General features: G+C 70.6%; 55 protein-coding genes and 3 tRNA genes (2 of these 58 cut by a window edge). 28 read left to right on the top strand and 30 right to left on the bottom strand.

Annotated elements, in window-relative coordinates; translation table 11 throughout:
- The 3 genes from ACFC96_RS17110 to ACFC96_RS17100 all read left to right on the top strand — a co-directional run.
- A protein-coding gene (locus ACFC96_RS17110; protein WP_376612941.1) for an MFS transporter crosses the window boundary here: on the top strand, positions 1-1,696 show its 3' portion. 845 nt of this gene lie to the left of the window's left edge; 1,696 of the gene's 2,541 nt are visible here — the last part of the coding sequence; the start codon falls outside the window, past its left edge; it ends in the stop codon at positions 1,694-1,696.
- Between the two features lie 231 nt (positions 1,697-1,927).
- Entirely contained in the window at positions 1,928-2,746 is an 819-nt protein-coding gene (locus ACFC96_RS17105) for a YceI family protein (protein ID WP_376255184.1), read from the top strand.
- Between the two features lie 47 nt (positions 2,747-2,793).
- Positions 2,794-3,255, top strand: a complete 462-nt coding sequence (locus tag ACFC96_RS17100; RefSeq protein ID WP_376255186.1) for a PPOX class F420-dependent oxidoreductase — start codon at positions 2,794-2,796, stop codon at positions 3,253-3,255.
- A gap of 21 nt (positions 3,256-3,276) precedes the next feature.
- On the opposite strand, the gene ACFC96_RS17095 is transcribed toward ACFC96_RS17100, so the two are convergent.
- Both ACFC96_RS17095 and ACFC96_RS17090 read right to left on the bottom strand, forming a co-directional pair.
- Complete coding sequence (locus tag ACFC96_RS17095) at positions 3,277-4,062, bottom strand: TetR/AcrR family transcriptional regulator (RefSeq protein ID WP_376612939.1); 786 nt, start codon at positions 4,060-4,062, stop codon at positions 3,277-3,279.
- 87 nt (positions 4,063-4,149) lie between these two features.
- The gene (locus ACFC96_RS17090) at positions 4,150-5,658 is read right to left on the bottom strand and encodes an MFS transporter (protein ID WP_376255190.1); all 1,509 of its coding nucleotides are present in this window, start codon (positions 5,656-5,658) and stop codon (positions 4,150-4,152) included.
- 139 nt (positions 5,659-5,797) lie between these two features.
- Here ACFC96_RS17090 and ACFC96_RS17085 point away from each other — a divergent pair, with 139 nt between their 5' ends.
- Positions 5,798-6,652 carry an endonuclease/exonuclease/phosphatase family protein gene (locus ACFC96_RS17085; protein WP_376612938.1) on the top strand — a complete coding sequence of 285 codons (855 nt, stop codon included), beginning with the start codon at positions 5,798-5,800 and terminating at the stop codon, positions 6,650-6,652.
- 14 nt (positions 6,653-6,666) lie between these two features.
- Here the strand turns inward: ACFC96_RS17085 and ACFC96_RS17080 are convergent, their stop codons facing one another.
- The 7 genes from ACFC96_RS17080 to ACFC96_RS17050 form a co-directional block, all read right to left on the bottom strand.
- A complete protein-coding gene (locus tag ACFC96_RS17080; protein ID WP_376612936.1) occupies positions 6,667-8,898 on the bottom strand; it encodes an ArnT family glycosyltransferase in 2,232 nt (743 codons plus the stop codon).
- Entirely contained in the window at positions 8,895-10,232 is a 1,338-nt protein-coding gene (locus ACFC96_RS17075; protein ID WP_376255196.1) for a glycosyltransferase, read from the bottom strand. The genes ACFC96_RS17080 and ACFC96_RS17075 overlap by 4 nt, the downstream gene beginning before the upstream one ends.
- A 26-nt stretch (positions 10,233-10,258) precedes the next feature.
- Positions 10,259-11,740 carry a sensor histidine kinase gene (locus ACFC96_RS17070; RefSeq protein WP_376255198.1) on the bottom strand — a complete coding sequence of 494 codons (1,482 nt, stop codon included), beginning with the start codon at positions 11,738-11,740 and terminating at the stop codon, positions 10,259-10,261.
- Positions 11,737-12,486 (bottom strand): response regulator transcription factor, encoded by a 750-nt coding sequence (locus ACFC96_RS17065; RefSeq protein ID WP_376255200.1) that lies wholly within the window; start codon positions 12,484-12,486, stop codon positions 11,737-11,739. Before ACFC96_RS17065 ends, ACFC96_RS17070 begins: the two co-directional genes overlap by 4 nt.
- Before the next feature lie 109 nt (positions 12,487-12,595).
- Positions 12,596-13,573, bottom strand: a complete 978-nt coding sequence (locus tag ACFC96_RS17060; protein ID WP_376612934.1) for an amidohydrolase family protein — start codon at positions 13,571-13,573, stop codon at positions 12,596-12,598.
- Complete coding sequence (locus tag ACFC96_RS17055) at positions 13,527-13,850, bottom strand: antibiotic biosynthesis monooxygenase family protein (RefSeq protein ID WP_376255202.1); 324 nt, start codon at positions 13,848-13,850, stop codon at positions 13,527-13,529. Before ACFC96_RS17055 ends, ACFC96_RS17060 begins: the two co-directional genes overlap by 47 nt.
- Before the next feature lie 203 nt (positions 13,851-14,053).
- Positions 14,054-15,040, bottom strand: coding sequence for a DUF2797 domain-containing protein (locus ACFC96_RS17050; RefSeq protein WP_376612933.1), 987 nt, complete (start codon positions 15,038-15,040; stop codon positions 14,054-14,056).
- An 85-nt stretch (positions 15,041-15,125) separates the two neighbouring features.
- Between ACFC96_RS17050 and ACFC96_RS17045 the strand changes: the two genes are divergently transcribed.
- Together ACFC96_RS17045 and ACFC96_RS17040 are read left to right on the top strand one after the other, a co-directional pair.
- Positions 15,126-15,374: a hypothetical protein gene (locus ACFC96_RS17045; protein WP_376612931.1), complete on the top strand. Its 249-nt coding sequence runs from the start codon at positions 15,126-15,128 to the stop codon at positions 15,372-15,374.
- Between the two features lie 32 nt (positions 15,375-15,406).
- Positions 15,407-16,270, top strand: coding sequence for a GNAT family N-acetyltransferase (locus ACFC96_RS17040; RefSeq protein WP_376612929.1), 864 nt, complete (start codon positions 15,407-15,409; stop codon positions 16,268-16,270).
- A gap of 527 nt (positions 16,271-16,797) precedes the next feature.
- Here ACFC96_RS17040 and ACFC96_RS17035 read toward each other — a convergent pair.
- The 3 genes from ACFC96_RS17035 to ACFC96_RS17025 form a co-directional block, all read right to left on the bottom strand.
- A complete protein-coding gene (locus tag ACFC96_RS17035; protein ID WP_376612928.1) occupies positions 16,798-18,081 on the bottom strand; it encodes a calcium-binding protein in 1,284 nt (427 codons plus the stop codon).
- A 399-nt stretch (positions 18,082-18,480) separates the two neighbouring features.
- Positions 18,481-18,553 (bottom strand) — tRNA-Arg (locus tag ACFC96_RS17030).
- 186 nt (positions 18,554-18,739) lie between these two features.
- A tRNA-Ser gene (locus tag ACFC96_RS17025) sits at positions 18,740-18,830 on the bottom strand.
- 241 nt (positions 18,831-19,071) lie between these two features.
- Between ACFC96_RS17025 and ACFC96_RS17020 the strand changes: the two genes are divergently transcribed.
- Positions 19,072-19,518 carry an SSI family serine proteinase inhibitor gene (locus ACFC96_RS17020; protein ID WP_376255971.1) on the top strand — a complete coding sequence of 149 codons (447 nt, stop codon included), beginning with the start codon at positions 19,072-19,074 and terminating at the stop codon, positions 19,516-19,518.
- Positions 19,519-19,805: 287 nt separating this feature from the next.
- On the top strand, positions 19,806-24,041 hold the full coding sequence (locus ACFC96_RS17015; protein WP_376612927.1) for a PAS domain-containing protein: 4,236 nt from the start codon (positions 19,806-19,808) through the stop codon (positions 24,039-24,041).
- Positions 24,042-24,220: 179 nt separating this feature from the next.
- Here the strand turns inward: ACFC96_RS17015 and ACFC96_RS17010 are convergent, their stop codons facing one another.
- The 9 genes from ACFC96_RS17010 to ACFC96_RS16970 all read right to left on the bottom strand — a co-directional run bounded on the left by ACFC96_RS17010 (position 24,221) and on the right by ACFC96_RS16970 (position 33,485).
- Positions 24,221-25,870: a long-chain fatty acid--CoA ligase gene (locus tag ACFC96_RS17010; protein WP_376612925.1), complete on the bottom strand. Its 1,650-nt coding sequence runs from the start codon at positions 25,868-25,870 to the stop codon at positions 24,221-24,223.
- A gap of 109 nt (positions 25,871-25,979) precedes the next feature.
- A complete protein-coding gene (locus ACFC96_RS17005; RefSeq protein WP_376612924.1) occupies positions 25,980-26,621 on the bottom strand; it encodes a SigE family RNA polymerase sigma factor in 642 nt (213 codons plus the stop codon).
- 195 nt (positions 26,622-26,816) lie between these two features.
- Entirely contained in the window at positions 26,817-27,821 is a 1,005-nt protein-coding gene (locus ACFC96_RS17000; RefSeq protein ID WP_376612922.1) for a glycoside hydrolase domain-containing protein, read from the bottom strand.
- Between the two features lie 91 nt (positions 27,822-27,912).
- Positions 27,913-29,079, bottom strand: coding sequence for a lipid-transfer protein (locus tag ACFC96_RS16995; protein WP_376612921.1), 1,167 nt, complete (start codon positions 29,077-29,079; stop codon positions 27,913-27,915).
- A complete protein-coding gene (locus tag ACFC96_RS16990) occupies positions 29,076-29,567 on the bottom strand; it encodes a MaoC/PaaZ C-terminal domain-containing protein (RefSeq protein ID WP_376612919.1) in 492 nt (163 codons plus the stop codon). Before ACFC96_RS16990 ends, ACFC96_RS16995 begins: the two co-directional genes overlap by 4 nt.
- A gap of 65 nt (positions 29,568-29,632) precedes the next feature.
- Positions 29,633-30,733 carry an acyl-CoA dehydrogenase family protein gene (locus ACFC96_RS16985; protein WP_376612917.1) on the bottom strand — a complete coding sequence of 367 codons (1,101 nt, stop codon included), beginning with the start codon at positions 30,731-30,733 and terminating at the stop codon, positions 29,633-29,635.
- Position 30,734: 1 nt separating this feature from the next.
- Entirely contained in the window at positions 30,735-31,694 is a 960-nt protein-coding gene (locus tag ACFC96_RS16980) for a bifunctional MaoC family dehydratase N-terminal/OB-fold nucleic acid binding domain-containing protein (protein ID WP_376613018.1), read from the bottom strand.
- Between the two features lie 8 nt (positions 31,695-31,702).
- Positions 31,703-32,941: an acyl-CoA dehydrogenase family protein gene (locus ACFC96_RS16975; protein ID WP_376612915.1), complete on the bottom strand. Its 1,239-nt coding sequence runs from the start codon at positions 32,939-32,941 to the stop codon at positions 31,703-31,705.
- Positions 32,942-33,173: 232 nt separating this feature from the next.
- The gene (locus ACFC96_RS16970) at positions 33,174-33,485 is read right to left on the bottom strand and encodes a hypothetical protein (protein ID WP_376612913.1); all 312 of its coding nucleotides are present in this window, start codon (positions 33,483-33,485) and stop codon (positions 33,174-33,176) included.
- A gap of 331 nt (positions 33,486-33,816) precedes the next feature.
- Here ACFC96_RS16970 and ACFC96_RS16965 point away from each other — a divergent pair, with 331 nt between their 5' ends.
- Positions 33,817-34,701: a bifunctional DNA primase/polymerase gene (locus ACFC96_RS16965; protein WP_376612911.1), complete on the top strand. Its 885-nt coding sequence runs from the start codon at positions 33,817-33,819 to the stop codon at positions 34,699-34,701.
- Positions 34,702-34,985: 284 nt separating this feature from the next.
- Here ACFC96_RS16965 and ACFC96_RS16960 read toward each other — a convergent pair whose 3' ends face one another.
- The 5 genes from ACFC96_RS16960 to ACFC96_RS16940 form a co-directional block, all read right to left on the bottom strand.
- Complete coding sequence (locus tag ACFC96_RS16960) at positions 34,986-35,630, bottom strand: hypothetical protein (protein ID WP_376612909.1); 645 nt, start codon at positions 35,628-35,630, stop codon at positions 34,986-34,988.
- Between the two features lie 24 nt (positions 35,631-35,654).
- On the bottom strand, positions 35,655-36,305 hold the full coding sequence (locus ACFC96_RS16955) for a hypothetical protein (RefSeq protein ID WP_376612908.1): 651 nt from the start codon (positions 36,303-36,305) through the stop codon (positions 35,655-35,657).
- A gap of 127 nt (positions 36,306-36,432) precedes the next feature.
- The gene (locus tag ACFC96_RS16950; protein ID WP_376612906.1) at positions 36,433-37,308 is read right to left on the bottom strand and encodes an SUMF1/EgtB/PvdO family nonheme iron enzyme; all 876 of its coding nucleotides are present in this window, start codon (positions 37,306-37,308) and stop codon (positions 36,433-36,435) included.
- A gap of 111 nt (positions 37,309-37,419) precedes the next feature.
- The gene (locus ACFC96_RS16945) at positions 37,420-38,205 is read right to left on the bottom strand and encodes an aminotransferase class IV family protein (protein ID WP_376612904.1); all 786 of its coding nucleotides are present in this window, start codon (positions 38,203-38,205) and stop codon (positions 37,420-37,422) included.
- Positions 38,206-38,358: 153 nt separating this feature from the next.
- Entirely contained in the window at positions 38,359-38,742 is a 384-nt protein-coding gene (locus ACFC96_RS16940) for a GntR family transcriptional regulator (protein WP_376612903.1), read from the bottom strand.
- A 497-nt stretch (positions 38,743-39,239) separates the two neighbouring features.
- Here ACFC96_RS16940 and ACFC96_RS16935 point away from each other — a divergent pair, with 497 nt between their 5' ends.
- The 16 genes from ACFC96_RS16935 (at position 39,240) to ACFC96_RS16860 (ending at position 50,604) form a co-directional block, all read left to right on the top strand.
- Positions 39,240-39,620 (top strand): ATPase, encoded by a 381-nt coding sequence (locus tag ACFC96_RS16935; RefSeq protein WP_376612901.1) that lies wholly within the window; start codon positions 39,240-39,242, stop codon positions 39,618-39,620.
- Positions 39,621-39,746: 126 nt separating this feature from the next.
- Complete coding sequence (locus ACFC96_RS16930) at positions 39,747-40,016, top strand: DUF6284 family protein (RefSeq protein ID WP_376612899.1); 270 nt, start codon at positions 39,747-39,749, stop codon at positions 40,014-40,016.
- The gene (locus ACFC96_RS16925) at positions 40,013-41,122 is read left to right on the top strand and encodes a conjugal transfer protein (protein ID WP_376612897.1); all 1,110 of its coding nucleotides are present in this window, start codon (positions 40,013-40,015) and stop codon (positions 41,120-41,122) included. Before ACFC96_RS16930 ends, ACFC96_RS16925 begins: the two co-directional genes overlap by 4 nt.
- Entirely contained in the window at positions 41,122-41,508 is a 387-nt protein-coding gene (locus tag ACFC96_RS16920) for an RRQRL motif-containing zinc-binding protein (RefSeq protein WP_376612896.1), read from the top strand. The genes ACFC96_RS16925 and ACFC96_RS16920 overlap by 1 nt, the downstream gene beginning before the upstream one ends.
- A 75-nt stretch (positions 41,509-41,583) precedes the next feature.
- The gene (locus tag ACFC96_RS16915) at positions 41,584-43,770 is read left to right on the top strand and encodes a cell division protein FtsK (protein WP_376612895.1); all 2,187 of its coding nucleotides are present in this window, start codon (positions 41,584-41,586) and stop codon (positions 43,768-43,770) included.
- A 141-nt stretch (positions 43,771-43,911) separates the two neighbouring features.
- A complete protein-coding gene (locus ACFC96_RS16910) occupies positions 43,912-44,163 on the top strand; it encodes a hypothetical protein (RefSeq protein ID WP_376612893.1) in 252 nt (83 codons plus the stop codon).
- A gap of 52 nt (positions 44,164-44,215) precedes the next feature.
- Positions 44,216-44,416, top strand: a complete 201-nt coding sequence (locus ACFC96_RS16905; protein WP_376612891.1) for a hypothetical protein — start codon at positions 44,216-44,218, stop codon at positions 44,414-44,416.
- Positions 44,413-44,607 (top strand): hypothetical protein, encoded by a 195-nt coding sequence (locus tag ACFC96_RS16900; protein ID WP_100594938.1) that lies wholly within the window; start codon positions 44,413-44,415, stop codon positions 44,605-44,607. The genes ACFC96_RS16905 and ACFC96_RS16900 overlap by 4 nt, the downstream gene beginning before the upstream one ends.
- An 11-nt stretch (positions 44,608-44,618) precedes the next feature.
- Positions 44,619-45,224, top strand: a complete 606-nt coding sequence (locus tag ACFC96_RS16895; RefSeq protein ID WP_376612889.1) for a hypothetical protein — start codon at positions 44,619-44,621, stop codon at positions 45,222-45,224.
- Complete coding sequence (locus ACFC96_RS16890) at positions 45,221-45,481, top strand: hypothetical protein (RefSeq protein WP_376612888.1); 261 nt, start codon at positions 45,221-45,223, stop codon at positions 45,479-45,481. Before ACFC96_RS16895 ends, ACFC96_RS16890 begins: the two co-directional genes overlap by 4 nt.
- Positions 45,478-45,771 (top strand): hypothetical protein, encoded by a 294-nt coding sequence (locus tag ACFC96_RS16885; protein ID WP_376612886.1) that lies wholly within the window; start codon positions 45,478-45,480, stop codon positions 45,769-45,771. Before ACFC96_RS16890 ends, ACFC96_RS16885 begins: the two co-directional genes overlap by 4 nt.
- Positions 45,772-45,859: 88 nt before the next feature.
- Complete coding sequence (locus ACFC96_RS16880) at positions 45,860-46,771, top strand: bifunctional DNA primase/polymerase (RefSeq protein ID WP_376612884.1); 912 nt, start codon at positions 45,860-45,862, stop codon at positions 46,769-46,771.
- A complete protein-coding gene (locus ACFC96_RS16875) occupies positions 46,768-47,097 on the top strand; it encodes a hypothetical protein (RefSeq protein WP_376612882.1) in 330 nt (109 codons plus the stop codon). The genes ACFC96_RS16880 and ACFC96_RS16875 overlap by 4 nt, the downstream gene beginning before the upstream one ends.
- A complete protein-coding gene (locus tag ACFC96_RS16870; RefSeq protein WP_376612880.1) occupies positions 47,094-48,641 on the top strand; it encodes a YfjI family protein in 1,548 nt (515 codons plus the stop codon). Before ACFC96_RS16875 ends, ACFC96_RS16870 begins: the two co-directional genes overlap by 4 nt.
- 298 nt (positions 48,642-48,939) lie before the next feature.
- Positions 48,940-49,128: a helix-turn-helix transcriptional regulator gene (locus ACFC96_RS16865; RefSeq protein WP_376612878.1), complete on the top strand. Its 189-nt coding sequence runs from the start codon at positions 48,940-48,942 to the stop codon at positions 49,126-49,128.
- A gap of 60 nt (positions 49,129-49,188) precedes the next feature.
- Positions 49,189-50,604, top strand: coding sequence for a tyrosine-type recombinase/integrase (locus tag ACFC96_RS16860; protein WP_376612876.1), 1,416 nt, complete (start codon positions 49,189-49,191; stop codon positions 50,602-50,604).
- Positions 50,605-50,741: 137 nt separating this feature from the next.
- Here ACFC96_RS16860 and ACFC96_RS16855 read toward each other — a convergent pair.
- Both ACFC96_RS16855 and ACFC96_RS16850 read right to left on the bottom strand, forming a co-directional pair.
- A tRNA-Ser gene (locus ACFC96_RS16855) sits at positions 50,742-50,826 on the bottom strand.
- Positions 50,827-50,887: 61 nt separating this feature from the next.
- On the bottom strand, positions 50,888-52,366 hold the full coding sequence (locus ACFC96_RS16850) for a S1C family serine protease (protein WP_376612874.1): 1,479 nt from the start codon (positions 52,364-52,366) through the stop codon (positions 50,888-50,890).
- A 190-nt stretch (positions 52,367-52,556) separates the two neighbouring features.
- On the opposite strand from ACFC96_RS16850, the gene ACFC96_RS16845 reads away from it, so the two are divergent.
- From ACFC96_RS16845 to ACFC96_RS16835, 3 genes are all read left to right on the top strand, one after another.
- Positions 52,557-53,372, top strand: a complete 816-nt coding sequence (locus ACFC96_RS16845) for a glycerophosphodiester phosphodiesterase (RefSeq protein WP_376255232.1) — start codon at positions 52,557-52,559, stop codon at positions 53,370-53,372.
- A gap of 149 nt (positions 53,373-53,521) precedes the next feature.
- Complete coding sequence (locus tag ACFC96_RS16840) at positions 53,522-54,073, top strand: ATP-binding protein (protein ID WP_376255234.1); 552 nt, start codon at positions 53,522-53,524, stop codon at positions 54,071-54,073.
- A gap of 104 nt (positions 54,074-54,177) precedes the next feature.
- The gene (locus tag ACFC96_RS16835; RefSeq protein WP_376255236.1) at positions 54,178-55,140 is read left to right on the top strand and encodes a DUF5926 family protein; all 963 of its coding nucleotides are present in this window, start codon (positions 54,178-54,180) and stop codon (positions 55,138-55,140) included.
- A gap of 227 nt (positions 55,141-55,367) precedes the next feature.
- Here ACFC96_RS16835 and ACFC96_RS16830 read toward each other — a convergent pair whose 3' ends face one another.
- Together ACFC96_RS16830 and ACFC96_RS16825 are read right to left on the bottom strand one after the other, a co-directional pair.
- Positions 55,368-56,003, bottom strand: a complete 636-nt coding sequence (locus ACFC96_RS16830; RefSeq protein WP_376612873.1) for a hypothetical protein — start codon at positions 56,001-56,003, stop codon at positions 55,368-55,370.
- Between the two features lie 139 nt (positions 56,004-56,142).
- Positions 56,143-56,599 carry the 3' portion of a bifunctional DNA primase/polymerase gene (locus ACFC96_RS16825; protein ID WP_266562429.1) on the bottom strand. 239 nt of this gene lie beyond the right edge of the window, so the window shows 457 of its 696 coding nt (coding positions 240-696); the start codon falls outside the window, past its right edge — the gene reads right to left on this strand; its stop codon occupies positions 56,143-56,145.

The raw sequence follows: 56,599 nt of genomic DNA, 5'->3' as shown, positions 1-56,599 counted from the left end.
CCCGCTGCGGCTCTTCCGCAACCGCACCATCACGCTCGCCTCGATCGCCTCGCTCTTCGTGGGTGTCGCGATGTTCACGGGCACCGTGTTCTTCTCGCAGTACTTCCAGCTGGCGCGCGGCAAGTCGCCGACGATGTCCGGTGTCATGACGATCCCGATGATCGGCGGCCTGTTCATCTCGTCGACCGTCGCGGGCCAGGTCATCACCAAGACCGGCAAGTGGAAGGCGTGGCTGGTCTCCGGTGGCGTGCTCATCACGGCGGGCCTCGGACTGCTCGGCACGATCCGCTACGACACCCCGTACTGGCGCGTCGCGATCTTCATGGCGCTCATGGGTCTCGGCATCGGCATGATGATGCAGAACCTCGTGCTCTGCACCCAGAACCAGGTCGCTCCGCAGGACATCGGTTCGGCCAGCTCCACGGTCACCTTCTTCCGCTCCCTCGGTGGTGCGATGGGTGTCTCGGCGCTCGGTTCGATCATGTCCACGCGCATCACGCACTACGTCAAGGACGGCCTCGCCGACCTCGGCCCCAAGGGCGCTGCCCTGGGCCACGGCGGCACCGGCGGCGGCGCCATCCCGGACCTGGACAAGCTCCCCGCGCCGCTGCGCACGATCATGGAGAGCTCGTACGGGCACGGCATCGCGGACGTGTTCCTGATCGCCGCTCCGATCGCGCTGCTCGCGCTCATCGCCACGCTGTTCATCAAGGAGATTCCGCTGCGTACGTCGAACTCCCAGGCGGCTCCGGCCGCCGAGGCCGAGGCCGAGGCGCTCGTCGCCGCGGCTGCGGGTGCCGGCGCTCCCGAGGCGCCGGAGCTCGTTCCGGCCATGGCCGCCGCGGTCTCCGAGCCGGCCTCGGACGGCGCGACCCAGCGTCTGCAGGCGGTCGCCACGACGGCGGGCAGCGTCCCGGCGGCGGCGTCCACCGGTGGCGGCACCCCGGTCCGCGGCTTCGTCCGCGGCTCCGAGAGCGCCCCGGTCCCGCGGGCCGCGGTCACGCTGATCTCGCTCGGCGGACGCCAGCTGGGCCGCGCGGTCTCCCAGGGCGACGGCGCCTACGGCATCGACGCCCCCGGCGCGGGTTCGTACGTCCTGATCGCCTCGGCCGACGGCTACCAGCCGCAGGCGTCCACGGTCGTCGTCGGCGAGGAGCCGGTCGCGTACGACATCCTGCTCAGCGGCACCAGCGGTCTGAGCGGCGTCGTGAAGTCCGTGGACAGCAAGCTGCCGGTCTCCGGCGCCATGGTCATCGTGACCGACGTCCGCGGTGACGTCCTCGCCACCGGAATCTCCGGCGAGCAGGGCGAGTTCACGTTCGCCGAGCTGGTCCCGGGTGCGGTGACCGTGGCGGTCACCGCGGCAGGACACCGTCCGCTCGCGCTGCCCGTCGAGGTCGGCGGCACCGGGGTCACCCGGGTCGAGATCGGGCTGCACTCCGGTGCGCAGGTCGCCGGTGTGATCCGGGCCGCGGGCGGTCCGCTGAACGACGCGCGGGTCACGCTCGTCGACGCGGCGGGCAACGTGGTCGCCACGGCGACGACCGGTCACGACGGGGCGTACGCCTTCACCGACCTGGACAGCGGCGAGTACACGGTCATCGCGACCGGCTACCCGCCGGTGGCCACCGGTCTGACGGTCAACGGCGGCGGCGCCGAGGGCCACGACATCACGCTCGCCCACCCCGGCGAGTGACGACCCCGGGCAGGGGCGCGCTTCGAGCGGAGACGCGCCCCCGCCCGGTAGTGGGAAAAGGACCCCGGAACCGGTGGCGGCACTACGGCAGGGGACGGCCGGCCGCCACCGGACCGGGGTCCGGCCCGTTTACGGGCCATCGACCAAGGGTCCTCAGCCATCGATCGAGGGCCCAGCGGCGGGCGACCACGTCCGCGAGAGCGGCGCCGGTATTCGGCGCAAGGGAGAAGCATGGGACTGAGCGCGCGGATCCGTACCAGGGACGGATGGGCTCTGCCGCACGCCGTCGTGACGGTGACCGACATGACGGGTGCGCAGGTGCTGCGGGCCGAGGCCGACGACGAGGGGGCCGTGCACGACGCGGTGACCCTGACCCCGGGCCCGTACGTCGTGATCGTGACGGCGGTCGGTTACGCGCCGACGGCGTCCACGGCGATGGTGACGGCGAGCGGCCGTGCCGACGTCGGCACGGTGGTCCTCACCCGGCAGGGCGGCGCGGAGCTGCCGCCGCCCGGACCGTGGACGATCGACCCGGCGCACTCCTCGGTGGGCGCGGTCGCGCAGCACCTCGGCATCTCGAGCGTGCACGGCCGGTTCACGGAGTTCGGCGGCCGGATCGAGATCGCCCAGGACGTGGAGAAGTCGCGGGTGGAGGCGGTCATCAAGGCGTCCTCCATCGACACGGGCAACGGCATGCGGGACGGGCACCTGAAGACGCCCGACTTCCTGGACGTCGAGACGTTTCCGGAGATCACGTTCCGCTCGACCGGCCTGGAGCCGGCCGGGTCCGACCGCTGGACGGTGCACGGCGATCTGACGCTGCACGGCGTCGTACGGCCCGTGGACCTGGACCTCAGCTACCTCGGCACGGGCGCGGACCCGTGGGGCGGCACCCGGGCGGCGTTCCGGGCGACGACCGAGCTGAAGCGCGAGGACTTCGCGATGAACTACAACCAGGTCGTCCAGGCGGGCATCTCCGCGATCGGCACGACGCTGAAGGTGGAGCTGGACATCCAGGCCGTACAGGGGGACACGCTGCCCCAGGCGTGATCGGGGGTTCGAGCGCGGGCGCCGCCGACCGTCGTAGGGTGCTGGACATGGCACCCAGCATCGCGACCAACACCCGTGTGTCCCTCGACGAGTTGCTCGAGTTCGTCCGCCCCCGCCACCGCGCGCTCCTGCTGACCGCCCGGACCGACGGAACCCCGCAGGCCTCCCCCCTGACCTGCGGGGTCGACGACTCCGGGCGGATCGTCGTCTCCACGTATCCCGAACGCGCCAAGACCCGTAACGCCAAGCGGAATCCGCGGGTGAGCGTGGTCGTCCTGAGCGACGACTGGAACGGCCCGTGGGTGCAGATCGACGGCACCGCGGAGGTCATCGACTCACCCGAGTCGGTCGAGCCGCTGGTCGAGTACTTCCGCAACATCTCGGGCGAACACCCGGACTGGGACGAATATCGCGCGGCGATGCTCAAGCAGGGCAAGTCCATCATCCGGATCACGCCGGAACGCTGGGGGCCCGTGGCGACCGGCGGTTTCCCGGCGCACTTGGCCTGAGCACCCGGCCCGACACACGCTCTAGCGCGAGGGCTGCTGCTGGGCGGCGACCATCGTGTCGATTCCGGCCACCAGCAGGTCGAGCGCGACCTGGAAGTCGGCCTCGCGGATGTCCTCCACCTTGTGGCCCTCGGTGCCCGCCATCAGCGCCCGCGCGTTCTCGTAGTCCTCGGCCATCTCCGGGGCCAGTTCACCGAATGCGCCCATCGCGTGGTGGTAGTACTCGTCCTGGGTCATCCCGGCGTCCGCGCAGCGCTGTACGAAGTGGCCCTCGATGGTCCCGTACCCGTACACGAACTGGAAGACGGCGGCGATCGCGCCCCGCTGGCCCTGCAGGTCGAGGCCGGTGTCCTCGATGATGCGCTGCACCTGGCGCGAGAACGCCAGCGAGTGCGGGCCGATGTTGAGGAAGTGGCCCGTGAGCGGGGAGGTCCAGGGGTGGCGCACCAGGCTCGCGCGGTACACCCCGGCGAGCTGCCTCAGCGGGGCGCGCCAGTCGCCCCCCGGCGCCGCGGGCTCGGGCAGTTCCATCTCGCCGAAGACGCGGTCGAGGGCCAGCTCCAGGAGGTCGTCCTTGGTGTCGACGTACCAGTAGACAGACATCGCGGTCACGCCGAGCTCGGCCGCGAGGCGCCGCATCGAGAACTTGGCGAGGCCCTCGGCGTCGAGGAGTTTCACGGTGGCCGCGGTGATCCGCTCCCGGTCGAGAGTGCTGGGCGCCTCGCTCCTGCGGGTACGCGGCGTCTTGCCCTCCAGCCAGACGCTCGTCCGCGCCGGACGCCCCGCACGGTCGGCTGCCTTCGCCATGGCGCACCTTCCCAAAGTCCTCGTACCGGCCCGGTTCCGGCAGCGGACCGGACTGGCCCGGTCCGCCACCACCGATGCTATGTGCAGCTAGGCCGTGGCCTTCACCGCTGAGCCTGCCCGCTCCGCCCTCCTGAGCAACGCCGCGGCGAGGAGGCCACCCACGAGCACGGCGACCGCGCCGACCAGCTGGCTGGTCTCCAGGCCCGAGGAGAACGCGTCGGCGATCCGCTCCCGCTCCGCCCCCGACTTCGCCGCGGCGAGCGCCGCCGGGAGCGAGGCCGCGGAGACGGATACGAGCGCGGCGAACCGGGAGTTCAGCACGGCGCCGAGGACGGCCACACCGAGACCGTTGCCGAACTCGGCGAGCGTGCCGTTGACTCCGGCGCCGACGCCCGCCTTCTCCGGCGGGATCGCGCTCATGATGGCGTTCGCCATGGCGGGCATGGCCACCGAGATGCCCGCGCCCATCACGACGAGGCCGAGCAGCATGCCCCCGTACGAGTCCCCGCCGAGCAGGGCGATCGCGGCGAGGCCGGCCGCGAGGCACGACATGCCGGTGGCGATGGTCGCGGGGGTGCCGAGCCTCGGCAGGATGCGGGCGCCGACGCCGGTGAGGTTGAGGACGACGACCGTCAGGGCCATGGGCGCCGTGCGCAGACCGGCCTCCAGGGCCCCGTAGCCGAGCACGAACTGGAGGTGCTGGGTCAGCAGGAAGAGCGAGCCGCCCATGCCGAAGGCGACCAGGATCGCGCCCGCGACAGCCCCGGTGAACCGCTGGTTGCGGAAGAAGTGCATGTCCAGCATCGGGTACGGGATCCGCAGCTCCCACACCACGAACGCGGCCAGGACCACGAGGCCGACCAGCGCGGAGAAGCCGACGTGTGCCGACGTCCAGCCGTGCTGCGGGCCCGAGATGATCGCGTAGACCACGCCCGTCATGCCGACCGTGGACAGGAGCGCGCCGACCAGGTCGGGCCGGTCGCCGAGCGGGTTCTTGGACTCGGGGACGAGTGCGAGGACCGCGATCAGGCCGATGACCGCGACCGGGATGTTGATCAGGAAGATCGCGCCCCACCAGAAGTGGTCGAGCATGACGCCGCCGAGGAGCGGGCCCGCGGCGAAGCCGAGGGAGTTCACGGTGGCCCACAGGCCGATCGCCCTCACGCGCTCCGTGTCGTCGAAGATCTGCACGACGACGGCGAGCGTGGTCGTCATCAGGAGCGCGCCGCCGACACCCATCCCGGCGCGCGCCGCGATCAACTGCCCGGTGGACTGGGCGAGGCCGGCGACCAGCGATCCGGCGCCGAACAGGACGAGCCCGGCCGCGAGCATCTTCTTGCGTCCGTAGCGGTCGGCCGAGCTGCCCGCGGTGAGCAGGAGACCCGACTGGACCAGCGAGTACGCGTTGATCATCCACTGGATGTCGGAGGTCGAGGCGTCCAGCTCCCGGGTCAGGGAGGGGATCGCCACGTTCAGGACGGTGTTGTCGAGCAGCACGGTGAGCTGGGCGAGGCAGATGACGCCGAGGATCAGCCAGCGCTGCGGATGGCCGCCGCCGGTGGCGGCCGTTGAGTTCTCGGCGGTGGTCGCCGTCATGTCCAGATCCCCCTGTACGGTGTACGTCGAGTGTCGCTGTACACCGTATAGCCGTCTCCGTGCGGCGGCCAAGTCACTTTTTCGGCGCCGGACACCCGCTAGCGTTCTCCCGCCGGAAACCTGACGAGTGAGGGGTCGGATGTCCAAGCACCGCCGCACACCGCAAGTTCTGCTCGCCGCCGCGCTGTTGGGGGGACTCGCCGCCGCGCCGCAGGCGCAGGCCGCCGGGGGACCACCACCCGTCCCGCTGCGCATCGCCACCTACAACATCCACGCCGGTTCCGGCATGGACAACGTCTTCGATCTCGACCGCCAGGAGGCGGCGCTGCGTGCCCTGCACGCCGACGTCATCGGACTCCAGGAGGTCGACGTCCACTGGGGCGCGCGCAGCCAGAACCGGGACCTCGCCCAAGAGCTGGCGGACCGGCTCGGGATGCATGTGTCGTTCGCGCCGATCTACAGCCTCGACCCGGTCGAGGAGGGAGGGCCGCGCCGCGAGTACGGGGTGGCGATCCTGTCCCGGTATCCGGTCCGCGGCGCCGTGAACCACGAGATCACCCGCCTGTCGACGCAGGACCCGAACCCGGTCCCGGCGCCCGCCCCCGGCTTCGGGGAGGTCGAGCTGAAGGTGCGCGGGGTGCCGGTCCAGGTCTTCGTGACGCACCTCGACTACCGGCCCGACCCGTCGGTACGGGCCGCGCAGGTCGCCGACACCCGTCGGATCATGGCCGGGGAACGTACGTCGCCGGGGGACCGCCAGATCCTGCTCGGCGACTTCAACGCGGAGCCGGGCGCCCCCGAACTCGCCCCGCTGTGGAAGGAGCTGGCACCGGCCGACCCGGGGGCGTACACCTTCCCGGCGGCGGATCCGGTCAAGCGGATCGACTACGTCGCGGTGGGCGAGGGCGTCCGGGTACGCGACGCGGCGGTGGCCGAGACTCTCGCCTCGGACCACCGCCCGGTTGTCGCCGATCTGTCGCTGAACAGGAGTTAGGGCAGGACCAGGACCTACTTCGGCTGCGTCAGGTCGTAGAAGGTCGCGCTGCCCACGGTGACCTTCGTGTAGTTCTTCTCGACCCAGGACTGGATCTTGGAGGCGGAACCGCTGCCGCCGCCCATCCCGCCCATGCCGCCACCGATGAAGTAGTGGATCTTCCCGTCCTCGACGTAGCTCTTGAACTGGGCGAGCGTCGGGGACGGGTCGCTTCCGTTGAAGCCGCCGATCGCCATGACGGGCTTGCCGGTGGAGAGCTGGTAGCTGGCCGCGTTCTGCGAGCCGACGGCCGCGGCGGCCCAGGTGTAGTCGTCCGCGTTCTTCTCGACGAGGACCTTGGCCTTGGCGCTGACCTGCGCGCCGTTGAGGAGCCCGCCCATCCCGCCGCCCATGCCGCCCGGGCCGCCGCGTTCGCCCGTGCCGGCGCCGCCGGGCATCGTGCCGATGCCGCCCTGCTGCTTGCCGTTGCCCGTGCCCTGGTTCTGACCCTGGCCATTGCCCTGGCCGGGCATGCCGCCGGTCGGGGGCATGCCCGTGCCGCCACCCTGCCGGCCCTGCCCGCCCTGGCCGGGCAGCTGGCCCGGCTGACCCTGGCTGTTCTGCCGGCCCTGGCCGGGCGGCTGCATTCCGCCGCCGCGCATGCCGCCTTCGCCGCCGGGGCCACCGGGGAAGCCGCCCCGGCCGCCCATCATGCTCGCCCCCGCGGGACCGGCCGTCACGATCGAGCCGCTGTGTCCGGTGTCGAGCGTGCTGATGGTGTACGCGGTCGGTCCGGCCAACGCGGCCACCAGGCCCACCCCGGCTGTACCGAGCGCCAGCCGACGGTTCAGCCGGCCCGCGACGGCGATGCCGAGGCCCGCCGCGACGCCGCCGACGAGGATCACCCAGCGCAGCCACGGCACGTAGTCGGGCGTCCGGTTCAGCAGGACGTACGACCACACGGCCGTCACCGCCGCCGTGACACCGAGCGCGGCGGACGCCGTGAACCTGGCCCGCTCCTCCCACAGCACGCTCGCGCCCATGCCGACGAGCGCGGCGGCATAGGGGGCGAGGGCCACCGTGTAGTACTGGTGGAAGATCCCGGCCATGAAGCTGAAGACGACCATGGTCATCACCAGCGATCCGCCCCACGCGAGGAACGCGGCGCGTGCCGTGTCGGTGCGGCGCGCCTTCCGGGTGACCACGACACCGGCGACGAGGAGCAGCAGCGCGGCCGGCAGGAGCCAGGAGATCTGGCTGCCGATCTCGGAGTTGAACATCCGGTCGATGCCGGTCTCGCCCCACTGGCTGCCGCCGCCCATGCCGCGACCGCCGCCGCCGACGCTGCCGGTCTCCTCGCCGTTGATCCGGCCGAGCCCGTTGTAGCCGAAGGTCAGCTCGAGGAACGAGTTGTTCTGGGAGCCGCCGATGTACGGGCGCGAGGACGCGGGCCACAGCTCCACGACCGCGACCCACCAGCCGCCCGCGACGACCATCGCGAGCCCGGACAGCAGCAGCTGTCCGATCCGCTTGAGCGGCCTGCCCGGCGCGAACACCGCGTACAGGACGGCCAGCGGCGGCAGGATCAGGAACGCCTGGAGGGTCTTCGCGAGGAACGCGAGGCCGACGGCGACGCCCGCCCACACCAGCCACTTCGTCCGGCCGTTCTCCATGCCGCGCAGGACGCAGTAGACCGTGACGGTCATCAGGAGCGCCAGCAGGGCGTCCGGGTTGTTGAAGCGGAACATCAGGGCGGCGACGGGCGTGAGCGCGAACGCCGCCACGGTGAGCAGCCCGGCCGCCGCGCTGAACCGGCGCCGCACGGCCGCGTACAGGACGCCCGCCGTCGCCACGCCCATCAGCACCTGCGGGACGAGGATCGCCCAGGAGCTGAGGCCGAAGATCCGCACCGAGAGCGCCATCGGCCAGAGCGACGCCGGGGGCTTGTCGACGGTGATGGCGTTGGCCGAGTCGAGCGACCCGAAGAACATCGCCTTCCAGCTCTGGCTCCCGGCCTGCACGGCCGCGGAGTAGAAGGAGTTGGCGTAGCCGGAGGCGCTCAGGTTCCACAGGTAGGCGAGCGCCACGACGAGCAGCAGGCCGAGGAACGCGGGGCGCGCCCAGCGCGGGTCCTCGGACCGGCCGCGCCAGACCCGGGCGAGCGGGGGCTGCTTCGGGCGGCCGTGGCCCAGGCCCTGGACGGCCGGTGCGGCGGCCGGGGGCGGTGGCAGCGCGGGTGCGTCGGCGGGGAGGTGGGGCTGGGTCATCGTCCGGTCCTCAGTTCGTGGTCGTACGTGGGTCGGGAGGCGTCCGGCGCACCGGGTACGGGCAGCGGCGCGGGGGCGGGCGGCTCGGGGAACACCCAGGCCCGGAAGAGCAGGAAGCGCAGCACCGTCGCCGCGAGGTTGGCGGCGACGAGCACCGCGAGTTCCGTGGAGTGCGCCGGGTCCGCGGAGGCGGCGCCGAGCGCCGCGAGCGAGCCGCTGGTCAGGGCGAGCCCGATCGCGAACACGACGAGGCCCTGCGCCTGGTGGCGGACGGCCCGGTCACGGCCGCGGACTCCGAAGGTGAGCCGCCGGTTGGCGGCCGTGTTGGCGACGGCCGACACGAGCAGGGCCAGCGCGTTGGCGACCTGCGACCCCGTGAACGTACGGAATCCGGAGTAGAGCAGCAGATAGACGAGGGTCGACAGGACGCCGACGACGCAGAAGCCGACCAGCTGGCGGGCCAGGCCCCTGGGCACTCCCGGTACCTGGCGGTCGCGCGGGTCGTCGCCGAAGGGGCGGGCGAGCCGGTCCAGGGGGAGCGCGCCGACCGCGAGCGCCCGGCCCACGCGCCACACGCCCTTGAGGTCGTCGGTGGCCGTCTTCACGATGTGCACCGTCGAGTCCGGATCGTCGACCCAGTCGACCGGCACCTCGTGGATACGCAGCCCGGCCCGCTCGGCCAGGACGAGCATCTCGGTGTCGAAGAACCAGCCGCTGTCCTCGACGAGCGGCAGCAGGACCCGTGCCACATCGCGCCGGATCGCCTTGAAGCCGCACTGGGCGTCGGAGAAGCGCGCCTGGAGGGAGCCGCGCAGGATCAGGTTGTAGGCACGGGAGATGAACTCGCGCTTCGGCCCGCGCACGACACGTGAACTGCGCGCGAGGCGCGAGCCGATCGCCAGGTCCGAGTGGCCCGAGATGAGCGGCGCGACCAGCGGGAGCAGGGCGTTGAGGTCGGTGGACAGGTCGACGTCCATGTAGGCGAGGACGGGCGCGTCGGACGCGGACCAGACGGTGCGCAGGGCGCGCCCGCGGCCCTTCTGCTCCAGGCGGGCGTTGTGCACCTCGGGGAGCGCGGCCGCCAGGGCGGCGGCGACGTCCGGGGTCGCGTCCGTGGAGGCGTTGTCCGCGATCGTGATGCGGAAGCGGTAGGGGAAGGTCCCGACGAGGTGCCGGTGCAGCCTGCGCACGCAGGGACCGAGGTCCCGCTCCTCGTTGTAGACCGGGATCACTACGTCCAGAACCGGTGCATCGCCCGCGCCGGCCGGGAGGTGCTCCCGCGCCGGCAGCACCCCCAGGGAGGGGTCGGTGCCCGGAGAAGAGTCGGTTCGCATGACACCGACATTCGCCAACTGCCCTGTCAGACCGGTGTGGTGAGACTGTGGCCCGCCTGTGAGTACGTGACGGGTTCGGCACACGCCGGCAGATGGACGGTGAACACGGTCCGGCCTGGCACGCTGTCGACGGTCACGGCGCCGCCGTGCGCGGCCGCGACCGCCTGCACGATGGCGAGGCCGAGACCGGTCGAACCGTGGGCCCGGGAGCGGGAGGTGTCGCCGCGCGCGAACCGTTCGAAGACGTGCGGGAGCAGCTCGGGCGGGATGCCGGGGCCGTTGTCCTGGATGTCCAGGCAGACCCATGGCCCGTGCCGGTGCACGCGCGCGGTCACCGTCGTGCCCGGTGGCGTGTGCGTACGGGCGTTGGCCAGGAGGTTCACGAGCACCTGGTGGATGCGCGGCCCGTCGGCGAGCACGAGGGCGGGATCGTCGGGCAGTTCGAGCCGCCACGCGTGGTCCTGGCCGGCCGCGCGGGCGTCGCTCAGCGCGTCCACGACCAGCGGCGACAGGTCGGTCGCCTCGTACGACAGGGGGCGGCCGGAGTCGAGCCGCGCGAGCAGCAGCAGGTCCTCGACGAGCCCGGTCATGCGGTGGGCCTCGGACTCGATACGGCCCAGCGCGTGCCGGGTGTCGGGCCCGGTCTCCTCACGGCCGCGCCGGGTGAGTTCGGCGTACCCGCGGATCGAGGCGAGAGGCGTACGCAGCTCATGGCTGGCGTCCGCGACGAACTGGCGCACGCGCGTCTCGCTCTGCTGGCGCGCCTCCAGCGCTCCGTTCACATGGTCGAGCATGCGGTTGAGAGCGGCGCCGACCTGGCCGACCTCGGTGCGCGGGTCGGCCTCGGTGTCGGGGACCCGTTCGTGGAGGGCCACTTCACCGCTGTGCAGGGGGAGTTCGGAGACACGGGTCGCGGTGGACGCGACACGGCGCAGGGGACGCAGGGCCACGCCGACCATGGCCGCGCCGGCGAGGGACGCGGCGACGAGACCGGCGGCGGTGACACTGACCTCGACGACGACGAGGGTGTTGAGGGTGTCCTGCACCTCGGTCTCCGGCAGGCCGACCATGGTGTTGCCACCCGGCTTCGAGGAGATCCGGTAGTCGCCGAGCCCGGGCACGCCGACGCTGTGCGCCTGCCCGTCCTGCGGCACACTCTCCAGCGCGCTGATCTGCGCATCCGTCAGCGGGACTATCGGGGTGTCCCGGTCGGCGACGCTCTTCGCGGCCTCGGTGACGCGTCCGTCGGACGCGACGAGGGCGCCGATGGTGCCCGGCCTGCTCGGACCGCCGAGAAAGCTCAGGTCCTGCGCCTGCCGGTCCGGGCCGGGACCGCCCGTGGACAGGACGGAGGCGCCGCGCACCTGCTTGTCGAGCTGGTCGTACAGATAGGTGTGCAGCGCGATGGTGGTCACCGTTCCGATGACCGCGCACACCAGGGCGATCAGCGCGACAGCCGTGATGACGAGCCGCTTGCGCAGGCTGCGCGGCTGCCGCCGACCGCTCATGACGCGACGGGCACAGCGGGCTTGATGAGATATCCGGCGCCGCGCCGCGTGTGGATCATCGGCTCGCGCCCGGCGTCGATCTTGCGGCGCAGGTAGGAGATGTACAGCTCCACGACGTTGGCCTGGCCGCCGAAGTCGTAGCTCCAGACGCGGTCCAGTATCTGCGCCTTGCTCAGCACCCGGCGCGGGTTGCGCATCAGGTAGCGCAGCAGCTCGAACTCGGTGGCGGTCAGATGGATGCCGTCCCCACCGCGCGACACCTCGTGACTGTCCTCGTCGAGCGTCAGGTCACCCACGACGAGCACGGACTCGCTGCGCCGGTCGGTCGCCCCCGAGCGGCGGATGAGCCCGCGCAGCCGGGCGACGACCTCTTCCAGGCTGAACGGCTTGGTCACATAGTCGTCGCCGCCGGCCGTGAGCCCGGCGATCCGGTCCTCGACGGCGTCCTTCGCGGTCAGGAACAGCACCGGCACGTCCTGGTGCTCGCGCCGCAGCCGGCCGAGCACGGACAGGCCGTCCATGTCGGGCAGCATCATGTCGAGCACGATGGCGTCGGGCCGGAACTCGCGCGCGGCCTGCACCGCGCCCATCCCGTCCGCGGCGCTGCGGATCTGCCAGCCCTCGTAGCGCAGGGCCATGGAAAGCAGCTCGGTGATCGACTGTTCGTCGTCCACGACGAGGACCCGGACGGGGCTCCCGTCCGGCCTCAGCAGTTCGGTACGCCCCTGGGGCGAGGTCGCGGTCATGTTCCACACCTTGCGCGCCCGCTCTGAGAACCGGCTTTCGGCAACCTGTGAATTTCCTGAGAAACGCACAGCGGTCTCATAGGACGGCGTCGGACCGCGTCGGACGGCGTCAGCCCAAGGGGGCGAGGTCGAACAGCCGTGCCCCGTTCCCGTGGCACACGGCCCGCAGCCACTCCGCCCCGAGACCGAGCCGCTCCAGGGCCTCCAGCTGGTGGACGTAGGGGTACGGAATGTTCGGGAAGTCGGTGCCGAGCAGGATCCGGTCCCCCAGATCGGCGAGCCGGGCCAGCTCGCCGCGGGGGAACGCGGCAAAACGTTCACTGAAATCGGTGAACGCCATCGTCGTGTCGAGGCGCACCTCCCCGTACCGCTCGGCCAGGTCGAGGAAGTCCGTGTACTCGGGCATCCCCATGTGCGCCACGATCACCGGGAGCCGCGGATGCCGGGCGAGCAGGCGGGCGACCGGCTCGGGACCGGTGTGCTTGCCGGGGGCCGGCCCCGAGCCGCAGTGCATGACCACGGGGATCCCGGCCTCGGCGAGCATCCCCCACACGGGGTCGAGCAGTTCGTCGTTCGGGTCGTACGCCCCGACCTGCACATGCGCCTTGAAGACGCGCGTGCCCGCCTCGACGGCCTCGCGCACGTACCGGTCGACGCCCGGCTCGGGGAAGAACGTCGACGTGTGCAGACAGCCGGGGGTCCGGCGCGCGAAGTCGACGGCCCACCCGTTGAGCCACTCGGCCATGCCCGCCTTGTGCGGATAGAGCATGGACGTGAAGGCACGCACCTCGAACTCCCGCAGCCGCGCGAGCCGTTGCTCCTCTTCCTCCCGGTACGCGATGGGCCAGGCCATCCCGGTCAGCGGCCCCGCCGCGTCGAAGTACTCCCACACCTTCTTCAGGACCCGCTCGGGCATGAAGTGCGTGTGCACGTCGACGATCCCGGCCAGTCCGTGCCGCTCCCGGAACCGGGCGACCCGCTCCGCCTCGCCGCCGTCCGCCACGCCGCGCTCCGCGCTGCCCGCCACGCCTGTCTCCGCGTTACTCCCCGCGCTCAAATCCGTGACTCCGTTCGACCTTGGCGACATGGAGCGAGTAGCTCTCGTACCACTCGGCGCGGCCGCGCCGCTGTGCCTCCCGGTGCTCCCCGTTCCCGGCCCACTCCTTGAGCCCCTCCTCGTGCTGGAAATAGGCGACGGTGATCCTCAGCCCGCTCTCCGAGGCCGCGAAATCCTCCCCCAAGAACCCGGGTATCTCCCTGACCAGCTCCGACATCCGCTCGGCGGTCGCCCCGTATCCGTTGTCCCCCGGCGTGCGCACGGAGGTGAACACCGCTGCGTAGTAAGGCGGTTCGAAGGCGGGCACGGGCCGGACGGTACAGGCGGGACCGGTGCTGCTCTCCGGCCCGACAGGCGCTACTCCGTGATCACTCATGTCCCTCACGATGCGGCCCGGCGACGGACGGTGTCCACCCCCATTGCCCTACGGGAAGCGAGACTTGACCATTCGGTCGACGAAGCCCGCCGCCCTCTTCGCGCCCGGCCGGAGAACGGGACGGCCGATGCCGCTCAGAACAGCCCACCCTGCAACGCGGACGCCTCTCTCACCGGTTTCACCGGCACGGAGGACACCACGTCAGCCGCCGCTCCCTCCGTCTTCCCCAACGCCTCGAGCTGCCACCCGCCGAGCAGCCGGGTGTCGACCACGAGCCGCCGCCCGCCCCGCTCCACCAGATGCAGATCCGGCCCCGCGGCCGCGACGAGCGTCCCCCTGACCACCCCGCCCTCGACCAGCTCGCTCACCACGACCCCCACGCCCCCGAGCCGACCGACCTCCACCGCCTCCTCCGCCGCCTCCTCTGTCCCGTTTCCTGTTCCGCTGCCTGCTCCGGCCCCCGATGGGCCCTCGATCCCGAAGACCTCCGCGTGATCGACCACCTCGCACGGAAGCCGCTCCAGCGACTCGGGCCACCCGGGGAGCGCGACGGCAGTGGCGTGCGCCGTCGCCAGCTCCGCGGCCCGCTCACCGGCCGGGGGCAGCGCCGCCCGTACGGCCCGCTTCTGCGCGTACGGAATCCGGTCCGGAACGCCGAGCGCGCTGCGCAGCAGCTCTTCCGCCCGCCGCGCCGCCATGAGCGGCCCGCGCCCCAACCACGTGAACGCGACGGCCCCTTGTTCGAGCAGCCGGGCGGAACCGCGCCCGACCCCGGTGATCCCCACCTTCACCATCCCGCTCCCGAACCAGGCGAGATACACGTGGTACGGCCTCGGGTCGTCCGCCATCGTGTCCGCGGCGACGGAGTGCGCCCGGTCGATCCCGGCGCACTCGGCACACTGTGCGCGCGTCCCCCGCCCGGACAGCTCCGCACCCGCCGGACACGGCGTACGCCGCCCGCCCCGCCACACCCCGAGACATCTGCGCCCGCCCACGGCGCGGAAAGCCAGCACGTCCCCGAAGGCGAGGGCACTCTCGCGCTCCCCCTTCCCCTCCCCGTACCACCCCAGCGCGGGACCGCCCCCGACCCGCCACCGCACCCCGGTGCACCACCACGTCATGCTCAGGACGCTACTCCCGGGCACTGACATCGCCGGGCCTGCGGTACGTTCCCGCTGTTCGGGGAGGCGATCAGGGGTGGGGACCGTGGCAGTGCTGGGCTTCTTCTTCATCGTGTTGCCGGGCCTCGCGATCGCCGCCCTGGGGACGGTGGCAGCGCTGGGCTTCTTCTTCATCGTGTTGCCGGGCCTCGCGATCGTCGCCTTCGCGGGCTTCGCCGCCTGCCGGGCCCGGCGCCAGAGGTTCTTCAAGGTCCTGGCCGCCGTACTCCTCACCGCCGGCCTGACCTGCGCACTCGTACCGGCCGGGATGATCGTCTGGCTCCTGACGCCCTAGCCGGGACGGGAGCACATCGGAAACCATGCAGCATGCGACCGGACGACTGGCACCTCACCGAAGACATCGACGACTTTCTCGCCCGGGCCGGGGACTTCCTGCGCTCACGCCCCGCTCTGCACACCACACCGCTGACGACGACCGAGAAACTGCGCACGCTCGACACGCAGGCGTACAGGGCCGATGCCCCCGTCTTCGGCTTCCTGGAGCGAGCGGGCGAGGTCCGCGCCGTCTTCTACCGCCGCACCCGGCACGGTCCCCTGAGCCTCACCCCCGTCTCCCCCGCGGACGCCGACGCCCTCGCCGCCCGTCTGGCCGGCCTCGGCCTCGTCCTGCCCGTCGTGAGCGCCGCCCACGACACCGCCACCGCCTTCGCCGAGGCCTGGCAGCGGCGCACGGGCGCGACGCCGACCCTCAGCACACGGATCCGTCTGTACCGCCTCGACACGCTCACCGCACCGGAGCCCGTCCCGGCGGGCCGGGGCCGACGCGTGGGTGAACAGGACCGCGAGCAACTCTTCCGCTGGCACCGCGAGTTCGCCGCCGATGTCGGGGAGGACGTCACCATCGACGCCGACACCTGGGCCGACACTCGCTTCGGCGACAAGCACTACACGTTCTGGGAGACCCCGGACGGCACCCCGGTCTCCATGGCGGGCATGACCTCGCCGGTCGGCGGCATGGTCCGGGTGGACCCCGTCTACACCCCGGCGCACCTGCGCGGTCGCGGCTACGCGGGCGCCGTGACGGTCGCGGTGAGCCGAGCGGCCCTGGCCGCGGGCGCCAAGGAGGTCGCGCTCTACGCGGACCCGGCCAACTCCACCAGCAACGCCCTCTACCGACGCATCGGCTACGTACCGCTCACCGAATGGGCTGTGTACGACTTCGCGCGCTGACGGCGGCACGGCCGGCGTCCCGGCACACCGTCACGACGTGGACTGATCCGTCGCCGTCCTGGTCGCTACCGCTTCGGTGCCCCCCGCCGCTGCTCGCCCCAGCGCCCCGCGGCCCTCACGGCCGTGTTGGCAACTGCGGCGGTCACCGCGGAGCCGGTCCAGCCCATCGGCCTGTCGTGCAGGACCATGGTCCCGAACCGGAGGGCGAATGAGCAGCACCCGCGATGCCGCCCAGTCCTCGACAGCCTGCCGATCAGGGCGCTGGATGCTCATGTGCCGGAGGCTGAGGGTGCGTGATGCCGGATCGCCAGACCGCGTCACGGTATGACGCAAGAGGCCCCCGGATCTCTCCGGGAGCCTCTCGTCTGTGTGCACTCGGGACACGGCTCCACGTGCGAGCAGGCTGATTCGCCTCGGACGCACAAAGCGTTGAAACGGGCCTCGTGCGTTGGTCGCCGCTGCGACGAGGGATGTGCCGGGGCTCGTTTCTGAGGTTCGTCGATCAGGTCGGAGCCGTGTGGGGTGGGTCAGAAGCAGCCGGGTCCGGTGGAGGGGCTGAAGCAGACGTTGGAGCCAGGGCCGCCGTCGTTGGTGTTGGTGCCGGAACCGCCGAAGAGCGCGTCGTTGCCGGGACCGCCGAAGAGGGCGTCGTCGCCGTTGTTGCCGTTCAGGTTGTCGGTGCCGTTGCCGCCTTCGATGCGGTCGTTGCCGTCACCGCCGGACAGCACGTCGTTGCCGTCACCGCCGCAGATGATGTCGTTGCCACCACGGCCGTCGACCACGTCGTTGCCGCCGAGAGCGAAGATCACGTCATTGCCGGGAGTGCCGACCAGGACGTTGTTGCCGTTGGTACCGGTGATGGTGGGCGTGGCGGTCGCGCAGGTGGGGGGCGCCGGCTCGTAGGTGATGGTCACCTGGGCCGGCCCCGCGGCGGGTGCGGAGGTACCACCCGTGGGGACGCGGTTCGACGCACCACCGCCGCCACCGGGACCGAAAGCAGCGCTAGGAGCGTTCTGGATGGTGCTGCAGCCTCCGCCGCCGCCTCCGCCGAACCAGCCGCCCCCGCCTCCACCCGCCCCGAAGGCGCCTCCGCCGTTGCCGCCCGCACCGCCCGTGCCCGGAGTGCCGGACGTACCGCCGCCGCCGGGGCATACGGCTCCGCCCGCGCCGCCGGCTGTCTGGGTTCCGCCGCCGCCGCCCTGGCCGCCGCTGTTCGTTCTGCTGCCGCCGGGCGTACCGGTGTTTCCGGCGTTTCCGCCGGTGGCCTCCGGGACGAGGAAATTGGACAAGGGGCTGCTTCCGCCGCCGCCTCCGCCGCCCGCGACGATGAGGCGGGGGTCGGTGCCGGGGACGCCGGTCAGGGTGCAGCCGGGGCCCGCCGAGCTGCAGGTGCGGACATCGCTGGATCCGCCGCCGGCACCACCTGTACTCGCCGGTCCGCCGCCTGCTCCCCCGCCCGTGCCGACGTTGACATAGAGGGTGGTGGTGCTCGGTGGCACGGTGACGGTGCCGGTGACGGTGGCGCCATTGCCGCCCGCGCCGCCGTTGGGCCCGCTTTGGCCCGCGGCGCCGGTGGCGGTGACGGTCAGTTGGGTCACGCCGGCCGGGACGGTGAAGGGCTGGTCGGCGCCGGCGCTGAAGGTGACCGTCACGGGCGCCGCCACGGCGGGCGTGGCCGTATGCACCACCAGTGCCGCCGGCAGCGCCACCGTGACGAGCAGGACCGCAGCACGTCTGGCCGGGTGCCGCCGCTCACCCGCGGCTCCGGCGCCACGTCGACGGAACACGGCGCGTTGCAGAGTCGGTCTCACTGGGCTCCTCGACAAAGAGCGCGGCACTCAGAACGTGCCACGGACGTCGGTTGGTGTTGAGGCCCCTGCCGGGACCGCCCGACGATCAAGCCACACGCGCCCTGTGCGGCCGTACAGACACACCGTCATACCGCCCGCGATCCACCGACCAGACGCCGGACCGCATCCTCACCGGCTGCGCCGGACCTGCTCTTCACCGCAGTGACCGAGCGCGTCACGGACCCCTATCCCGAGCCTGAACAGCAAGCTCACCGTTCTTTGCCGGGATGCCGGCGTGCGGCGCGTGACGGTCCACGACCTGCGCCCTGCGGCTCGCTTCCGCTCACACAGGGCCGCGCTGAGGGGACCCGTTGACGTCAAAGGCCCCGCCGGGCGAACCGGCGGGGCCTTTGATCTGTGTGCACTCGGCAGGATTCGAACCTGCAACCTTCTGATCCGTAGTCAGATGCTCTATCCGTTAAGCTACGAGTGCTTGTTCTGTTTTTGTCTCGTTCCCGGCCCCTTCGGCCCGTTCCCGGCGACAGGAAGAACATTACATGACTGCCGCCGTCATGTGAAATCCGATCGCCGCACCCCTTGTGAGCTGGGCAAACAGCGTCCCGCAGGTCCGAAACACCGAAGCCCCGGTCCATCAGGACCGGGGCTTCGGATCTTGGAGCGGAGGCGGAGGGATTTGAACCCTCGATGGGCTTTAAGGCCCAAACCGCATTAGCAGTGCGGCGCCATAGACCGGACTAGGCGACGCCTCCAGCACGACCGCCCGCGCGAGCGCGAGTGGTGCGTCCAGATGATGACACAGCAGCGCGCCGTGTCACCAATCGGCCCCCACGGTACTAGGCGTCCCGGCCGGAGACAAAGCACTTCTGTTCGTCCTCGTGTTCCGAGCCCACCGCAACATCGCGGGCCGCCCGGCGTTAGACGCGGTGGAGCCGCTCGGCACGGTGCGGTTCCTCGGCCTTCCCCTCTCCCTCATACGTGGAGCCCCTCATGTTGCTGCGCCGCATCGCCCTCACCGCCGCGTCCGCCGCCGCGTTCTGCGCGGTCCCCGCCGCCGCCCACGCCGACACAGGACCGCTCGGCCTCACCCAGCTGTTCGCCGGGCCCGCCGCCCAGGATCAGTTGCGGGTCACCGTCACCGACACGGGTGACGGAAGGGACGGGACGTACGAGCTGGAGTGCGGACCCTCGGGCGGCAGCCATCCGGAACCCGCGAACGCGTGCGCGCGGCTCGACGAGCTGTCGGCGAACGGCCACGACCCGTTCGCGGCACCCTCGCCGGACACCCGGTGCACGATGCAGTACGGCGGCCCCGCGACGGCCCGCGTCACCGGAACGTGGCACGGCCGGCCCGTCGACGCGTCCTACAAGAGGACCAACGGCTGTGAGATCTCTCGGTGGCAGGGACTCGTTCCCGTGTTGCCCGCGACCGGTCGGTGAACGAGGGCGGGCCATTGTGTGGGGAACGTGCCAAGGCGCGCGGCGGCTCCGGACACCCTGTGACCAGGCATATGCCCGCGCAGGCGCCGCCGTCGCGCGGCCGGGTGGAGCCACGCACCCACGCATCTTCATTCCACGGGCACATCTTCCGCGTGCGACCTCCCTCTCATCCGGCGCCGCGACCGCAACCTCTGCCCGTAGACTCCCTCCCGTGACATGCCGCGAGCCACGTAGGAAGATGGCTCGCGCGGTCGGCAAGGTGCGGTAATCAGGGAGGAAGCGTCGTCGTGAGCAGCAGGCCATCCCGAGGCGCTGCTCGCCTCGCAGCCATACTCGACGCGCTCCCGGACGCGCTGGTGCTGGTCAACGCCAACGGGACCGTCGTCAACGCGAACACCATCGCCCTGGAGGCCTTCGAGGCCCCGGGCACCGCTCTCGTGGGGCGCGGACTGCTCGATCTGCTGCCCGAGTTCGACTCGCGGCTCATCCCCGGATCGATGCGCAGGCCCGACACCACGGACGAGCGCGGGCGCACCAAGCCGACCCGGATGATGGCCCGCCGCACCGACGGCAGCGAGTTCCCCGTCGAGGTCACCAGCGCCAATCTCGCCGACGGCCGCGACGCCGTCGACGGCTACGGCAACAGCTCCTACGGGAGCGGAAGCTACGGCAGCGGCGCCTCCGAGCTCCTGATGCTCGTCGTGCGCGACCTGTCGGGGACCGTCGACACCGAGGCCGAACTCGCGCGTTCGCAGCGCCAGACCGAGATGATCCTGCGCGCCGCCGCCGAGGGCGTCGTCGGCACCGACACCGACGGCCGGATCGTGCTCGTCAACCCGGCCGCCGCGCAGATCCTCGGCTTCCGCGCCAGTGACCTGGGCGGGCAGGAACTGCACGCGCTCGTCCTCCACTCACGCGCCGACGGGGAGCCGTTCCCGTACGAGGAGTCCCCGCTCGCCGACACCCTGCGCTCCGGGCGCAAGCACCGGGTGCGCGGGCAGGTCCTGTGGTCGAAGAGCGGCGAGCAGGTGCCCGTCGACATGACGACGGCGCCCGTGCGTGACGGTGACCAACTGGTCGGCGCCGTGATGACGTTCACCGACCGGCGGCCCTACGACGAGCTCGTCGTGGCGCACGCGGAGGAGATCGACCGGCGCGACAAGGAGACGGAACGCGCCGCCACGGAACACGCGGAGGCGCTCGCCCGCACCGTCGAGGAGCATGAGGCGCAGACCGCGCGTACCGAAGAGGCGCACGCGGCCGAACTCGCCACGATCACCGAACAGCACGCCGAGGAACTCTCCGCCGAGAAGGACCGGATCGCCGCTCTCGCCGAGCGCGAGAAGGACCGTTACGAGGCCCTCGCGGCCCGGCACGAGCAGCTCCTCGCCGTCCTCGGCCAGTCGCTGCGCGGCCCCCTCGACGAACTGCGCGGCCAGCTCACCACCTTGGCCGCGGACGACGCGGGCCAGCTGTGGCCCGAGGCCAACCAGATCCTGCACCACCTCGCGGCCGGCTACAGCCGCATGACCACCCTCGTCGACAACGTGCTCGGCTACCAGCTCCTCGACTCCGGCGACGTGCAGCTGACCCGTACGAACGTGATGCTCGACGCGGTCGTCGCCGCGGGCGTCGACGGTGCGGTCGAGCTGATCGGGCCCGGGCGCGCGCAGTTCGCCGTGCACGCCCCGCCCATCGAGGCCGAGGTCGACGCGGCGCGCCTGGCCACGGCGCTCGCCCACCTCGTCGCGGACGTCGCGGGCATCGACGCCACCGGCAACGCACGCGTGGGCGTCGTTCCCACGAGCGGCGTCGGCGGATACGTGGACTCGACGATCGTCGTGGCGGCGGCGCTGCGCGGCGAGAGCGTCCGTATCGAGGTGCGCGGGCCCTACACGGGCGGCGACCCGGTGCACGAGCCCATCGTGCGCGGCATCGTGCGGGCGCACGGCGGTGTGCTCCAGACGCACGAGGTGCCCGGGATGAGCGGCAGCGCGTACGTGCTGGAGGTGCCGATCGGAGGCGGGGCCGGGGCGGTTCCGGTTGCCGGTCCGTCGGGTGTTGTCGGGGTGGCCGGTCCTGGTACTTCTGTTCCCGGTACGGCTGTCGAGGTCGCTTCGGCTGCTGGTCCCGCCCGTACGGCGGTCGGTGCCGAGGCCGGTGCGGGGCTGCCCGAGCAGGCATCGGGTACGCGCGGCGGGCGGCGGCGGGCACGGCGCGCTTCGGGCGCGTCGGTGGACTCGTTCCTGGAGAGCGGTGTCGCGGGGGCCGCGGGTGCGGTGCCGGGTGTCGACGAGGCCGGACAGGGCGACGGCTCGGAGGCCGCGGCTCCGACCGGGCGGCGCAGGCGGCGGGCCGAGGAGTCCGCGGCGGGTGCGCCCGGGAGCGCTCAGGGGCAACTGCCGGCGCAGGCCACGCAGACTCCGGCCGGCGGGACGCCTGCCGGTGACGCGGGGGCCGGGACCGGTACGGGGCGTCGGCGCGGGAGGCCCAATCCGGCCGAGGCCGCCGTTCCGGCGGGAACCGATGCCGGTCCCGGTACCACCGAGGGTTCCGTGATGACCGCTGCCGAACACGCGGCTGGTTCCCCCGCCCTGGGTGAGACCGTGCCGCCGCAGGGTGTGCCGGTCGGAGCGTCCTCGGGCCGCCGAGCGCGGCGCAACCCCGAGCAGGCCGCACTGCCCGCCGGTGGTTCGAGCGCATCGGGTGCGTCGAGGGCTTCCGAGGCGTCCCAGGCCGGCCAGAACGTCCCCGCGGGGCGTCGCGCGCGCCGCGCTCTCGGCAGTGCGCCGGAGCGGGAAGCCGAACAAGCCGGCGCCGCGCGCACCGTGTTCGCGCTGCCGCCCGCGGAGGCCGACCGGACGACGCCCGAGCCGGACATCGCCACGGACGCCGACGCAGATACGACTGCGGGTACGGGTACAGGTACGGGGGCTGACGGCGAGCGGCACGATGCCGCAGAGCGTCACCCCGCCGACGACCACACTCCGCCGCAGCCCCACCCTGTCCAGACGGTTCCGGGCGCGCGCGCCGCGCTGCCGCCGGAGAACGGTGCCAGGCCCCGCGCCGCGCAGCCCCTGCCCGCGGAGGCCCCGTCCGCTGACCCCAACTCGACTCAGGGCCGCGCCATAAGCGTGCGCACGCTGGGCCAGGGCGTTCCCTTCGGACGTCAGATCGCCGAGCAGCAGCGCCCGCCGCGACCGCAGCCGGCGGCCCCCGGCACGGCCCAGCCGCTGCCGAACCCCGCGGTCCCGAACCAGCAGGCGCCCGCACAGCCGAACCAGGCCGGCCCGGCGACGGGCAAGCAGCCCGGTCCGCAGGCGAAGCAGCCGTCCGGCGCGCAGGGCGGTCCGTCCGGCCCGAAGACCGGACAGCAGCCCGTTCAGTCGCCCGGCGGCAACCCGTCGCTCCAGGTCCCGCTGCCCCCTCAGGTCCCGCAGTCCGCGGCGGCTTCTCAGGAACAGACGCAGCACACGCTCGGCGGCTCCGGCCGTCGCCGCAGGCTGTCCACCCGGCCGGACCCCGCCGGCACCCAGCCGGAGGCCGGAGCCCGCCCGCACCCGCAGTCCCCGTCACAGTCGTCGCCGACGCAGCCGAAGGCTCAGCCCCAGACGCCGTCCGGCCAGTCCCAGCCCGGTCAGCCGCAGTCGCTGCTGTCGTCGTCCTCGGAGGGCCGCGGACGTTCGTACGCGATCGGCGCCCCCGACCAGGACGCCGACGAGGGACCCGAGCCGCTGGACGGGCCCGGTGGCGCCGTCGAGGTGGCGATCCGGCCCCAGCCTCAGCCGATGGACGACGAGCTGCCCCCGGAGCCGCTCGACAACCCACGCCGCCTCCTGGTCTGGCCCGCGCCCGACGCGACCACGCAGCAGGCCCTGAGCGACCGCGGCTACCGACCGGTGACCGTGCACTCCCGCGAGGAGGTCGACGCGCAGATCGCGGCCTTCCCCGCCGCGCTCTTCGTCGACCCGCTGACCGGCCCGATCACGCGCACCGCCCTCCAGTCGCTGCGCCAGGCCGCCGTGGCCGCCGAGGTTCCCGTCCTGGTGACGGCCGGGCTCGGACAGGCGACGCGCGAGGCCGCGTACGGGGCCGATCCCGCCGTCCTGCTGAAGGCCCTCGCGCCGCGGGACAGCGAGCAGCACCCGTCGCGCGTCCTGCTCATCGAAGAGCGCGAGGAGATCGCGCTCGCGCTCACCGCGACGCTGGAACGGCGCGGGATGCAGGTCGCGCGGGCGAGTTCCGACGCGGACGCGGTGACGCTGGCCGCGCAGATGCGGCCGAACCTCGTGGTGATGGACCTGCTCCAGGTGCGTCGCAGGCGCGCCGGAATCGTCGACTGGCTGCGTGCGAACGGCCAGTTGAACCGCACGCCCCTCGTCGTCTACACCGCCGCCGTCGAGGAGGCCGACCTGCCGCGCCTGGCCGCGGGCGAGACCGTCCTGTTCCTGGCGGAACGGTCGACGAGCGACGAGGTGCAGGGCCGGATCGTGGACCTGCTCGCGAAGATCGGCACCAACTGAGGAAGCCGTCACAGCGAAACCCACAACTGACAGACAGGGGCGGCCCGTTCGGGCCGCCCCTGTTTCACGTGAAACCGTCGCCGAGCTCCGGGTTCGGAACAGTGACGTGGGCTCAGGGCCCCTGATGTCGCGGGCTCAAAGCCATGATGCTGTGGGCGCAGAGCAGTGACGCTGCGGGCTCAAAGCCGCGTGATGTCCAGCTCCCCGTCCGCGTACTGCTTGCGCAGCACCTTCTTGTCGAACTTGCCGACGCTCGTCTTCGGCACCGCCGTGATCACCGTCCAGCGCTCCGGGAGCTGCCACTTGGCGACCTTCTCGCCGAGGAACGCGCGCAGGATCCCGAAGTCGGCACTCGCGCCCTCCTTCAGGACCACGGTGGCGAGCGGGCGCTCGCCCCACTTCTCGTCGGGGACGGCGACGACGGCCGCCTCGGCGACGTCCGGGTGGGACATCAGGGCGTTCTCGAGGTCGACGCTGCTGATCCACTCACCGCCCGACTTGATGACGTCCTTGGCACGGTCGGTGAGGGTGAGGAAGCCGTCGGGGCTGATCGTGCCGACGTCGCCCGTCTTGAGCCAGCCGTCGGGGCTGAACTTGTCGGAGGGGCGCAGCGGTTCACTGTCGGGGCCCGAGTAGTACGCGCCGGCGATCCACGGACCGCGGACCTCCAGCTCACCGGCCGACTCGCCGTCCCAGGCCAGCAGTTCGCCGTCCGGACCCGACAGACGCGCCTCGACGCCGGCCGGGAAGCGGCCCTGGGTGAGGCGGTACGCGAACTCTTCGTCGGTGCCGACCGCCGCGGCCGGCGGCCGGGCGACCGTACCGAGGGGAGACGTCTCCGTCATGCCCCACGCGTGGCAGACCCGCATGCCGAGCTCGTCGAAGGCCTTCATGAGCGAGGGCGGACAGGCCGAGCCACCGATGGTGACCTGCCCGAGCGAACTCACCTCACGGGGCTTCGCGGTGAGCTCCGCGAGCAGGCCCTGCCAGATGGTGGGTACGGCCGCGGCGTGCGTGGGGCGCTCGCTCTCGATCATCTCGGCGAGCGGCGCGGGCTGCAGGAAACGGTCCGGCATCAGCATGTTCACGCCGGTCATGAACGTCGCGTGCGGCAGGCCCCACGCGTTCACATGGAACTGCGGCACCACGACGAGCGAGGTGTCCTCGTCGGTCAGGCCCATGGACTGCGTCATGTTGACCTGCATGGAGTGCAGGTAGATCGAACGGTGCGAGTAGACGACGCCCTTGGGGTCGCCGGTGGTGCCGGAGGTGTAGCAGAGCGCGGCGGCCTGGCGCTCGTCGAGCTGCGGCCAGTCGTACGTCACCGGCTTTCCGGCGATGAGCTCTTCGTACTCGTGGACCTGGGGGCGCGCTCCGTCGAGGAGCGAACGGTCGCCCGGACCGGAGACGACGATGTGCTCGACAACCGGCAGGGACGGCAGGAGCGGCGCGAGCAGCGGCAGCAGGGAGCCATTGACGATGATCACGCGGTCGGCCGCGTGGTTGACGATCCACACCAGCTGCTCGGCGGGGAGGCGCAGGTTCAGGGTGTGCAGTACGGCGCCCATGGAGGGGATCGCGAAGTAGGCCTCGACGTGTTCCGCGTTGTTCCACATCAGGGTCGCGACGCGGTCGTCGTCCACGATGCCGAGGTCGGCGCGCAGAGCGTGCGCGAGCTGGGCGCTGCGGTCGCCCATCTCGGCGAAGCTCCGGCGCTGCGGCCCGCTCTCACCGGTCCAGGTGGTCACCTGGGACGTGCCGTGGATCATCGACCCATGGGTCAGGATCCTCGAGATCAGCAGTGGTACGTCCTGCATCGTGCTCAGCACGGCGTCCTCCCGGTGGGCGCTACGGCGCAGTAATGTTCCGCCGATTCTCACCGCATACCAGTCGGTATGTCACTAGCCCAGGGAATGATCGATCAGCGAGTCGTCCCGGTCAGCCCTTGGCCGGGCGCAGTTCCGGGTCCTCGCGGAGCTTGCCGAGGGCCCGCGAGACCGCGCTCTTGACCGTGCCGACGGACACCCCGAGCACCTCGGCCGTCTGTACCTCACTCAGGTCCTCGTAGTACCGCAGCACGACCATCGCGCGCTGCCGGGCGGGCAGCTTCATGATCGCGCGCCACATCGCGTCGTGCAGGGCCTGGTGCTCGGCCGGATCGGCCGCCGCCACGGTCTCCGGCTCGGGCAGCTCGTCGCAGGCGAACTCGTCGACCTTCCTCTTACGCCACTGCGACGTACGCGTGTTCAGCAGGGCCCGGCGCACATAACCGTCGAGCGCCCGGTGGTCCTCGATGCGATCCCACGCCACATACGTCTTGGTGAGCGCGGTCTGGAGCAGGTCCTCGGCGTCGCACGGGTTAGCGGTCAGCGACCGGGCGGTCCGCAGCAGTACGGGCTGACGCGCCTGCACGTACGACGCGAACGACGGGTACGACTTGTGCGGCGCGTACGGCGTCGCGTGAGCAGCCGGCGCGTACGGCACCGGGTGGGAAGAGTGAGGCGTCATCGCGGCTCGCGGCGCGCTGCGCGTCGCGGCATCCGATGCACAGGAGCAGACAGGCGCCATGGTTGCGGTCATGGCTCCACGCTAGGAGCGCCCCCTACCCTCGCGGATCGGCCGCAGGTCCCGAAGCGGTGTCCGCCTCAGGTTGTAGGAGTGGTGGTATCCCCACCTCCTGAGGGTGGAGGACGCGGTCCGCACCCCTGAGGGTTCATCCCTGACAGCCATTCCATGGGTTCCTTCCACTCTGCCACTCCCGCGGACCGGGGCGGCTCATCGGATGCGGGCCACCGGCGCGTGCACCAGATTCCGGTCGATGACGAGGCTCCGCCCGCCGTGCCGCTCCTTCACGTTCCCCGCGTACTGGTGGATCCTGCGCCGCGAACTCCAGGGGGACCCGCGCAGCACGGGCTCCCGGACCAGCCGGGGCCGCGTGTGCCAGCGCGCGAACCAGATCACCGACGGCAGATCCCGCGCCCCCGCCCGCGCCGCTGCCCGCATGTGCGCCACCCCGGAATCGGCACTGCTGTAGAACCCGGGCACGTAACCCTTCCGGCGCACCTGCCGGTCCCAGCCCCGCACAAAGGTGAGCGTCGTACGGGCGCACTTCTTCTGCCGGTACTTGTACGCCTCCATGTCGAGATAGAGCGGGCTGCCCGGCCGGATGCCGACGGCCCGCGCCCTGCTCACGGCGTCCCGCCCCTCCCTCAATCCCTGGCTCCAGGGGTGACGGCCGACGCGATAGACCTTCTTGGAGCCCGCGACGACACACGGCGACTGCGAACCGACGTACAGCGGAAGCACCCTCCACCCCAGCCGCTGCACCCCCTTCATCCAACGGTGCCCGAGCCGGGGCTGATGACGACAGGCCCGCCCGCGGCCCCCGTAGTACACGCCCACCGCCCCGTACTTCGACGACCGCCAGCGCCGCATGGTCTCGAGCGACGGCGCCTTGCACGTGTCGAACGCCAGCCCGCTGAACATCCGCGGACCGGAGAGGGCGGGGAGCAGGGATGCGGAGGAGGGGCCGCCGGCGGCAACCGGTGCCGCCGAGGCCCCGGCCGAGCCGGTGGCGCGGCCGTCGGGTGCGACGTCTCCGAGCACGGAGCCGGGGACGGTGGCGAGGTCGGGCAGAGCGAGGCCGGGCAGGGTGAGGTCGGCCAGGGGGTCGGCGTCGGGGCGGGCGTCGTGTGTCGGAGGCGGCGGGGGGGAGCCGGGTTGGGCCTGCGCCGACGCGGGAAGGGCGGTCAGCGCCATCAGGAGCAGGACCAGACCCAAGACCAACTTCCGGCGGTGCCTACGGCGAGTGCGGTGCATAGGGCGAGTGAAGGGGCCAGAGGGCGCACAGGACCCGGGACACACCCCGCGTTCATCCGTCCGCTCCCAGAATCAGACCCGATGTGGGGACACCGGTCCCCGCGGTCACCAGCGCCGTGGCGGCGCCGGCTATCTGGTTCACCGCCGTGCCCCGCACCTGTCTGACCGCCTCCGCTATGCCGTTCATCCCGTGCAGGTACGCCTCGCCGAGCTGCCCGCCGTGGGTGTTGAGCGGGAGCCGACGCTCCGCCACGAAGTCCGCCGCCTCACCGGGCCCGCAGAACCCGAATTCCTCCAGCTGCATCAGCACGAACGGCGTGAAGTGGTCGTAGAGGATCCCCACGTCGATCTCGCCCGGCGTCAGGCCCGCCGACCGCCACAACTGCCCTGCCACGACTCCCATTTCGGGCAGGCCCGTCATGTCGTCCCGGTAGAAACTCGTCATCTGCTCCTGGCCACGCCCCGCCCCCTGGGCCGCCGCCCTGATCACGGCGGGACGGTACGGGAGGTCACGGGCTCGCTCGGCGCTGGTGACGACGATCGCCTGCCCGCCGTCGGTCTCCTGACAGCAGTCGAGCAGCCGCAACGGCTCCACGATCCACCGCGACGCCGCATGGTCCTCCAGCGTGATCGGCTTCCCGTGGAAGTACGCCGCCGGATTGGTGGCAGCGTACGCGCGGTCCATCACGGCGACATGACCAAACGCCGCGGGGCCCAGGCCGTACGCGTGGAGGTAGCGCTGCGCCGCCATCGCCACCCAGGACGCGGGCGTGAGCAGTCCGAACGGCAGCGCCCAGCCGAGCGCCGCTCCCTCCGCCGACGGCTCCCGGTGCTGCACCCCGGAACCGAACCTCCTGCCCGAGCGTTCGTTGAACGCCCGGTAGCAGACGACCACTTCGGCCACCCCGGCCGCCACGGCGAGCGCGGCCTGCTGAACGGTGGCGCAGGCCGCGCCGCCGCCGTAGTGGACCCGGGAGAAGAACGAGAGGTCCCCTATCCCGGCCGCCTGCGCGACGGTGATCTCCGGACTGGTGTCCATGGTGAACGTGACCATGCCATCGACGTCGGCGGGGGAGAGCCCGGCGTCGTCGAGCGCCGCGCCCACCGCCTCCACCGCGAGCTTCAGCTCACTGCGCCCGGAGTCCTTGGAGAACTCGGTCGCCCCGATCCCGACGATCGCCGCCCGCCCGCCGAGACTGTCCTTCACCCGCACACTCATGCCGGCCTCCCCGGCGCCGAGGGACGGGACGGCGTGCTCGCGAGGCTCGCAGGGCTCGTGAGACCCGGCAGCGTGACCGTCACGGTGCCGGTGACGTGTGTGCCCAGCCCGTTGACCCCGACGATTCGCACCACCACCGTGGCGCCCCCGCTGTCGGCCTCACCCTCGCTCCCGTCTTCGGTTTCGGTGACCGTTCCTGTCAACACCATCGTGTCCCCCGGGTAGTTGGGCGCCCCCAGCCGTATGGCGACCTTGCGCAGAACCGAAGCGGGGCCGAAGTGATCGGTGATGTAGCGGCCGACGAGTCCGTTCGTCGTCAGGATGTTCATGAAGATGTCGGGGGAGCCCTTCTCCTTCGCGAGCTCCGCGTCGTGGTGCACGTCCTGGTAGTCACGGGACGCGATGGCCCCGGACACGATCAGCGTCCGGGTGACCGCGATCTCCAACGGCGCCAGCTTCGCGCCGACCTCGGCCCCGATCCCTGTCATGCCGTCCGCCCTCGCCACTTCCCCCTCCTCCCGGCCCCTTGCCGCCCGATCCGTTCCCGCCGCCTTCACTTCCGCGCCGCCCATGCCGCCCCCGCCTCCTCCGTACCGCTCCTGTCACCTTCGGCGATCAAATCGCCCAGCTCCGCGAGCAGTTCACCCCCGCACCCCAGATACGCGTCGAGCTGCCTGCCCCACAGAAAATGCCGGTGTACGGGATGCTCCAGGTCGGCGCCCATGCCGCCGTGCAGATGCTGTCCGGCGTGCACGACCCGTCTGCCCGCTTCCGACGCCCACCAGGCCGCGGTCAGCGCATGGCCCACGTACGGCAGCCCCTCGTCCCGTCGCCACGCCGCCTCGTACGCGGTGACGCGGATGGCCTCCGTGTCCATATAGGCGTCGGCAGCCCGGAGTTGAACCCCCTGCTTCGCGGCGAGCGGTCTGCCGAACTGCTCCCGCTCGTTCGTGTACTCCACGGCACGCGCCAGGGACCCCGCGCAGACCCCGGCCTGGAGTCCCGCGAACGCGGTCCGTGTCATCGCCAGGATGTCGTCGTATGCGCCGGGCCCGCCGATCCTCTCCGCCGGCGCCCCGTCGAGAACCAGCCGGCCCGCCGACCAGGGCGCGGTGAGCTCGACCGCGTCGCGGCCGGCATCGGCCGTACGCACGCTCCACAGGCCCCGGTCGGCCGCCGCCACCAGTACCCAGGACGCGTCCCGGAGCCAGGGAACCCAGGGCACCACCCCTGTGAGCCGCCCCGTGCCCCTGCCCGTCCCCGTCTCCCCGGCCTCCGCTCCCTCGACCCGCACCCCACCCTGCGCGGGGAACGCCCCCGTGGCCACCTCTGTCCCGTCCCGCAGCCCCGGCAGCAACCGGTCCCGCTGCTCAGGGGTGCCATGCCTCGCCACCGCGAGCAGCCCGTACGCGCAGCTGGCGGCGAACGGCACCTGCGCCGTCGTCCGTCCTTGCTCCTCCAGCATCAGCACGAGCCCGAGCAGCCCGGTCTCCTCCACCGCCTCCGGCAGCCCCGCGGAGCCGAGCGCCTTCCACAGCTCGGAGTCCGTTCCCGTGCCGGCCGCCGCCAGGCGCTCGGGGGTCGACAGGTCACCGAAGATCCGCGCGGCCAGGTCGGCCGCGGCCATCTGGTCCTGCGTAGGCGTGAAGTCCACGTCAGCCCTCCCGTCCCGCAGCGACACTCGCAGCAACCCCTACAGCCGCACCGTCACCGGGGCGGAAGACCGGCAGCTCCAACTCCTCGTCGACCCGCAGGAACTCGAGCCGAACCGGCATACCTATGCGGACCTTGTCGTACGGCACACCCACCACATTGCTGATGATCCGGACGCCTTCGGCCAGCTCGATCAGGCCCACCGCGTACGGCGGGTCGAAGGCGGGGAAGGACGGATGGTGCATCACCACGTACGAGAAGACTGTCCCCTCGCCGCTCGCCTCGACCGTGCTCCAGTTCTGCGAGGCGCACGCGCCGCACCCCGGCAGCCAGGGAAAGCGCAGCGTCCCGCACGCCTCGCAGCGCTGGATGAGGAGGCGGTGCTCGCGGACCCCGTCCCAGAACCCCGCGTTGTCCCGGTTCACGACCGGGCGGGGTCGTCGGACCTGCTGCTGCCCCGCGCCCACCGCTCCCGCCGCCCGCCCTGCCCGCGACGCCGGGGCGTACTTGAGGATCCGGAAGCGATGCGTCCCGGCGAGCTCGCCGTCTGCCCTGACATCCATGCGCGTCGTGACGAAGTGGCCCGTGCCCAGCTTCGTCGTCTTGCGCTCGGACACCGACTCGATCACCGCGTCGAAGGTGATCGCGTCACCGGGCCGCAGCGGACGCAGATACTCCTGCTCACAGTCGGTGGCGACGACCGAGGTGTACCCCGCACCGTCCAGCAGCGCGGACAACTCGTCGTAGGCGCCGCTGCGCCCCTGGTGGCCGGAGAGCCCACCCATCGTCCAGGCCTGGAGCATGGTCGACGGCGCTACGGCGTCGGGCCCCTCGTAAGCGGGGTTCGTGTCGCCCATCGCCTCGCACCAGTGCCTGATCATCGGCTCGTTGACCAGGTCCCTGCCCACCCCCGCGGTGGCCGCGGGCAGCCCTTCGAAGGCCTTCAGCGCCTCGTACGTCATGTCGCCGGTCACCGCCGCCCCCTCCTCATCCCGAGCCGCATCGTCGCGACGATCTCCCGCTGCACCTCGCTCACTCCGCCCCCGAACGTGTTGATCTGCGCCGCCCTGTTCATCCGCTCCAGCTCCCCCTCCGCCGTCCCACCCCAGGCACCACCGCCCGACCCGCCACCTGCGCCACCGCCACGCGCGTCACCACCGGCCCCACCCCCGAACGCCCCCGGCGACCCGGCTCGAACCAGCGCCGCGTCTCCCGCGATCTCCTGACACATTCGGTACACCTCGACCGCCGATTCGGTTCCCATGACCTTCACGCCGCTCGCGTCGCCCGGCGCGAGGCGCCCCGCCCCGACATCCCCCACCAAACGCCAGTTGAGCAGGCGCGTTGCCGCCAGACGGGCATGCACCTCGGCCAGCCGCGACCGCACCCACGGCAGGTCGATCCGGCGTTCCCCCGTCACCGGATCGGGTGAACGAACCGCTTCGAGCACCGCCGCGTAGAAGTCCTCCGCCTGCATCCCGATCGCGGCGAGCGCGACCCGCTCGTGGTTGAGCTGATTGGTGATGAGACCCCAGCCGCCGTTCTCGTCCCCGACGAGATTCGAGGCGGGGACGCGGATCCCGTCGTAGTACGTGGCGGTGGTGGTCAGGCCGCCGACGGTCTCGATGGGCGTCCAGCTGAAGCCGGCGGCGTCCGTCGGCACGAGAATGATCGAGATGCCCTGGTGCTTGGCGGCCCCGGGATCCGTTCGGCAGGCCAGCCAGATCCAGTCGGCGTTCTGCGCGTTCGACGTGAAGACCTTCTGCCCGTCGATGATCCAGTCGTCCCCGTCGCGGACGGCCCGCGTACGCAGCGAAGCCAGATCGGTCCCCGCCGACGGCTCGCTGTACCCGATCGCGAAGACGAGTTCGCCCTTGAGGATCCTCGGCAGGAAGTACGCCTTCTGCGCCTCGGTCCCGTACTTGATCAAGGTCGGCCCGACGGTGTTCAGGGTCACCATGGAGACGGGCGCGCCCGCGCGATACGCCTCGTCGAAGAAGACGAACTGCTCGTCGGCCCCCCGGCCTCGGCCTCCGTACTCGACCGGCCAGCCGAGCCCGAGGAGGCCGTCGGCACCGATGCGGCGCAGCAGGCGCCGCTGGGCCGTTCGATCGTCGTGGGCGGGCGGCCCGTCCGGCATCAGTTCCCGGAAGTAGGCGCGCAGTTCGGCGCGGAGTTCATGCTGGCGTGCGGTGGGGGCGAGGTGCACGGCGGCGGCCCTCCCGGACCTCGTACGAACAAGGGTCTCTGACCGTCCTTTTCTGACTGACCGTCAGATTCGGTACGACTGTCCGCCAGGTTCGGTACGGGTGTCAAGGGATCAGCACGCGCGCGTGAAGGGCCGACGGATGCGCGAAAACGTCTGTGCGGCGATGCCGAAGCACCGCCGCACAGACGTCACGTACCCCTGGCAATGGCCCCCGCCGACAGGAGCCCGCGGGTCACCAGAGCTTGGTGAAGTGCACCGAGATGTTCTCGTTCGACTGGTCGATGGCCGTGAACGCGGAGCCGTTCACCTGGGCCGTGTTGTTCTGGTTCGAGGCGCCGGAGCCCACCGCCTGCTGCTGCGTGGTGGACGAGTTGCCGTGGTTGTTGCCACCGACACCACTGCCGCTCACGGTCGCCACACCCGCGTTCGATCCGTTGTCCGCGAAGGACCCGTTGTCGGCCATCGCCACCCCCGAGAAGAGGGCTGCCGCGAGGGGCAGGGCGGCAACGGCGGCAACGGCGCGGACGGTACGGATGTGTGCCATGTCAATTCCTCCAGGAACAGGTAACCACTGGTTGCTCCAAGGCAGTTGGCCGACCACCTCGGTCGTTGGTCACGACGTCGCGAGATCAGAATTGCCCACCGAATCCCCGGCGAACCAGGGCGGAAGGCCGCATTCCCTCGCAAGCGTGAGGACATGTCGATAAACCTGCTTCACAGCCTTAAAGCCCCAGCTCAGCCCGGATTGCGTCCGACCGGTGCGGGTCAGGTCAGCCACCGCAGGGGCTGAAGCGTTTCGGCACATTCTTGGTAAATGCGCTCCACCCGGGCGAGCCCCTCTTCCCTTGCTCGAACATTCGTACGAACATGGATGCATGGCCACCACCGACCGGCATGCCGTACCCCTCGCGACCCTGGCCCTCGCCCACGCACTCTCCGCCGCCGAGCGTGGACTGGCCGTGATCCCGCTCTCCCGCACGAAGCTCCCCGCCCTGCGCTCCCCGCACCGCGACGAAGCCGACCCGGCCCCGTGCCACGGCGAATGCGGCCGCCCCGGCCACGGCGTGTACGACGCCACGACCGACCCGGGCCGCATCCGTGACCTCTTCGCGGCGGCACCCCGCGCCACCGGCTACGGCATCGCGTGCGGGCTGCCCCCGCACCACCTCATCGGCGTGGACCTCGACACCAAGTCCGGCACGGACTCCTCCTCCGCACTGCGCGAACTGGCGCTGCGCCACCTCTTCACGATCCCGGACACCGTCGTCGTGGCCACCCCCAGCGGCGGCCGTCATGTATGGCTGTCCGGACCGCCGGACGTCGTGGTCCCCAACTCGGCGGGACGCCTCGCGCCGGGCATCGACATCCGCGGCGCGGGCGGCTACCTCGTGGGTCCCGGATCGCGCACGGCCCAGGGCGTCTACAGCGCGGTCCCCGGCACCGCCCACCTGCCCGTCGCGCCCTGCCCGCCGGCACTCCTGCGCCTGCTCACGCCGCCGCCACGCGTGCACCACCCGTCACCGGCACATGCGGGCCGACACGGCCAGGGCCTGGTCCAGTTCGTGCTCGCGGCACATGAGGGACAGCGCAACACCCGTCTGTTCTGGGCCGCTTGCCGCGCCTACGAGAGCGACCTCGGCGACAGCCTCACGAACGCCCTCGTGGAAGCCGCAACCCGCGCGGGCCTGACAGAACGCGAGGCTCGTTCCACGATCGCCTCAGCGGCCCGCCTGACCCGGCACGACGGCCCGGAGGCGTAGGACGCGGCGTCCCGGAGGACAAGCCCTCCCCGCATCCGGACGCGCACTCGCCTCGCCCAGGGCACGCGTAAGGGGCGCCCGCCACAGCGAACGCCCCTTACGAACACCTGCCTACCGGCGGTGGGTGTGGGATTTGAACCCACGGTGACTCGCGCCACGACGGTTTTCAAGACCGCCAAGCCTGCTGCGCTAAAGCACAGGCCAGAGCCCGTTTCGGCTACTGCGAGAGCGCACGTGGCCCACACATGGCCCATGGACCCGGCCACGAGGCCTACGAAGCTCACCTACGCCGGGAACTTCCTCATGAAGGCTTCGACGCCGTCAAGGAAGCGCCGCACCTGGGCGTGGTCGTAGTCGTCATAGTTCCCGTGCGCTGCACTGTTCCGGAGCGCCATCCAGGTGGTGACCTCTTTCTGCTGCAACCCGTCGTAGACGCCGGCCTTCTTGAGGTCGGCGTTCATGGTGTCCGCCTTCTTCGGCTTGCCCGCCACCATGGTCGGCACGCTGCTCTTGACGCATAGGGCACGCACGTGGACTTCAAGCGCCGTCCCTGTAATGACGGCCGCTGCATCCTTGTAGCCCTTGGCGAGCAGACCATCCGACATCTGAAGGAAGTCGCTGTACGTGTCAGCGTGCACCAGCTCGACGACTGTCGCTGTCCAGCCTGCAACGAGGTCGTCCCTCAGAGAGAGAGCGACTTGCAGGTTATGGCTCAACCGACCGAAATTAGTGTATCCGCTTCCTCTTTTGAGCTGTTCACGGTAAACCGACCCATTTACCGACAAGCGTGCGACCGCAGCCTCTAGACGGTTGGCCAACAGGCCCGTTGCCATGTTTTCGTTCAACTCAGAGACCGTCTTGCCGGCCACAAAATGTTCGGCCTTAGTGAGAAGTTCATTGAGTTGCTTGACCATATCTTCGATCGCCACTACCGAACTCTCCCCTTCTTGAGGCTACGCCGGGTACTTCAACATGAAGTCGCGCACTCCATCGATGAACATGCGTGCCTGATACTCGTCGTAACTGGTGTAGTCACCGTGCGCCGCCTTATTGCGAAGATCCATCCATGCCGTGACCTGCTTCTTGCGCGCCTCGTTATAGACGCCAGTCTTCTTGAGGTCGGCATTCATGACGTCAGCCTTCTTTGGCGCCCCGCTGGGCAGCTCAGTGTCGACACCATGCTTGGTGCAGAGCATTCGAATGTGAACCTCAAGCGAGGTACCTGTGATGACGGCTGCAGGGTCTTTGTAGCCAGCCGCCAGTAGCGTTTCTGCCATCTGTAGGTAATCGCTATGGGTGTCGGCATGGACCAGCTCCATTACTGAGGAGGTCCAGCCAGCCTTGAGGTCGTCTCGGAGAGCGAGCGCGATGCTGTGAATTTCGCGAATCTTATATTTGACGCGCTTCTCGACTCGGTAGACGTCGAGCTGCTGTATGTAGCTGCTACCGGGCACTGCAAGCCGGTCGATGGCTGACTCAAGCCGACTCGCCAGGAGCTTGGCGCGGTCTGACGCGAACGTCGTATCGCTACGCGTAGCGATCAGTTTCTGATACTCGAAGATCAATACATCGAGTTGCTCCACCATCTTTCCGACTTCCAGCAAAGCGGACTCCCCAAATGAAGTTGATCTAGTCAGAACTGCTCAGGATACGCCCCATCCACACCAGCGGCTATCGAGTTTTGGGGATTTACCGAAGCAGCATTTCAGGTGTCCAATACCCCTACTGACGTCACTTGCGGGAGCTCATCTGCTCAGGTACCGCCACGCAGCGGAACCCAGTGTCGTCGTCGTGCATAATGTCGTTGGCGTCATTAGGGACCGCTGGCACTCCCCTGAACAAGGGGCTAGTGAAGGCACTGCCGCGGAGTTCATATCGTCCTGGCGTAGTCTGCGTTGCAAGCCACTCCCACACGTTTCCCACCATGTCGTAGACGCCATACGGCGAAACGCCGCTGTGGTAACGCGAGACCGATGTCGTTACCTCCACGCCAGTCTCCCGGACGTTGCATTTCGCGGCGGTCTTCTGGTCACCCCACGGAAAGGTACGGCCGGAAGTCCCGCGAGCTGCCTTCTCCCACTGCTCGGCTGTCGGCAGCGACTTCCCCGCCCATTTCGCGTACGCGCTCGCGTCGCGCCACGTCACATGCACAACTGGGTGGTCATACAGCTCGCGCGGACAACGACCGTTCTCCCAGTGCTCGGGCGCTGGGTGGCGAGTGGCCGCACAGAACCGCGCGTAGTCCGCGTTCGTGGTCGGGAACGTGTCGATGTGGAAATCGTCCACCCACACCGGTTCGTCGTCCTCCCCCGACAAGAAGATCCCTTCCGGGACATGCGCCATGAGCTTCCCGTCTCCGGGATGCTTCACGTACTCGCCGCTGCTCGTCTGGTCTTCGCCGGGCTCGATGACGGCCTGAGTGGGAATATCGTCCGCCGCAAGAATGCCGACGAAGCGCCCCTGCGCGTCCGGGTCGGCCTTGGCGAGCACCGTGTCCAAAGCCGCTTGGTTCACCATGCGCAAGGTCGCTTGTTCGCCGTCCCCCTCCCACCGAGAAACGATGCGGTCGGAGACCCCGAGCTTCTCGGAGAACTCCATGAGGCTCATGCGGACAGCTTCACGCAGTGCCTTAACTTCACGTCCGGTCCATTTCGTAACGAGTGGCATGGGCTACCTCTGTCGTGGGTCGCCGCCCCGGTGAGGGGCGGCAGCACGCGTCTACAGACGCTCGCCGGGGATGCCGGCGTAGGCCTCACGCAGTGCTGCGAGCACGGGGTTGTCCTGCGGGAACTGCACGTCGTCGAGCGCTCTGACGGAGCGGACGCCGATCGTCACGTTCGTAGCGAAAGCAGCGGCCATGTTCGGGATGTCGGCGAGCCGCACCGGTGCGGTGATTTGCTTTGGAGCATCGAGGCTCTGGAGTAGCAGCATCGTCGTGCCGGGGAGCACTGGGGCATCCGGCCAGACGACAGTCCCGTCCTGGGCGACGAAGCCGAGGTTCCACGTGCCGCCCTCGGAGACCCGACCGTCCGGTTCGAGGAACACGGCGTCGTCGAAACCAGCAAGTTGGGCGTCACGGCGAAGCCGGAGTTGCGGATGAAGACCGATGTGCTTCACCTCTGCGTTGTCGCGAGTGAAGGTGTAGGTCTTGGCCGTGAGGGGCGGTGGCGGCATGGCACCCGCGGGCCTCAGGTTCACCAGGATGTGGGGGTCTTTGGCGTCAGCCGGTCGCCCCATATCGAGGGCGGGATCGAAGACGGTGACGCGGAGGCCGGCGACACCAGTGACGCCGTCGGCTGCCTTACGGATGTAGTTCAGCGTCTGCTCTCGGTCCAATTCGACACCGAAGACGATGCGGCAGTCCCGCACCAAGCGGTCGAGATGGAGCGACAGACCCCGGATGGTGCCGTCTTCCATCCGCATGGACGTGAAGTGCCCGTAGTTCGTAAGGGCGAGGCCCTGGAGGTCGTCGAGGGTGACGGGGTTTCCGTTCAGTTCGGCCATGCGGCCAGTCTTTCAGCCGCTGACAGCTCGCCAACACCCCGTTAAGCAGCCAAAGTTCGGATTAGTTCGGTGCAGGGGCGGCGGGAGTACGTACTCACGGTGCGCCCATCAGGACACGCTTAAGGCATGACGACGAACGCACCGCGAGAGACGCTAGGCGCCGGGCTTCCCCTCGGTGGGGCCCACGGCCGCCTCAAGCTGCTTGATGCGCTCGACGAGGCCGGCCAGTTCGGCCGAGACGCGCGCCACTTCAACTTGGAGGTCGGTCATGCGTTGGGCCGCTTCGCGGGGCGCCTCCTCGCCAGGGGCGGTGTCGCGGACGTAGGTGCCGCTTCCCGAGACGCCTTCCACCAGTCCCTCTTCTCGGAGCTGCGCGTAGGCGTTCTGGACGGTCATCAGGGAGACGCCGAGCTTCTGGGCGTAGGCCCGGCCGCCGGGGAGCCGGTCCCCGGGACCGAACGTCCCTGCGGCGATCTCGTCTCTGATCCTGGCGGCGATTTCGCGGGCGTTGGGTTTCCTCTTCGGCTGTGAATCCACCTCGAAAGCGTACTTGACCTAGGTCGTTTGGAAGCAGATAGCGCTAGCACTTGACGACCCACAAGTGACCTAGGTAGCTTTCACATCAACGGCAAGCGACCTAGGTCGCTCACCAGGAAGCCCGCTTGACCTGCATGTCAGTGCCCGCCTGAACCGGCGGAGCCGAACGAATCGCAGTACCCGCACCAGCTGGGGGAGCGACTTCAGTCACTCCCCGACGAGCTGGGAGCGGAACCGCTTTGAGAACTGAACAGAGTGCCGACCCAGCCGCCTGAACACGGGCGGTCGATGGGTGCGGGTCACCATCCCGACTTCCCATGTCGAGCCGGGTGACCTGCCCAGTTCCGCCCTCCGGGGCGTGACTGGCATTGCGTGATCTGAATCCGCAGCACCTTCGCGAGGGCTTAGGCCCTCGCTTCTCACTGCCCCGATGGTCGCAGGCCGGGTTCGACTCCCGACCGGGGCACGCATCGTCGACTACTTCGTCTGGAGTCCGCATGAGCACCATCGAGATCGTCTCGTTCGGCTACCTGCACGACGCCCCGCCCGCCGCGCACCTGACCATCGACCTGCGCCACCACTTCCGCGACCCGCACGTCTCCCCGGAGCTCCGCTACATGACCGCGGATGACGAGCAGGTCCGTGCGGCGGTGCTTGGCACGTCCGGTGTTGCGGCGCTCGCCATCGCGACCGCCGCCGCAGTGGAGGCGTTCGCGGACGGTCCGTCCGCCGGAACCGTCACGGTGGCCGACGGGTGTGCAGGCGGTCGGCACCGCGCCCCCGTCTTCGCCCGCGCCCTCGCTGAACTCCTGCGCGACGCCGGTCACGACGTGACTGTCCAGCACCGCGACATGCGCCGCGACGTCGTCCAGCGCTGACCCGCTCCACACACCACCGCCCCGCCGCCCGCGGGGCGGCCTTTCCCCCTCAACGGCGCGCGGCCCCGGTGCTGGAACACCGGGGCCGCTTTCGAGCCGCACCACCTGCTAGGGAGAACACGACTCATGAAGAACATCGCTGCACTTCAGGCCGTCGTTACGGCCGACGGGTTCGACCGCGAGCCGACGGCCGCGGAGCTGGACGCGATCGAGACCGAGATGCCCGTCATCCTGGCCCGCGTCGAGCTGCTCGACGCGCAGATCGTCACGCTGGACCACACCGCGACCGAGCTGGACCAGCGGCGCATCCGCCGGGCCCGTCGCAAGGTTCTGGCCGCCCGGCGCGAGCTGGCGAACCAGTCCGCCACGCTCGCGCAGACGGGCGGTGCGGCATGACTGCGCAGGCTCGCAAGCCACTGACCAAGGTTCAGATCATCGTGCTGAGCGCGGCGTTCGTGCCGATGCTCGCCACCGGCGTGTTCGGTGGAATCGGCACGTACTCCAACATCAGCGGGGCATACGGCAAGGGCACGGCGCTCGGGGCCGTGTCCGCGGGTGAGGGCGCCACCGCCGTCCTCGCACTCGTCCTGCTCGGGCTGACCATGCTGGGCCAGTCCTCCCCGCGCATCATCCGACTCGGGCTGTGGGCCCTGCCGGCCGCCGCGTCCGCGATGGCCGCGATGGCCGCCGACGACCCGGGCACGACCGTCATCTACGCCATCACGCCGATGGGCATGTGCGTCTCGGCCGAGGGCATGGCGTTCCTGGCCCGCCGCATCGCGGTGCACACCGACGGCCGGGACGCGGAAGGTGAGCGTCGGGCGGTCGAGGTCGTTCAGCGGCTGGCCTATCACCGGGCCCGCGCCGCCAACCATCCCGACGAGAAGACCCGCAAGCGCTCCGATCGGGCGTCGTGGCGACTGGCCCGCAAGGTCGGATCGGGTGACGCGGAGCTGGGATCGGCGCTGCTCAATGTGCAGCGTCAGCGCGTCACGATCGGCGCGGACGCCGCCCTCGGGTCGATGTTCCGCCTCGCCCCGGACGCTCTGCCGCCCGTGGGCGCGAATGCGGAGGAATCTACCGAGACCATGAGGATTCGGTCTACGGCTGACCTGCCGGAATCGACCCCGGCGGCGATCACCGCGAACCCGATCGTTCTGCCGCCTCCGGTCGCGGTCGGCTTCCTGAAGTCGACCCTTCCGAGCAAGCCCGTTCGGGCGATCGAGTCGGCCCCGGTCCGGCCGATCGAGAAGCGCACCGTGCCCGCCGAATCGACACGGCCCCGTGGGGCCACCGGCCGCGTCCCGGACGCTGCTCGATCGCCCCGCCCCAAGCGGACCGCGGCCGAGCTGCTCGATGAGGCCCGCACGGTGACGGCCGATTGGCCAGACGCGAAGCTGACCGCTGAGGGCATCCGACTCGCGGTGCACACCTCCCCGAAGAACGCCCGGCTGCTGCGGGACACCCTGCGGGCCGAGCGCGCCGGTGAGGCTGCGGCCTGATGTCCGCGGCATTCGGCAAGTGCTACGACCCGTCCGGCGCCCGCTACGGCGTCCCTACCTATCCGTGGCGCCTTGCCCCGGAGGGTCTGGCCACGCGCCGGCAGCTCCGTGAGCAGGGGTTGCGGCCGGGTGGTCAGCCGATAGCGGCCCAGCTCATGCGCCGCTCCCGCCGCCGCAAGGCGGGCGTGAGCGTGGCGTTTCTGTACCGCCTCGACCTCGCCAAACCGGTGCGGCCGATGACCTCCCGCAAGTGGGGCGCGCTCGCCCTGGCGATGCTCGCCCGCCGTACCTGCCCCGCCTGCCGACTCGACGCCGGATACGTGATCCCGAGCTCGCTCGGCATGTGCGTGCCCTGCGCCTACCCCAACGAACAGCGCGTTGCCTGAACCTCGCACGGGGCCCGGCCGCCCACCTCCTACAGCGACGGCCGGGCCCTCATCCTCCGAGAGAAGGACACCTCAGTGAAGCACCCTGACGATGACCACGAGCTGTTCAACCGGCTCGAAGCAGAGATGGCGAGCGACATCGGCGGTGAGGTCGTCGACCTCGACAAGGCCCGCGCCGCCCGCAGTGAGTCGACCGATCCTGCGCCCGATCGTGAGTCGATCGAGTCGGCCGATCCGGACAAGATGGTGATGGTCGATCAGCCGGTTCGTGCGACCGGCCCCGGCTATCTCGGGCGGCTCATGGGCGCCCGCCGCCGCGAGGTCATCCCGATCTGGCTGCGTTCCCTCGCGGAGTTGAAGACCGCCACCGGTTGGGTGGCCAGGCACTATGCGCATGCGTCCGGGTATCACGCGCTGCGTTCCCCGGTCTACGCCGCTCGCCTCACCTTCCAGGCCCCGATCGGGGCGGCAAGGTTCGTCGGCTCGACGATGCGGTGGGTGGCCGACCGGGAGAGCGCCCCGGTCCGGCAGGCCGCCGTGCGGCGCGAGGACGCGGCCGAGTACCTGACCCTGTCGCGTCACCGCGACAGCCGTGTCCGCCTGCGCACCCTGATCACGGTGCTGACCATGTTCGTGGGTCTGGGGACGGCGCTGGCCATCTACGTCCTCGCGCCCGGATGGCTTCAGACGCTGTCGGTCAGCGCGGTCGTGATGGCGCTCGGCTTCAACGGCCGGCGCGCGGATGACCCGGTCATCCACCGTGCGGTGGAGATGCCCAAGGCGACCAAGCTGACCAGTGACATCGTGCTGAGGGCGCTCGGCTCGCTCGGGATTCCCGCCATCAATCAGGCGCAGGGCAAGGGCCGGGACGGGTTCGAGTTCACCGCCCCGATCACCCGCGACGGGCCTGGCTGGCGTGCGGAGGGCAACCTCCCCTACGGCGTCACGGTCACCGACATCATCGAGCGGCGCGAGAAGCTCGCATCCGGCCTGCGCCGCCCGCTGGGCTGCGTGTGGCCGGAGGCGGTGCCGGACGAGCACACCGGGCACCTGGTGCTGTGGGTCGGCGATCAGGACATGTCCAAGGCAAAGCAGCCCGCTTGGCCGCTGGCCAAGACGGGCATGGTCGACCTGTTCAAGCCCACTGCCTACGCCACTGACCAGCGCGGACGCTGGACCGAACTCACCCTCATGTACATCGCGGGCATCATCGGCGCCATCCCGCGCATGGGTAAGACGTTCCTGCTCCGCCTCCTGCTGCTGATCGCGGCACTTGACCCGCGGGCGGAGCTGCACACCTACGACATGAAGGGCACCGGCGACCTCGACCCGGTCGGCAACGCCGTCTCGCACCGGCACGGCGCGGGCGACGATGACGAGGTCATCACCTATGTCCTCAACGACGCCCGCGCGCTGCGCGAGGAGCTGCGCCGGCGTACCAAGGTGATCCGATCCCTGCCCCGGGACATCTGCCCGGAGTCCAAGGTGACCAGCGAACTCGCCTCCAAGCGCTCGCTCGGGCTGCACCCGATCGTCGTCGGCGTGGATGAGTGCCAGGTCCTCTTCGAGCACGACCAGCACGGCAAGGAGTTCGAAGAGATCTTCACCGACCTGGTCAAGCGCGGCCCGGCGACCGGGATCGTGGTGCTGCTGGCCACGCAGCGACCGGACGCCAAGTCGCTGCCCACCGGGATCAGCGCGAACGCCTCGCTGAGGCTGTGCCTGAAGGTCATGGGCCAGCTGGAGAACGACATGGTCCTCGGCACGTCCGCCTATAAGCGCGGGGTGCGGGCGACCATGTTCGCCTGGGCTGACAAGGGCATTCACTACCTGGTCGGCGAGGGCTCAGACGCGAGCATCGTGCGCTCCATCTACGTCGACGGCCGCGACGCCGAACGGATCGCTGCCCGCGCTCGCGCCGCCCGCGAGAAGGCAGGACTCCTGTCCGGCTACGCGCTTGGGGAAGAGCCCGAGGTGTTGGCGAGCGCGTACGACCTGCTCGCCGACATCCTCGCCGTGGTCCCCGCCAAGGAGGCCAAGGCGTGGTCCGAGACGGTCGTGGCCCGCCTCGCCGAACTGCGGCCCGAGGTCTACGACGGATGGGACCCCGAGGGACTGGCCGCGGCCCTCAAGCCGCACGGCGTCACCACCATCCAGGTGGGCCGCCGGATCGACGGCAAGGTCGTCAACCGGCGCGGCATCGACCGCTCCCACATCACCACCGCGATCGCGGAGCGTGACGGAAAGCGGGACGCGAGCTGACCATCCGGGGCCGCTAGCGATAGCGGCACACCCCGCTAACGTTAGCGGCCCCGCTAGCACCCCAAACCGCCTCTGATCAGGTCGCTAGCGGATAGCGGCCCACCTGCGGAAACCCCAGGAACCGGCCCAGGAGGCCCCTCGATGACCCTCCCCGCCCTCGCTATCGCCTGCCTACTCGCCGTCACGCTCTGTTACGGCGTGCGGTGCTGGCTCAGCCCGTTCGGCAACTGCCGCAAGTGCGACGGCATGGGCCACCACATCAAGTACGACCGCAAGAACCGGCCCAAGCGCGCCAAGGAATGCCGCCGCTGCAAGGGCTACGGCATCCGCATACGCGTCGGCCGCCACCTCTACAACCGCGCCCGCCGCACCTACCAGGCCGGCACGCGCTGACCACGTCCCGCACTGCCTCGAACGACCTCAACACGACTTCGGGAGAAGCCTGATGGCTATCAGCGATAAGGACCCCTACAACGCCCGCGAGACCGCCCGCATCATCCTGCTCGGGGTCCGCGCGGTCCGCCGCGAGGCCCGCGGCAAGTCCATCCGCGGCATCGAGAAGCAGGCCGCCCGCATCCGCGAGGAAGCGCAGGCCCGCGAGGACGCCAGGGCCGCCGCCCGCCGCAACGCGAGGGGGAAGCGGTGACCCTCACCATCCCCATCGTGTTCCTGCTCGGCCTCGCCCTCGCCGCCCTGCTGCGCTTCCGCGCGGTCGGCTGGGGCGCCGCCACCATCGCCGTCCTGTTCGGCCTCTACCTCGCCGACACCAGCGCCCGCACCACCATCAACGACCTCACCACCGCCGTCGTCAACGCCATCCCCAACGACGGAAACTGAAGGAGCCAGAGATGAACGAACAGATCATCGCCCGCCACTGGCTCGCCGCCGCGGCACCCAAAGCCGCCCCCGCTCTCGCCACGTCCACCGTCCTGATCCTGGCGAGGATCTGGAACGCCAATGGAGCCGAACACTCGTTGGGCAACGCCGTGTTGATGGCCGCCCTGTCCCTCGCCGCCGGTGCGGCAGGGGCGTTCGCATCCATGGGCCCCGGCGGGGACCGCGTCATCACCGGGACCGCGTTCGCCGCCTCCGGCGCCCTCGCCCTGACCGGGGTCGCCGGGTACTCGGATGGCCTTTCTCTCCCGATCCTGCTGTGGGTGCTGGCGACGGTCGCCGCCTACGGGCTCGCCGCCCGCAACTGGCGCACCGAGCGCCGGGACACGATCGCTCACGAGCGGCACACGACGGTGCGGCGCGAGGAACACGCCCACATCGAACGCGTGGAAGCCCTCAAGGCCGGAGCCCAGATCGAATCCGCCCGCGCCGGAGCCGCCTACGCCGAACAGCTCGCCACCGCACTCATCACCCGCGCCGCGCTGCCCGGCTTCAACCCGCAGGCCCTCACCGATGCGGGCCTGCCCCAACTCCCCGCCACCGACCGGGACGCCGCATGAACCGCCGTACCGGCGCCGTGGTCGCGGTGACCGTGGGCGCCGTTGCCCTTCTGGCCGGATGCTCCCTGCCCGACGGCCCGCCCGGCGTCGTCGTCGCCCGGGCCGAACGGACGCCCCCGGCGAGCAAGAACCGCCCGTACTTCCTGACCGTGCGCACGGCCGACGGCGAGCGCGAGGACTTTCAGGTCTACATCGCGGACTTCAATCGGTGCTCCGTCGGCGAGCGCTACCCCCAGTGCAAGGAGACCCACGCATGAGCCGCGTTCTGCCCCGGCTGCGGATCCAGCGGGCCACCTGGCCCCGGCCCGCAGTGATCCTCACCGACACGCCCCGACCGGACTGCCACAACTGCGACGGGATCGGCGGCATCGAGCACGACTACGGCCACCCCGAGACCGGCGAGTACGAGGGCACCGACTGGGAGCCCTGCACCTGCTGGAACGAAACCCGCCGCTGGACGCTGCTCCCCCTGCCTCGCAAGCCGCTGTGGCACAGCAAGGTCCGTGACCCGTGGAGCCCCGGCTACAGCGACGAGCCGCCCTTCTAGATACGCCAAGGGCGGCCCCCACATCTCGCCAAAGAAACCGGGGCCGCCCTTGCCAGCCAGCACCCACGAAGGAACTGGAGACCCCAGCATGACCCAAACCACCGACATCACGCGAGCCCACAGCTCGCCGCTGAACGAACACCTGAGCACCGCCCTGAGCCTCGCGGAATCCGGTGTGCCAGCACTGCCGCTGCGGGCGGGGAAAGTACCGTTCGGGAACTGCCCCGAGTGCGTCAAGAACGCGTGCGGCGGCCGACCGAACATGAAGACCCCCGGCCCGTGCCACTGCCCGCGTCCCTGCCACGCATGGGCCGCCGCCACCACGAACCCCGATGTCCTCACCTCCCGAGCCTGGACGTTCGCGTGGGTGCAAGCCTCGGCCGTCGCCTATCACCCCGGCGGGGCCGGGCTGACGGTCGTCGACCTGGACGACGCGGACGCGGTCGCGTGGGCCCATGAGAGCCTGCCGCCGACCCGGACCGTGCCGACCACCCGGGGCGAGCACTGGATCTACCTGGGGGCGATGCGGTCGGCCAACGCGGTACGCCCCGGCGTCGACATCAAGTCGCTCATGCAGTACGCCCGTTGGCTCGGACCCGGCACCGGCACTATGACGCCCCTGCCGGACGCCGTCCGCGCACTGGTCGAGAAGGAAGAGACCACCCCCGCCCGCGGGGAGTTGGTCTCTTCATCCCCCGGCCGCGCCACGTGGGACGCGAGCGTGGCCACAGGCTGCCGCCACACCGAGAAGTACGTCCGTACCGGCCTCGCCCGCGGTTTGGCGCTGGTCCGGGCCCGTACTGAAACAGGGGCCGCGTCGCAGGCGTTCGGGGTGGCGCAGTTCCTCGCCAAGCAGCACGCCCAGTGCCCCGGCCCCTGCGGCCTGGACGCGCTCGGGCACGAGGTCATCGCCGCGGCCGTCTCCGTTGGAGTCCCCGAGCCGTACGCGGCCCGCGCGGTCACCAACGGCCTAGGCGCCGATGCAGGGAGGGCAGCATGAGCATCCACCCCCGTCCCGGGCATGTCGCCGGACGACGGCACTTGCGCCTCGTCGTGGGCGACCGAGAGGGCGTCGCCGAAGGCGTCCCCATTGCTGTTCGTCCTGACCCGCAGACGAGCGACGGGTACCGCCCCCGGGCCGTGCTGCACATCGTGGCACCCCCGGACTGGCACGTGACCCCATCGGCCCACTCGTGGTGCTCCTGCGGCCGTGAACGGACCGCCATCGGCCGCGCCGCCGTGCTGAGCCTGGTGGCCGCGCACAACGAACACCGCGACACCTGCCCGCAGCTCGCCAACGCCAAGGAAGGAGGCAAGGCCGTATGAGCATCCCCCACGACATGAGCCCCGACCTGTGGGAGGGGTTCGACATCGACCCCGAGCAGATCACCGGCCCGGCCTGGGACGAACCCGTCCCGCTCAAGGCCCGCCCGCCCCTGCCCACCTTCCCCGTCGACACCCTCCCGCCGTGGCTCGGTGACATGGTCCGCGGCGTCGCCGAGGAAACACAGACCCCCATCGACCTCGCCGGATGCCTCGCCCTCGCAGTCATCGCCACCGCCGCCGGCGGGCGCGTGAAAGTCTGCGTGCGCGGCCACTGGCGCGAGCCCGTGAACATCTACACGGCCGTGGCCCTAGACCCAGGCAACCGCAAGAGCGCCGTATTCGACCTCATGGTGCGCCCCCTCCTCGACGCCGAGAAAGCACTCATCGAGCTGTCCGGCCCGGTACGGGCCGAGGCCGAGACCCTCGCCCGCCTCGCCAAAGCAGCAGCCGAGAAGGCCGCACAGAAAGCCGGGGCGGCCGAGCCGGAGAAGCGGGATGCACTGACCGCTGAGGCGGTCGAACTCGCGCAGGCCGCCGAGGAACTGACCATCCCGTCCGTGCCGCAGCTCGTGGCGGACGACGCGACCCCGGAGACCATCGGAACGCTCCTCGCCCAGCAGAACGGGCGGATCTCCTGCATGAGCGCCGAGGGCGAGCTGTTCGACATCATCGCGGGCCGCTACACCGGCAAGCCCAACATGGGCATGTTCCTCAAGGGCCACGCCGGAGACATGATCCGCGTCAACCGGCAAAGCCGCGAGGCCGAACACATCGACTCCCCGGCCGTCACCGTCGGCCTGGCCATCCAGCCGGAAGTTCTCGACTCCCTCGCCCGCATCGACGGGGCCGACGGACGCGGCCTGCTCGCACGCTTCCTGTACTCCAAGCCCCTGTCCCTTGTCGGCAGCCGCAACCTCTCCCCAGAACTCCTGGACGAACAGGTAGCCGCCACCTACACCCGCCAACTCTCAGGCCTCACCCTCGCACTGGCCGACTGGACCGACCCCGCTCTCCTGACACTCACCCCGGAAGCCGACGCGGTCATGCTCGCCTTCCAGAAGGTCACCGAAGCGCGGCTGGGGCGGGACGGAAGCTTCGCGCCGATCGTGAAATGGGCGTCCAAGCGAGACGGGGCCGTGGCACGCATCGCGGGCCTGCTCCACCTGGCCAACCACCCCGAGGACGGATGGCACAAGCCCATCGAAGCCTCCACCATGGCCGCCGCGACCGAATTGGGCGTCTACTTCACCGCGCACGCCCTGGACGTGTTCGACACCATGAGCGCCGACCCCGCCCACGACGCCGCCCTGACCGTCCTGGCCCACCTCATCAGCAGCCGCCCGCAGCAGATCACCAAACGGGAGCTGTTCCGGGCCCTGCGGCGGGCCGACTTCCCCGTCATCGGCGACCTCGACCCCGCCCTGGCCCTGCTCGAAGAACACGGCTGGATCCGCCAACAGCCCCCGCCCCCGCGCACCGGACGCGGCGGCCGGCCCCCCTCGCCCCGCTACGAGACCCACCCCCGCATCGGCCGGGGCGCCTGACACAACCCCCAACCCGCTGACAGAACTGACAGAACTCCCCGACACTGCCCCTGACCTGCACAAACGTCCATGATCGCGGTTGTGACAGAACTGAATTTAATGCTGACAGAACCCCCGGCCCCGCGCCGGGGGTGCTGTGACAGAACCTCCTCCCAAGAGGTTCTGTCAGGTTTTAATTCAGTTCTGTCAAAGACCCCGACCCGCTCATACACGCAGGTCAGACGGCATGCGTCGAGGTTCTGTCAGTTCTGTCAGCGATTCCCCGGTTCCCGCACTGGATCCGAGAAGGAGTCGCACCGTGGCCCGCCCCAAGAAGCTCAAGCTCGCTGAGGTCCTCGAAGAGATCGACATGAGCCGCGCCGCCTTCTACCGCATGCGCGCCCGCGGTCAGGCGCCCCGCATCAGCAAGCTCCCCAACGGCCAGGTCCGCGTCAGCCGCGCCGACTTGGACGCGTGGTGGGAGAAGTGCGAGCAGCACGCCGCGTAATACCAACCGTTTCACCGGGGCCCGCGCTCAGCGCGGGCCCCTCGTTCTGTTTGGAGAGACATGCTCACCTACGACGTCGATGTCTGGTCAATCCGTAAGCGCACGGGCCGCCCAAAGCCATGGGAACTGCGTTGGCGGGTCGGCGAGCGGCCTCACTCCCGCAGCTTCAAGCTCAAGCCGCAAGCGGACGGTCGTCGGGCGGAGTTGATGGCCGCTCTGCGCGACCAGCAGCAATTCGACGAGGAAACGGGCCTTCCCGCGAACGAGTTGATGGCTCGCAATTCCCCTTCCTGGTACGAACATGTCACTGAGTACGTCCTCATGAAGTGGCCGCAAGCCGCAGCCAAGCACCGGGCAAGCATCGCGGAATCGCTCGCTGTCGTAACCCCCGCGCTCGCCACCAGCAAGCGGGGAGCGCCTCACTCGGCTGTACTGCGCGATGCGCTTTACCAGTGGGCGTTCAGGGCGGTCCGTGCCCCAGAGGGATCCTGGGTATCGCGCCACGTCGCCGAGGAACCGCCCGCCGAAATCCGCGCCGCCCTGGAGTGGATTGCCGCCCACTCCATCAAGGTCAAAGCCTTGGAGGACCCGGCGCTTCTACGTCCCGCCTTGGAAGCGCTCTCGCTCCGTCTGGACGGGAGCAAAGCCGCTGAGAACACGGTCAGGCGCAAGCGTATGGTCCTGAGTAACGTGCTCCGCTACACGGTTGAGGAGAAAGGGCTGCTCACGGCGAACCCGCTCCCCCGTGTGGATTGGACGCCGCCAGAGAGCGACGACGAGATTGATTTCCGATACGTGCCGGGCCCGAGCAAGGCGCGTTCCTTGCTCGGCGCAGTCCGAGACTCCGGACCGCGCGGCGCGCACTTGCACGCGTTCTTCGGATGCCTCTACTACGCAGCCATGCGACCTGGCGAGGTCGTCGCTCTCAAGGAATCGGACTGCACGTTGCCGCCCAACTCGCCGGAGGCCGTCAAGGAATGGGGCGAACTACTGCTGGGGGAGAGCCGCCCGGAAGTCGGTGGCGGCTGGACAGATGACGGCACGTCGTACGAGAAGCGGGGCCTCAAGCGACGTAAGCGGGGCGCGACGCGAACCGTGCCTATCCCGCCCATTCTCGTGCACCTGCTGCGTGAGCACATCGCCCGGTACGGCACGGCCGATGACGGTCGGCTGTTCCGGGCGGCGCGGGGAGGACGGGTGCCCTCCACCGAATATTGCGACCTTTGGGAGAGAGCGCGGAACTCCGTGCTCTCTCCCAGCGAGGCCAAGTCAGCGCTCGCGGCGGTCCCGTACTCCCTGCGGCATGCTGGCGTTTCCCTCTGGATCAAGTCAGGGGTAGACCCGGCGGAGGTCGCCGCTCGCGCCGGCCACAGCATCGCCGTGCTGTACCGCTTCTACGCAAAGATCCTGAAGGGCGGTCAGCAGCACTCAAACGACATGATCACCCGCGCGCTCGACGAGGAAGATCAGCCCTGATTTTGGCCCACAGGTGGCCCATACGCACTGGTCAAAGCTGGGATACCGGCGAGATGGGGTGAGACAGTCCGCATGCGAAAGGGGTGCTCCGGAGACCGGGGCACCCCTTCTGACCAGCACCTAAGCTGACCTGCAAGCGGTGGGTGTGGGATTTGAACCCACGGTGACTCGCGCCACGACGGTTTTCAAGACCGTTCCCTTAGGCCGCTCGGGCAACCCACCCTCGCCCCGCCGGCGACCGGCGGAGCGAGGACCAGGGTAGCGGGTTCGGCCGGGAGTTCGGTCAGCTGTCGCCCTTGCGCTCGCCGAGGACCACGTCGACCGTGTGCTCCGCGCCGCCGCGCTTGTACGTGATCTTGACCGTGTCGCCCGGCTGGTGCGTCCAGATCTGGCCGATCAGGGTCGGACCGCTGTCGATCACCGTGTCGTCGAGCTTGGTGATGACATCGCCGGGCTTCAGGCCGGCCTTGTCCGCCGGGCCGTTCGCCGTGACCGCGGACGAGCCGCCCGCGCCCTGCTCGGTGATCTTCGCGCCGTCACCCTGCTCGTCCAGCGCGACCGAGGCACCGATCACCGGATAGACCGGCTGGCCCGTCTTGATGAGCTGCTTGGCGACGTTCCGCGCCTGGTTGATCGGGATGGCGAAGCCGAGGCCGACCGAGCCCGACTGGCCGGAGCCTCCGATGCCGCCGCTGCTGCCCGGCTGGATCGCCGAGTTGATGCCGATGACCGCGCCCCGCGCGTCGAGCAGCGGACCGCCCGAGTTGCCCGGGTTGATCGACGCATCGGTCTGCAGCGCGTTCATGTACGACGCCTTGCTGCTGCCCGAGCTGTCGCTGGAGGCCACCGGGCGGTTCTTCGCCGAGACGATGCCCGTGGTCACCGTGTTCGACAGGCCGAAGGGCGCGCCGATCGCGATGGTCGAGTCACCGACGGCGACCTTGTCCGAGTTGGCGAGCACCAGCGGCTTCAGGTTCGACGGGGCGTTCTTCAGCTTGATGACCGCGACGTCGTAGCCCTGGGCTCGGCCGATCACCTCGGCGTCGTACTTCTTGCCGTTCGAGAACGTGGCCGAAAGCTTTCCGCCGTCGGCCGCGGAGGCCACCACGTGGTTGTTGGTGAGTATGTGGCCCTGCTTGTCGTAGACGAAGCCGCTGCCGGTACCGCCCTCGCCGTCGCTTCCCTCGGCCTCGATGGTGACCGTGCTCGGCAGTGCGTTCGCCGCGATGCCGGCGACCGAGGACGCGTTCCGCTTGAAGTCGGCCGGGTTGTCCGAGGCGGAGACCGTCGTCGAGCCCGAACCACTGTCGTCGTTGCGCTCGGCCGCCCAGTAGCCGATGCCGCCGCCGACACCGCCCGCGATCAGGGCCGCCGCGACCACCGCGGCCAGCAGCCCGCCACGCCGGGGGCCCGGCTTGGGCTCCGGAGGCTGGTAGGAGGCGCCCCAGGAGTGCCCACCACCGCCGCCGTCCGCGTACGCGGGAACGGCGGGCGGCGGAGGCGGCCAGCCACCCGCAGCCGCGTTCGCGGCGGCGTGCTGCCCCTCGGGTCCCGGTGCAGCCCCCGAGGCCGCGCCGGAACCCTCGTGCGCCCCCGGCGCCGCGCCCTCGACCGGCGGCATCGCCGCGGTGGGGGCGTCGGCGGGCTCCGGAGAAGGTGCGGAACCGGCCGGAGCGGGTGCGGGAGTAGCGGGAGATTCCACCGGCACGGGAGGTGCGGACGGGGCGGGGGGTACCGAAGTGCCCTCGTTCTCGGTGCTCACAGCTCTTCTCCTCGATCCACGGCTGTACCAGCTGATTCCATCGGCATTGCTGTTTGTATGTGGTCAGCTTTTCCCACGGGACGTCAGGGCACCATAAGGCGTTCCTGTGTGTCCGGTGCCATCCTTTACGCCGGGCGAAACGGACGCATCCGCTGGGCGGCCCAGTGCCCCGCAATGGCACCATGACGCGGTGACCCTCGCACGACAGCAGCACATCCAGGTCGTCGCCCACCGCGGAGCCTCCGACGAGGCCCCCGAGCACACGGCAGCCGCGTACAGAAGGGCCATCGAGGACGGTGCCGACGCCCTCGAATGCGATGTCCGGCTGACGGCGGACGGCCATCTCGTCTGCGTGCACGACCGCCGCGTCAACCGTACGTCGAACGGGCGCGGAGCGGTGTCGGCCCTGGAACTGGCGGATCTCGCCGCCCTCGACTTCGGCTCCTGGAAGAACAGTGAAGCCAGCCGCACCAGTGCGGAGGGCCCCGACTGGGAGGACACCTCCGTCCTGACCCTGGAGCGGCTGCTCGAACTGGTCGCCGACGCGGGCCGCCGCGTGGAGCTCGCCATCGAGACCAAACACCCCACACGCTGGGCCGGCCAGGTCGAGGAACGCCTCCTGATGCTCCTCAAGCGGTTCGGCCTGGACGCCCCCACCGGAGCGCCGGACACACCGTCCCCGGTGCGCATCATGAGCTTCTCGGCCCGCTCCCTGCACCGCGTCCAGGCCGCGTCCCCCCTCCTGCCGACGGTCTACCTGATGCAGTTCGTCTCACCCCGCCACCGCGAGGGCCGCCTCCCCAGGGGGGTGTCGATCGCGGGGCCGGGCATCCGGATCGTGCGCAGCCACCCCGGGTACGTGGAGAAACTCAAGCGGGCCGGCCACCAGGTCCACGTGTGGACGGTCAACGAGCCGGAGGACGTCGACCTGTGCGTCGGCCTCGGCGTCGACGCGATCATCACGAACCGGCCCCGCGCGGTTCTGCGTCAGCTCGGGAGGGGCTAAATCCGGCCACTTCCCTCACAGGGAGTGCTCCGGCGCGTTCGCTCCGTATTCGATCGTTACGAGTGCGTCACTGAGCGTGGATTGGCCGGTTTCCGGTCCAGTCCATTGGGGCATTCACACCGTGGCGTGGGGCAAAGGAGGTCTCGGGGGTGGCGTTGGTGGTGGCACAGGAGGTGCCCACGTCGTCGAGCATGGCCGTACCCCATGGCCCTGCGGGCGTGGGCGAAGCAAGGCACCGGATGCGTGATCAGCTGCGCGTCGGCGGGGTCTCGGAAGCGGTCATCGACGATGCCGTACTGATCCTTTCGGAACTGCTGAGCAATGCCTGCCGGCACGGCAGGCCGCTGGGCGACGACCTGGCCGGGGACGGCGACGTCCGGGCCGCTTGGAGGGTCGATGCGCGGGGCTGCCTCACCGTCGAGGTGACGGACGGTGGTGGTCCGACCCGCCCGGTTCCGGCCACGCCCTCGGTCACCGCGCACGGCGGCCGCGGGCTCAACATCATCTCGGCACTCGCCGACGACTGGGGCGTACGTGACGACGTCTCCGGTGAAGTCACCGTCTGGGTGGTCGTGCACAAGGACGTGCGCTCCGAAGCCGAAACACAGGGGCAGGGCAACTTCGCTACGCGCGTGGCGAGCCGCGCGCCCGTGGGCATGTCCGGCCTCGATTTCGCCGACGCCTTCGAGGACTTGGGCTGAAACCGGCTCCGGCCCGGCGACCCGGCCTGATCCCCGCCCCCGGCCGTACGAGGGGCTAGGCTCGCGCCCGTACGTACGAGAGCCGTAACCGGGAGACACCCAAGATGGCCAAGAAGCGCCCCCAGACCAAGGGCAAGTCGCACGTCAGCAGCGGGGAGATCCCGGTCGTCGGCGCCCGTGAGCCCTGCCCCTGCGGGAGCGGCCGCCGGTACAAGGCCTGTCACGGCCGTGCCGCCGCGCACGCGGTGACCGAGCTGGTGCAGCGCCCGTTCGAGGGCCTCGCGGGAGAGGGCGACTGGATCGCGCTGCGCGAACTGGTGCCCGCCGCGACGGTGCGGCTCACCCTCAAGGAGAGCCTGCCGGAAGGCGTTCCGTCCGTGACACTCGCGACGGTGCTTCCGATGGCGTGGCCCGCGCTGCGCCGCGACGACGGCTCGATCCTGCTCGGCCTGCAGAACGACACCTCGTCGGGCGACCTGAGCCGCGATCTCGCCGACACCCTTCAGCGCGCGCTCGCCGCCGAGCCCGGTACGCCGGTGCAGGCACGCCGCGCACCGGCCGACGGACCGCGCCTGCAGGACCTGCTCGATCCCGCGGCCGCCTTCGAACCGGTCGTGCACACGGGATTCGAGTTCTGGGTGCCTGACTCGGAGAACGCGAGCCCGGAGGTCGCCGCCTCCCTGGAGCGGGCCAACGCGGCCGCCATCCCGACCGTGAAGCTGTCCGGTGTCGACGGTGCGTACTGGTGCGAGACCCCCGACAAGAATCACCTGCGCTGGGTCATGCCGCACCCCGAGGAGCAGCTGCTCGACGCGCTCGCCCGGCTGCACGCGGCCGGCACGTCCTCGCTCGGCGAGGGCACGCGCCTGGTCGGCTCCTTCCGCGCGCACGGCCTGACCGTTCCCGTCTGGGACCTGCCCACCGGGATGAGCGCCGAGGATGTCGAGAAGCCGGCGGCCGAGTTCGCCGAGCGGCTCGCCGCGGCCCTCGGCTCCGAGGCTCCGCTGACCGTCGAGGAGCGCAGGGCGCGCGGCGGCCTCACCAATCGACAGGTGACGCTCAGCTGACCGACCGGTCAGCCACAGGGAGCCCTCGGAACGGGTGACTCCGGTCACAACTCCCCGTAGCGGCAGGTAAATCCGCATACGAATAGCCGAGATCGAATTTGCTAACGGCCGATCTCTTGTTACCGTTCGAGTAGCCCGGTTGCTGGTGCATCCCCCGTCGCCAGCAACCGGGTCCTTGTTTTCCGGGACTTCCCCGCGGGCCCTCGCCCGGGAATCGTTCCGCTCGCTCAGCTCCCGGCCGGCATCGGCGCGTTGCTTCCCGACCTGAGCAGCAGCGGCCCCATGTCCCCGGCTCCCGCGAACTCCGCCACCGCCGAGTAGTCGCCCGCCTCACCCGAAGTGCGCTCCCGCGGCGTGTCACACGTCCCCGGTTCGTCCTGAGCACCCACCGCACAGTGCATCTGTACGGTGCGGCCTCCCGGCTCCATCAGGGTCAGCACGGAACTCAGCGGCCCCCCTGTCGCGTTCCGGTAGTAGGTCCTCGCCCATGTGTCCCGCTCCTGGGTCAGTACGCAGGTCTGCGCCTCGATGCCGTCGGGGGAGGCGAGTTCGGGTCCGCACCGTGCTTGGGTGGCGATCCCGAGATCGGCGAGGAGGGCGGTGCCCGGCGATCGCCCGTGAGACCGGCGCGCCGTGCCCGCCCTGTCCGACGCTGTCGTGTGGGCCGCTGCCGTATCCGACGCCGCGGTGGCCGCCGGGTCGCTCCTGCCTGCGCCCGGTTTGTCGTCGACCTTGTCGGCGCTGTTCGTGCTGCCGGCGTCACCGGTGTGCAGTTCGCCGGAGTTGAGGCTGTCCTCCGCGGCGGTGTCGCCCACGGGGCCCGCGGACGCGCCCGCCAGCGGGAGGAGAACGGTCAGGGTCACGACCGCTAGAAGACCGAGCAGGCGGAGGCGCGAATGGGGTCTCCCCTGCTCGAGGCCGGTCGAGAGCCTGGGGAAGGAGGGCATGCGCCGAAGATATCGGCGCCGCCCCTTCGCACCTCTCGCCGCGCGCCCAATTCCCTTACAACTCGGGCGCGCTCACACCCGTACGAGTGAGGGCATCCACCACCGCGTCCACCACGGCCTCCACATCGGGGACCCAGGGTGCCGCGGAGCCGGGCAGCGGGGCACGCTCCCAGCGGACCTGGCCGAGGCCGGTGTCGGACGGAGGCAGTGCCAGATAGCCGCCCTCGCCGTGGAAGCGCAGGGAGCCCGGCACCCAGTCCTGGGCGTAGAGAAGCTCGCCCAGCTGCTCCATGGAGTAGGGCGCCACGAGGATGAAGAGACGATCCCTCGTGGCGACGACCGGGCCGAGCCTGATGTCCGTACGGTCGAGTGCCTTGAGGGCGCGGGCCCCGGCGACCGAGGGGAGGCTCACGGCGCAGGGGGCTCGGCCGCCGCTCGCACCCGCACCAGCCCCCGTGGCCAGCACGATCGGCGCGGCCGGACGGTTGGTCCACCACCACCGGATCATGCGC

This window comes from Streptomyces sp. NPDC055955, assembly GCF_042270245.1.
GTDB lineage: Bacteria > Actinomycetota > Actinomycetes > Streptomycetales > Streptomycetaceae > Streptomyces.
Note: the sequence above shows the minus strand (reverse complement) of the source record. Positions and strands in the feature narration are given on the sequence as shown.

Excerpts from the sequence above, each read along its gene's own strand:
- ACFC96_RS16945 (WP_376612904.1), bottom strand. The coding sequence starts at position 38,205 with ATGGCCGAACTGAACGGAAACCCCGTCACCCTCGACGACCTCCAGGGC.
- ACFC96_RS17070 (WP_376255198.1), bottom strand. The coding sequence starts at position 11,740 with ATGAGCGGTCGGCGGCAGCCGCGCAGCCTGCGCAAGCGGCTCGTCATC.
- ACFC96_RS16980 (WP_376613018.1), bottom strand. The coding sequence starts at position 31,694 with ATGACGTACGAGGCGCTGAAGGCCTTCGAAGGGCTGCCCGCGGCCACC.
- ACFC96_RS17060 (WP_376612934.1), bottom strand. The coding sequence starts at position 13,573 with ATGTCGCCAAGGTCGAACGGAGTCACGGATTTGAGCGCGGGGAGTAAC.
- ACFC96_RS16885 (WP_376612886.1), top strand. The coding sequence starts at position 45,478 with ATGAGCCGCGTTCTGCCCCGGCTGCGGATCCAGCGGGCCACCTGGCCC.
- ACFC96_RS17080 (WP_376612936.1), bottom strand. The coding sequence starts at position 8,898 with ATGACCCAGCCCCACCTCCCCGCCGACGCACCCGCGCTGCCACCGCCC.
- ACFC96_RS16965 (WP_376612911.1), top strand. The coding sequence starts at position 33,817 with ATGGCCACCACCGACCGGCATGCCGTACCCCTCGCGACCCTGGCCCTC.
- ACFC96_RS16910 (WP_376612893.1), top strand. The coding sequence starts at position 43,912 with ATGACCCTCCCCGCCCTCGCTATCGCCTGCCTACTCGCCGTCACGCTC.
- ACFC96_RS17075 (WP_376255196.1), bottom strand. The coding sequence starts at position 10,232 with ATGCGAACCGACTCTTCTCCGGGCACCGACCCCTCCCTGGGGGTGCTG.
- ACFC96_RS17095 (WP_376612939.1), bottom strand. The coding sequence starts at position 4,062 with ATGGCGAAGGCAGCCGACCGTGCGGGGCGTCCGGCGCGGACGAGCGTC.
- ACFC96_RS16890 (WP_376612888.1), top strand. The coding sequence starts at position 45,221 with ATGAACCGCCGTACCGGCGCCGTGGTCGCGGTGACCGTGGGCGCCGTT.
- ACFC96_RS16930 (WP_376612899.1), top strand. The coding sequence starts at position 39,747 with ATGAAGAACATCGCTGCACTTCAGGCCGTCGTTACGGCCGACGGGTTC.
- ACFC96_RS16875 (WP_376612882.1), top strand. The coding sequence starts at position 46,768 with ATGAGCATCCACCCCCGTCCCGGGCATGTCGCCGGACGACGGCACTTG.
- ACFC96_RS16995 (WP_376612921.1), bottom strand. The coding sequence starts at position 29,079 with ATGAGTGTGCGGGTGAAGGACAGTCTCGGCGGGCGGGCGGCGATCGTC.
- ACFC96_RS16925 (WP_376612897.1), top strand. The coding sequence starts at position 40,013 with ATGACTGCGCAGGCTCGCAAGCCACTGACCAAGGTTCAGATCATCGTG.
- ACFC96_RS16880 (WP_376612884.1), top strand. The coding sequence starts at position 45,860 with ATGACCCAAACCACCGACATCACGCGAGCCCACAGCTCGCCGCTGAAC.
- ACFC96_RS16990 (WP_376612919.1), bottom strand. The coding sequence starts at position 29,567 with ATGACAGGGATCGGGGCCGAGGTCGGCGCGAAGCTGGCGCCGTTGGAG.
- ACFC96_RS17050 (WP_376612933.1), bottom strand. The coding sequence starts at position 15,040 with ATGACGTGGTGGTGCACCGGGGTGCGGTGGCGGGTCGGGGGCGGTCCC.
- ACFC96_RS17090 (WP_376255190.1), bottom strand. The coding sequence starts at position 5,658 with ATGACGGCGACCACCGCCGAGAACTCAACGGCCGCCACCGGCGGCGGC.
- ACFC96_RS16860 (WP_376612876.1), top strand. The coding sequence starts at position 49,189 with ATGCTCACCTACGACGTCGATGTCTGGTCAATCCGTAAGCGCACGGGC.
- ACFC96_RS16870 (WP_376612880.1), top strand. The coding sequence starts at position 47,094 with ATGAGCATCCCCCACGACATGAGCCCCGACCTGTGGGAGGGGTTCGAC.
- ACFC96_RS16950 (WP_376612906.1), bottom strand. The coding sequence starts at position 37,308 with ATGAGCCTCATGGAGTTCTCCGAGAAGCTCGGGGTCTCCGACCGCATC.
- ACFC96_RS17065 (WP_376255200.1), bottom strand. The coding sequence starts at position 12,486 with ATGACCGCGACCTCGCCCCAGGGGCGTACCGAACTGCTGAGGCCGGAC.
- ACFC96_RS17005 (WP_376612924.1), bottom strand. The coding sequence starts at position 26,621 with ATGACCGCAACCATGGCGCCTGTCTGCTCCTGTGCATCGGATGCCGCG.
- ACFC96_RS17105 (WP_376255184.1), top strand. The coding sequence starts at position 1,928 with ATGGGACTGAGCGCGCGGATCCGTACCAGGGACGGATGGGCTCTGCCG.
- ACFC96_RS17100 (WP_376255186.1), top strand. The coding sequence starts at position 2,794 with ATGGCACCCAGCATCGCGACCAACACCCGTGTGTCCCTCGACGAGTTG.
- ACFC96_RS16920 (WP_376612896.1), top strand. The coding sequence starts at position 41,122 with ATGTCCGCGGCATTCGGCAAGTGCTACGACCCGTCCGGCGCCCGCTAC.
- ACFC96_RS16895 (WP_376612889.1), top strand. The coding sequence starts at position 44,619 with ATGAACGAACAGATCATCGCCCGCCACTGGCTCGCCGCCGCGGCACCC.
- ACFC96_RS16935 (WP_376612901.1), top strand. The coding sequence starts at position 39,240 with ATGAGCACCATCGAGATCGTCTCGTTCGGCTACCTGCACGACGCCCCG.
- ACFC96_RS16905 (WP_376612891.1), top strand. The coding sequence starts at position 44,216 with ATGGCTATCAGCGATAAGGACCCCTACAACGCCCGCGAGACCGCCCGC.
- ACFC96_RS17085 (WP_376612938.1), top strand. The coding sequence starts at position 5,798 with ATGTCCAAGCACCGCCGCACACCGCAAGTTCTGCTCGCCGCCGCGCTG.
- ACFC96_RS16970 (WP_376612913.1), bottom strand. The coding sequence starts at position 33,485 with ATGGCACACATCCGTACCGTCCGCGCCGTTGCCGCCGTTGCCGCCCTG.
- ACFC96_RS16835 (WP_376255236.1), top strand. The coding sequence starts at position 54,178 with ATGGCCAAGAAGCGCCCCCAGACCAAGGGCAAGTCGCACGTCAGCAGC.
- ACFC96_RS17040 (WP_376612929.1), top strand. The coding sequence starts at position 15,407 with ATGCGACCGGACGACTGGCACCTCACCGAAGACATCGACGACTTTCTC.